The 57671-nt window shown below is 62.6% G+C and carries 52 protein-coding genes (1 of these 52 only partly in view); 9 read left to right on the top strand and 43 right to left on the bottom strand.

The features are described from left to right. The 9 genes from DIE03_RS10455 to DIE03_RS10415 form a co-directional block, all read right to left on the bottom strand. Positions 1 to 632, bottom strand: partial view of a PTS glucitol/sorbitol transporter subunit IIB gene (locus DIE03_RS10455; RefSeq protein WP_124449984.1) — the 5' portion only. The gene continues 385 nt to the left of window position 1, outside the view; the window shows 632 of its 1017 coding nt (coding positions 1-632); its start codon is at positions 630 to 632; its stop codon lies beyond the left edge, outside the window. A gap of 44 nt (positions 633 to 676) precedes the next feature. Beyond that, positions 677 to 1231: a PTS glucitol/sorbitol transporter subunit IIC gene (locus tag DIE03_RS10450; protein WP_221623677.1), complete on the bottom strand. Its 555-nt coding sequence runs from the start codon at positions 1229 to 1231 to the stop codon at positions 677 to 679. 83 nt (positions 1232 to 1314) lie between these two features. Further along, on the bottom strand, positions 1315 to 1731 hold the full coding sequence (locus DIE03_RS10445) for a transcriptional regulator GutM (RefSeq protein WP_185658137.1): 417 nt from the start codon (positions 1729 to 1731) through the stop codon (positions 1315 to 1317). Between the two features lie 160 nt (positions 1732 to 1891). Next, on the bottom strand, positions 1892 to 2635 hold the full coding sequence (locus tag DIE03_RS10440; RefSeq protein WP_124449979.1) for an SDR family NAD(P)-dependent oxidoreductase: 744 nt from the start codon (positions 2633 to 2635) through the stop codon (positions 1892 to 1894). A gap of 12 nt (positions 2636 to 2647) precedes the next feature. After that, complete coding sequence (locus tag DIE03_RS10435; RefSeq protein WP_124449977.1) at positions 2648 to 3958, bottom strand: acetoin dehydrogenase dihydrolipoyllysine-residue acetyltransferase subunit; 1311 nt, start codon at positions 3956 to 3958, stop codon at positions 2648 to 2650. A gap of 1 nt (position 3959) precedes the next feature. Continuing rightward, entirely contained in the window at positions 3960 to 4961 is a 1002-nt protein-coding gene (locus tag DIE03_RS10430; protein ID WP_311767300.1) for an alpha-ketoacid dehydrogenase subunit beta, read from the bottom strand. Next, the gene (locus DIE03_RS10425) at positions 4948 to 6006 is read right to left on the bottom strand and encodes a thiamine pyrophosphate-dependent dehydrogenase E1 component subunit alpha (protein ID WP_260434846.1); all 1059 of its coding nucleotides are present in this window, start codon (positions 6004 to 6006) and stop codon (positions 4948 to 4950) included. The genes DIE03_RS10430 and DIE03_RS10425 overlap by 14 nt, the downstream gene beginning before the upstream one ends. Further along, positions 5987 to 7315: an NAD(P)H-dependent oxidoreductase gene (locus DIE03_RS10420; protein WP_124449975.1), complete on the bottom strand. Its 1329-nt coding sequence runs from the start codon at positions 7313 to 7315 to the stop codon at positions 5987 to 5989. Before DIE03_RS10420 ends, DIE03_RS10425 begins: the two co-directional genes overlap by 20 nt. A 386-nt stretch (positions 7316 to 7701) precedes the next feature. Continuing rightward, a complete protein-coding gene (locus tag DIE03_RS10415; RefSeq protein ID WP_260434862.1) occupies positions 7702 to 8583 on the bottom strand; it encodes a sugar-binding transcriptional regulator in 882 nt (293 codons plus the stop codon). Positions 8584 to 8768: 185 nt separating this feature from the next. On the opposite strand from DIE03_RS10415, the gene DIE03_RS10410 reads away from it, so the two are divergent. Both DIE03_RS10410 and DIE03_RS10405 read left to right on the top strand, forming a co-directional pair. Continuing rightward, on the top strand, positions 8769 to 9614 hold the full coding sequence (locus DIE03_RS10410; protein ID WP_124449971.1) for a hypothetical protein: 846 nt from the start codon (positions 8769 to 8771) through the stop codon (positions 9612 to 9614). Between the two features lie 23 nt (positions 9615 to 9637). Continuing rightward, positions 9638 to 10225 (top strand): hypothetical protein, encoded by a 588-nt coding sequence (locus DIE03_RS10405; protein ID WP_124449969.1) that lies wholly within the window; start codon positions 9638 to 9640, stop codon positions 10223 to 10225. A gap of 178 nt (positions 10226 to 10403) precedes the next feature. Here the strand turns inward: DIE03_RS10405 and DIE03_RS10400 are convergent, their stop codons facing one another. The 18 genes from DIE03_RS10400 to DIE03_RS10315 form a co-directional block, all read right to left on the bottom strand. Next, on the bottom strand, positions 10404 to 10943 hold the full coding sequence (locus DIE03_RS10400) for a gamma carbonic anhydrase family protein (protein WP_124449967.1): 540 nt from the start codon (positions 10941 to 10943) through the stop codon (positions 10404 to 10406). Between the two features lie 34 nt (positions 10944 to 10977). Continuing rightward, entirely contained in the window at positions 10978 to 12633 is a 1656-nt protein-coding gene (locus DIE03_RS10395) for an MFS transporter (protein ID WP_124449965.1), read from the bottom strand. A 140-nt stretch (positions 12634 to 12773) separates the two neighbouring features. Further along, positions 12774 to 14255: an NADP-dependent succinate-semialdehyde dehydrogenase gene (gabD, locus tag DIE03_RS10390; RefSeq protein ID WP_124449963.1), complete on the bottom strand. Its 1482-nt coding sequence runs from the start codon at positions 14253 to 14255 to the stop codon at positions 12774 to 12776. A 35-nt stretch (positions 14256 to 14290) separates the two neighbouring features. Beyond that, positions 14291 to 15856: a class I adenylate-forming enzyme family protein gene (locus tag DIE03_RS10385; protein ID WP_109342685.1), complete on the bottom strand. Its 1566-nt coding sequence runs from the start codon at positions 15854 to 15856 to the stop codon at positions 14291 to 14293. 84 nt (positions 15857 to 15940) lie between these two features. After that, positions 15941 to 16717 (bottom strand): SDR family NAD(P)-dependent oxidoreductase, encoded by a 777-nt coding sequence (locus tag DIE03_RS10380; protein ID WP_260434845.1) that lies wholly within the window; start codon positions 16715 to 16717, stop codon positions 15941 to 15943. Beyond that, a complete protein-coding gene (locus DIE03_RS10375) occupies positions 16677 to 19121 on the bottom strand; it encodes a xanthine dehydrogenase family protein molybdopterin-binding subunit (RefSeq protein ID WP_124449961.1) in 2445 nt (814 codons plus the stop codon). Before DIE03_RS10375 ends, DIE03_RS10380 begins: the two co-directional genes overlap by 41 nt. Then, positions 19114 to 19875 carry an N-acyl homoserine lactonase family protein gene (locus tag DIE03_RS10370; RefSeq protein WP_109342688.1) on the bottom strand — a complete coding sequence of 254 codons (762 nt, stop codon included), beginning with the start codon at positions 19873 to 19875 and terminating at the stop codon, positions 19114 to 19116. The genes DIE03_RS10375 and DIE03_RS10370 overlap by 8 nt, the downstream gene beginning before the upstream one ends. Next, positions 19872 to 20405 (bottom strand): (2Fe-2S)-binding protein, encoded by a 534-nt coding sequence (locus DIE03_RS10365; protein WP_109342689.1) that lies wholly within the window; start codon positions 20403 to 20405, stop codon positions 19872 to 19874. Before DIE03_RS10365 ends, DIE03_RS10370 begins: the two co-directional genes overlap by 4 nt. Continuing rightward, positions 20402 to 21280 carry a xanthine dehydrogenase family protein subunit M gene (locus DIE03_RS10360; RefSeq protein ID WP_109342690.1) on the bottom strand — a complete coding sequence of 293 codons (879 nt, stop codon included), beginning with the start codon at positions 21278 to 21280 and terminating at the stop codon, positions 20402 to 20404. The genes DIE03_RS10365 and DIE03_RS10360 overlap by 4 nt, the downstream gene beginning before the upstream one ends. 11 nt (positions 21281 to 21291) lie before the next feature. Next, positions 21292 to 22827 (bottom strand): enoyl-CoA hydratase-related protein, encoded by a 1536-nt coding sequence (locus DIE03_RS38540; protein WP_260434861.1) that lies wholly within the window; start codon positions 22825 to 22827, stop codon positions 21292 to 21294. 44 nt (positions 22828 to 22871) lie between these two features. Next, the gene (locus tag DIE03_RS10345; protein ID WP_109342692.1) at positions 22872 to 23294 is read right to left on the bottom strand and encodes a thioesterase family protein; all 423 of its coding nucleotides are present in this window, start codon (positions 23292 to 23294) and stop codon (positions 22872 to 22874) included. An 11-nt stretch (positions 23295 to 23305) separates the two neighbouring features. Next, a complete protein-coding gene (locus tag DIE03_RS10340; RefSeq protein WP_124449959.1) occupies positions 23306 to 24457 on the bottom strand; it encodes an iron-containing alcohol dehydrogenase in 1152 nt (383 codons plus the stop codon). 594 nt (positions 24458 to 25051) lie between these two features. Then, positions 25052 to 26059 carry a helix-turn-helix domain-containing protein gene (locus DIE03_RS10335; RefSeq protein WP_124449957.1) on the bottom strand — a complete coding sequence of 336 codons (1008 nt, stop codon included), beginning with the start codon at positions 26057 to 26059 and terminating at the stop codon, positions 25052 to 25054. 59 nt (positions 26060 to 26118) lie between these two features. Then, the gene (locus DIE03_RS38980; protein ID WP_311767299.1) at positions 26119 to 26730 is read right to left on the bottom strand and encodes an XdhC family protein; all 612 of its coding nucleotides are present in this window, start codon (positions 26728 to 26730) and stop codon (positions 26119 to 26121) included. Positions 26731 to 26738: 8 nt separating this feature from the next. Continuing rightward, the gene (locus DIE03_RS38975; protein ID WP_311767302.1) at positions 26739 to 27107 is read right to left on the bottom strand and encodes an XdhC family protein; all 369 of its coding nucleotides are present in this window, start codon (positions 27105 to 27107) and stop codon (positions 26739 to 26741) included. A 552-nt stretch (positions 27108 to 27659) separates the two neighbouring features. Further along, positions 27660 to 28946, bottom strand: coding sequence for an MFS transporter (locus tag DIE03_RS10325; RefSeq protein ID WP_124449955.1), 1287 nt, complete (start codon positions 28944 to 28946; stop codon positions 27660 to 27662). A 118-nt stretch (positions 28947 to 29064) separates the two neighbouring features. Next, positions 29065 to 30210, bottom strand: a complete 1146-nt coding sequence (locus DIE03_RS10320) for a mandelate racemase/muconate lactonizing enzyme family protein (protein WP_124449953.1) — start codon at positions 30208 to 30210, stop codon at positions 29065 to 29067. 550 nt (positions 30211 to 30760) lie between these two features. Next, positions 30761 to 31723 (bottom strand): D-glycerate dehydrogenase, encoded by a 963-nt coding sequence (locus DIE03_RS10315; RefSeq protein ID WP_124449951.1) that lies wholly within the window; start codon positions 31721 to 31723, stop codon positions 30761 to 30763. A gap of 313 nt (positions 31724 to 32036) precedes the next feature. On the opposite strand from DIE03_RS10315, the gene DIE03_RS10310 reads away from it, so the two are divergent. The 4 genes from DIE03_RS10310 to DIE03_RS10295 all read left to right on the top strand — a co-directional run bounded on the left by DIE03_RS10310 (position 32037) and on the right by DIE03_RS10295 (position 35933). Further along, entirely contained in the window at positions 32037 to 32795 is a 759-nt protein-coding gene (locus tag DIE03_RS10310) for an SDR family oxidoreductase (RefSeq protein WP_124449949.1), read from the top strand. 93 nt (positions 32796 to 32888) lie between these two features. After that, the gene (locus DIE03_RS10305) at positions 32889 to 34175 is read left to right on the top strand and encodes an MFS transporter (RefSeq protein ID WP_124450185.1); all 1287 of its coding nucleotides are present in this window, start codon (positions 32889 to 32891) and stop codon (positions 34173 to 34175) included. 59 nt (positions 34176 to 34234) lie between these two features. After that, the gene (locus DIE03_RS10300) at positions 34235 to 34627 is read left to right on the top strand and encodes a VOC family protein (protein ID WP_124449947.1); all 393 of its coding nucleotides are present in this window, start codon (positions 34235 to 34237) and stop codon (positions 34625 to 34627) included. Between the two features lie 58 nt (positions 34628 to 34685). After that, the gene (locus DIE03_RS10295; RefSeq protein ID WP_124449945.1) at positions 34686 to 35933 is read left to right on the top strand and encodes a citrate synthase family protein; all 1248 of its coding nucleotides are present in this window, start codon (positions 34686 to 34688) and stop codon (positions 35931 to 35933) included. A 710-nt stretch (positions 35934 to 36643) separates the two neighbouring features. Here the strand turns inward: DIE03_RS10295 and DIE03_RS10290 are convergent. The 12 genes from DIE03_RS10290 to fdhA form a co-directional block, all read right to left on the bottom strand. After that, complete coding sequence (locus DIE03_RS10290) at positions 36644 to 37744, bottom strand: porin (protein WP_260434844.1); 1101 nt, start codon at positions 37742 to 37744, stop codon at positions 36644 to 36646. A 21-nt stretch (positions 37745 to 37765) separates the two neighbouring features. After that, complete coding sequence (locus tag DIE03_RS10285; protein WP_124449942.1) at positions 37766 to 38710, bottom strand: glycine betaine/L-proline ABC transporter ATP-binding protein; 945 nt, start codon at positions 38708 to 38710, stop codon at positions 37766 to 37768. A gap of 4 nt (positions 38711 to 38714) precedes the next feature. Beyond that, complete coding sequence (locus tag DIE03_RS10280; RefSeq protein ID WP_124449940.1) at positions 38715 to 39578, bottom strand: proline/glycine betaine ABC transporter permease; 864 nt, start codon at positions 39576 to 39578, stop codon at positions 38715 to 38717. 91 nt (positions 39579 to 39669) lie between these two features. Next, complete coding sequence (locus DIE03_RS10275) at positions 39670 to 40734, bottom strand: glycine betaine ABC transporter substrate-binding protein (protein ID WP_124449938.1); 1065 nt, start codon at positions 40732 to 40734, stop codon at positions 39670 to 39672. 134 nt (positions 40735 to 40868) lie between these two features. Next, positions 40869 to 42119 carry an aromatic ring-hydroxylating dioxygenase subunit alpha gene (locus DIE03_RS10270; RefSeq protein WP_124449936.1) on the bottom strand — a complete coding sequence of 417 codons (1251 nt, stop codon included), beginning with the start codon at positions 42117 to 42119 and terminating at the stop codon, positions 40869 to 40871. Between the two features lie 526 nt (positions 42120 to 42645). Continuing rightward, positions 42646 to 43917, bottom strand: coding sequence for an MFS transporter (locus DIE03_RS10265; protein WP_185658136.1), 1272 nt, complete (start codon positions 43915 to 43917; stop codon positions 42646 to 42648). A gap of 95 nt (positions 43918 to 44012) precedes the next feature. Further along, positions 44013 to 45347, bottom strand: a complete 1335-nt coding sequence (locus DIE03_RS10260; protein ID WP_124449932.1) for an FAD-binding oxidoreductase — start codon at positions 45345 to 45347, stop codon at positions 44013 to 44015. A 31-nt stretch (positions 45348 to 45378) separates the two neighbouring features. Next, positions 45379 to 45717, bottom strand: coding sequence for a hypothetical protein (locus DIE03_RS10255; protein WP_124449930.1), 339 nt, complete (start codon positions 45715 to 45717; stop codon positions 45379 to 45381). 30 nt (positions 45718 to 45747) lie between these two features. Further along, on the bottom strand, positions 45748 to 46131 hold the full coding sequence (locus DIE03_RS10250) for a RidA family protein (RefSeq protein WP_409364416.1): 384 nt from the start codon (positions 46129 to 46131) through the stop codon (positions 45748 to 45750). Between the two features lie 53 nt (positions 46132 to 46184). Continuing rightward, positions 46185 to 47399 carry an amino acid aminotransferase gene (locus DIE03_RS10245; RefSeq protein WP_124449924.1) on the bottom strand — a complete coding sequence of 405 codons (1215 nt, stop codon included), beginning with the start codon at positions 47397 to 47399 and terminating at the stop codon, positions 46185 to 46187. Positions 47400 to 47456: 57 nt separating this feature from the next. Continuing rightward, entirely contained in the window at positions 47457 to 48326 is an 870-nt protein-coding gene (gene kynA / locus DIE03_RS10240) for a tryptophan 2,3-dioxygenase (protein WP_124449922.1), read from the bottom strand. Between the two features lie 92 nt (positions 48327 to 48418). Further along, entirely contained in the window at positions 48419 to 49621 is a 1203-nt protein-coding gene (gene fdhA / locus DIE03_RS10235; RefSeq protein ID WP_124449920.1) for a formaldehyde dehydrogenase, glutathione-independent, read from the bottom strand. Between the two features lie 394 nt (positions 49622 to 50015). Between fdhA and DIE03_RS10230 the strand changes: the two genes are divergently transcribed. Together DIE03_RS10230 and DIE03_RS10225 are read left to right on the top strand one after the other, a co-directional pair. Continuing rightward, positions 50016 to 51260 carry an aromatic ring-hydroxylating dioxygenase subunit alpha gene (locus DIE03_RS10230; protein ID WP_124449918.1) on the top strand — a complete coding sequence of 415 codons (1245 nt, stop codon included), beginning with the start codon at positions 50016 to 50018 and terminating at the stop codon, positions 51258 to 51260. Next, complete coding sequence (locus tag DIE03_RS10225; RefSeq protein ID WP_124449916.1) at positions 51257 to 52291, top strand: flavin reductase family protein; 1035 nt, start codon at positions 51257 to 51259, stop codon at positions 52289 to 52291. The genes DIE03_RS10230 and DIE03_RS10225 overlap by 4 nt, the downstream gene beginning before the upstream one ends. Before the next feature lie 12 nt (positions 52292 to 52303). On the opposite strand, the gene DIE03_RS10220 is transcribed toward DIE03_RS10225, so the two are convergent. From DIE03_RS10220 to ribA, 4 genes are all read right to left on the bottom strand, one after another. Beyond that, complete coding sequence (locus DIE03_RS10220; RefSeq protein WP_260434860.1) at positions 52304 to 53194, bottom strand: LysR substrate-binding domain-containing protein; 891 nt, start codon at positions 53192 to 53194, stop codon at positions 52304 to 52306. An 896-nt stretch (positions 53195 to 54090) separates the two neighbouring features. Continuing rightward, positions 54091 to 54306 carry an AlpA family transcriptional regulator gene (locus DIE03_RS10215; RefSeq protein ID WP_124449912.1) on the bottom strand — a complete coding sequence of 72 codons (216 nt, stop codon included), beginning with the start codon at positions 54304 to 54306 and terminating at the stop codon, positions 54091 to 54093. A 570-nt stretch (positions 54307 to 54876) separates the two neighbouring features. Further along, a complete protein-coding gene (locus DIE03_RS10210; protein WP_124449910.1) occupies positions 54877 to 56151 on the bottom strand; it encodes a tyrosine-type recombinase/integrase in 1275 nt (424 codons plus the stop codon). Positions 56152 to 56374: 223 nt separating this feature from the next. After that, positions 56375 to 57025 carry a GTP cyclohydrolase II gene (ribA, locus tag DIE03_RS10205; RefSeq protein WP_124449908.1) on the bottom strand — a complete coding sequence of 217 codons (651 nt, stop codon included), beginning with the start codon at positions 57023 to 57025 and terminating at the stop codon, positions 56375 to 56377. A 178-nt stretch (positions 57026 to 57203) separates the two neighbouring features. Here ribA and DIE03_RS10200 point away from each other — a divergent pair, with 178 nt between their 5' ends. Continuing rightward, positions 57204 to 57662, top strand: coding sequence for a CBS domain-containing protein (locus tag DIE03_RS10200; RefSeq protein ID WP_034189919.1), 459 nt, complete (start codon positions 57204 to 57206; stop codon positions 57660 to 57662). Positions 57663 to 57671: the final 9 nt, after the last annotated feature.

Below are 57671 nucleotides of genomic sequence, written 5' to 3'. Positions count from 1 at the left end.
ATTACGCCGATCAACATCGTCACGAACGCCATGAACGGCAGCACGTTGCGAATGACGGTATCGATCGACTTGCGCCCGCTCGTGAACAGCACATTCACGACACCACCCATGCCTCGGCCGACCGACGTGATCATCCCGACGAAGCCGCCGTGGCCTGCCCCGGTTCGCGGTTCGGCCGGTAAGGGCGTTGCGGCGGGCGGTGCGTCGCCGCTCGCGAAAGCGGCGCGATGCACGTCGACGTTCGACGCGTCGTCGTCAACGGACTGCAAGCTGTTCAATTCGACGCCCGACACATAGATGTCTTCGGTAATGAATTGCGCAAGTGGGCCCGACTGCCCGACCGGACTCAGATTGATGGTCGGGATGCGCTTTCGCGGATATACGCCGCACCGCGCGGTTCCCCCGCAATCGATCACGACAGCCGCGATTTCCGATTCGAGCGGCGGATTGCGGAAGCCGTCCACGACCGTTGCTCCGGTCAAATCCGCCAGCCGCTGCGCCACCTTCGGAATATCTCCTCCGGTCACGGCCACGATCTTGTTGCGCTCCACCGTCGGTGCGATGACGAGTGGACCTCCCCAGCCGTTGGGTCCTTTTCGAACCTGAACAGCCTTGTATGTACGCGCATCCATTTCGTTCTCCTCCAGGTGATTTCTCGTGTTTTATCGTGTCGAGTTCAAAGCGTGATGCCTTCGCGCTTGGCGATCATGCGGGTGATCGCTTCGGTCAGCACCCCTTTCAGGAGATTGACGAAAAGGCCGACGCCCAGGTAGAAGAGCGCGAGTTTCGGCAACGAAAACGGTGCGGCATGGGTTTCAGCGAGCTTCGTGATACCTGCTGCCACGCCAAGCCAGACGAACAGCTCGCCGGGGTTGCAGTGCGGAAACAAGCCAGTGATCGGATGACACAAGGACACCGCGGAATCGTAGAACGCGGGTTTGTGACGCTCTTCAAGGAAGACACCGAACGTGTAAGCCATCGGATTGGTCAGAAAGAACATCGCGAGTAACGGCAGCAGCGAATATCGCGTCACGATGTTCTTCGAAAGGAAACGAGCCAATCCCTGAATCCGCTCCTCTCCCACCAGCGCGATGATCGTGTAGACCGCGGTGAGCAGCACGATCAGTGTCGGCAAAATACCTGTAACAAAACCGACGAACGTCTTTCCGCCTGCGTTGAATACACCGATGAACGCCTCGGCGGCATGAGTAAGAAAATCCAGTGGATTCATGGTTGTCTCCTGATGAAGTTGTGATGTGCAACAGATGCGTGAATCAAAACAGCGCTGCGACCTGCGAGCTTTACAGCGCTCGTCTACTCAATCACAGCACCGATAGGACCGCTGACGTTCGCGGTTCTGCAAGCCATGTCGAGCGCACTGTGTAGCGCGTGCCTGAGACGCGGCGCAAGCGCCGAGGACGCCACATGTTGCTGAAACTCGCCGATTGACCCGCCGTTGAATCCGGAAAGCGCTTCAAAGCGAGCAAACACAGTCAGTCCGGACATGGCCAATACTTGCCTGACAATGCGATCGTCACTGATGACGACGATCGCAACCGCGCCACGCCCGATCCGCGGCTTGAACGTTCCCACGCCGAGGAACCCGTCGCCCCACGTGCGCGCCGTCTTTCTGAGCGTGTCCCTGTAGTAGCGCATATGGGCCCACCCGGCGATGAGCTGCAGCGCCCACGTAACCGCCAATGCCAGTAAGCCAAACCGTACGAGTTCCATTGCGTGTCTCCTGCCTCGCGCGAGCTGCTTTAACAAATGGTACGAATCTGGCGGGCTATTTCGCGCCGCCATTTGAACAAATGTTTATTTGAATAATACAATTGTTCATTTGTGGGTAAATACGGGAAAACGCGACACAAAGCTCGTGGAAACGATTCTTCTAACAAAAACCCGAATTGACTTCGATCGGGAACACGAGACCCGAGATGTAGTGTGACGCCTCCGAAGCCAGGAAGAGAGCGGCACGCACCGCGGCGGACATGCCATCCTCTCGCCGCGGGATCGACGGCAGCGGGGCCGGCTGCAGCGTCGCTCCCCGTGAGGCGCGGCGAAACTCATCGTATGAAGGTACCGTTGGACAGACGGCATTGACGCGGATCCCGTCACCTTTCAATCGTTGCCCCAGTGCTTGGGATAGCTGACAGAGCGCCGCGGCACAGGCGCTCTGCCACGGCACGCACCAAGAATCGGCTTCGGCGGTCGGCGCGATATTCACGATCACGCCTCGCTTGACTCGCCGATACTGCGATGCCGCGGCATGGGCTATGTAAAGCGCAGCCTTGACACACTCGGCGTACGCCTGATCGATTTCTCGTTCGGGAATCTCGAGATCGCCTCCCCCGTCCAGCCGCGCGCAGCCGTTATGGACGACGATATCGAGCCTACCAAATTCGAGAACGGTACGTTCGACCAGTTCGACCGCACGCCGCGCCGTGAAGATTTCCGGCGGCGTACCGTCGACATTCGCTTGACCGTCTCCCGTTTCGCCCACCAGTTCGAGAGCGCGTGCCCGCTGCGTAAGCACCGTTGCGCCAGCGGTACGCAAGGCACGGACCACCTCGTCGCCGATCGGGGACGACAGCCCCGTTACCAGCGCGACCTTGCCGTCAAGCTTCAGGTTCATGAATGGCTCCGCCTACCGTGACAGTTGCTCGCCGACGATACCGACCACATCAGCCAGCGCTTCGACGTGCGGCAAATGACCGATGTCCGCGAACCGGTGCTGCGCAATCCGGCCAGGCAGGCCGTTCGTGTGCGTAATCGGAATGATTTTGTCCGACGCCCCCCAGACGATGCGAACAGGCATCGTCAGCGACGCGATGGCCTCTCGCAGGTCGATCTTCTGCCGCCCGCCCGGGAAGAACGTCTCTGCGATTGACGCAAGCGTCACACGTTTTGCCTCACTCGACAATTGCTGCTCTGCCGTCGCGATGAACGCGTCGTCGATCACACCGGGACGCGCGACCAATTCCCGCAGCCATCGCGTAAGACTGGTTCGATCAGCGGCTTGCGTCAGCCCGCGCAAGAACGCACCGTTGCATTCGGTTCCCAGCCCAGCCGGTGCGGCCAGCGTCAACGACGACACACGCACACGGCGCGAAGCGCTCAACGCAATCGCTACAGCCCCGCCGAACGAATGCCCGACGAGATGGCAGTGCGCGACATCTTCTGCCGCCAGCGTAGCGCCAATCGCGTCGACGATGTTCTCCAGCGATGCGGCAGCATCGGCCGGCGATCTTCCATGTCCGGGCAGATCGATCGACAGTACACCAAGATTCTTCGCAAGGCCGGCGTCGCGCAACGCATTGAAGAATGGGCGCCAGCTATTCGCCTCGGCCCCGAATCCATGCAGAAACACCAGCGTCGCCGGGCCGCCGCGTTGCAGCCAGACCCGATTGAGCGAGCCTTGCTGGCTCGCGCCGGCCACCACTTCACGTGAACCACCGCGCCCAGCGGCGACGGTGCGCACATCATTTTCGATAATCCGCCCATGTGGACCGGATCCCTGCAGGCTGCCCAAGTCGATTTCGCTTTCGCGAGCAGCCCGGCGAGCGGCGGGCGTCGCGCGAATCCGGCTGTCGCTGATATCGCCCGGCAATGCCGCATCTGCGACATCCGCGCGACGATGGATCGGGGATTCAGCCGCAGCGTCAGGCTCGGCAACGCCTGATGCGGTTGTGCCGACGTCGTGCTCGATGACGGTCTCACCACTGGCATAGATCCATGCAATCACGGTTCCGACGGGGACAGTATCGCCGACGCTGGCGGTAATCTGCCGGATCGTGCCGCTCGCCGGGGCCTCCACTTCCATCGTGGCCTTGCTGGTCTCGATGTCGAAGATCGGCTCGCCCTGCCTGATCGTGTCGCCGTCCTTGACATACCAAGCGGTAATCGTACCCTCGGTCATGTCCATGTCGACGCGAGGAAGAATCACTTCGGTCGCCATCTCAGCCCCTCCGACCGACGATATGCCGAACCGCCTCGACGATGTCGGGCACCTGCGGCACGGCAGCCTTCTCGAGCTGCGGGTTGTAAGGCAACGGACAATCCGCGCCGCCCAGCCGGACGATCGGTGCGTCCAGATAATCGAAGGCGTCGCTTTCGCAAACGATCGACGCGATCTCGGCGCCTATGCCCAGTTGCTGAACACCTTCGTACACACATACCAGACGCGAAGTCTTGCGTACGCTGTCGATGATCGCCTGACGGTCGATCGGCCGGATGCTGCGCAGATCGATCACTTCCACGTCGATGCCTTCCTGCTGCAGCGCGTCTGCCGCCTCCAGCGAACGCACGGTCATGATCGAAGTCGCGACGATCGTGACATCCCGCCCCTCGCGGCGAACGACGGCCCTGCCGATCGGCTCCACATAGTAGCCCTCCGGCACGATGCCCTTGCTCTTGTACAGGAGCTTGTGTTCGAAGATCATCACCGGATCGGGATCCTCGAGCGCAGCAAGCAGTAATCCCTTCGCGTCATGGGGCGTACTGGGTTGCACCACTTTCAATCCGGGAACGTGCGCGAACCAGGCCTCGAGGCTCTGGCTGTGCTGGGCTGCGGCACCTGTCCCGGAACCGGCCGGAAAGCGCATCACAACCGGCACCGAGACTTCTCCGCCCAGCATGTAACGCATCTTCGCGGCCTGGTTCACGATTTGTTCCATCGCAAGCGTTGCGAAGTCCGAAAACTGGAATTCGTAGATCGGCCGGCAGCCGGTCATGGCCGCACCGACCGCAATGCCGGCGCCTGCCAGCTCCGCGATGGGCGTGTCCATGACACGTTCCGCACCAAAGCGCTGAAACAGGTCACCGGTCACCTGGAACGCACCGCCGTAGACTCCGATATCCTCGCCCATCAGGAACACGCGCTCGTCTCGCTCCATTGCGATGCCCATTGCCTCATGAATCGCCTGAGCGTAAGTCAGTTCGCGCTGGTCACTCATGGTCATTCCCCCCGTTCTCCGTATATACATAGCGCGTCAACTCGGCGATGTCCGGTGCCGGGCTGTTCTGCGCGTAGTCCAGACCCGCCTTGATTTCTTCCTCGACTTCCGCGTGGATTGCTTGCACCGCTGCGGCGTCGATCAGCCCAAGCTCCACCAACTGCCGCTCGAATTTCGCAATGGGATCCCTTGCGCCCCAGGACTCGATCTCTTCGCGGGTGCGATAGCGGTTCCGGTCGCTCTTGGAGTGGCCGCGAATGCGGTATGTCTCGCACTCGATGAGTGTCGGCCCTTCGCCTTTTCGGGCGCGCTCGATCGCGCCTTCAGCCGCAGTCAGCACGTCGCCGAAGCTATTGCCATCGACAGTTATGCCGGGCATGTCATACGCAACCGCGCGCTGCGAGATCCGACTGACGGCCGTCGAACGTTCGACCGACATCGACATGCCGTACCGGTTATTTTCACAGACGAAAATCACCGGCAGCTTCCAGATCGCGGCGAAATTCAGCGATTCATGGAACGCACCTTCATTGTTCGCGCCATCGCCGAAAAAACACACGACAACCGAGTCCTTGCGCTGCTTCTTGATCGACAGCGCCGCGCCGACCGCGATAGGCAAGCCTCCTCCCACGATACCGTTGGCGCCGAGATTTCCGCGGCTCACATCCGCAATGTGCATCGAACCACCCCGCCCCCGGCAATACCCCGTCTCCTTGCCGAAGAATTCGGCGAACATGCGTTTCGGATCCGCACCTTTGCCGATGCAGTGGCCGTGCCCGCGATGCGTCGACGTGATGTAGTCCTCATCGGTCAGGAGCATCGTCATCGCAATCGCAGAAGCTTCCTGCCCGATAGACAGGTGCATCGTCCCGTGAATCAGGCCACGCATATACGCCTGCTCCGCGCTCTCCTCGAATCGACGCACAAGTTGCATCTTCTTCAGCGCGTCACGCAGCGCTTGCACCGAGACATGCCGATAGACTTCGGGCATTCCTTCGATCTTCTCTGCAACGAATCCCATCATCTTCTCCTCAAGCGGCAGCACGCGCACCGCGGACCATTTCGTCCTGGCGCTGGCGCAGTTTGACGATCGGTGCGTTCGCGTCGACCGCGGCGTTCTGGTACGTCAGCAATTCGCCCTTTCGGATTGCTTGGGTGACAACGCCGCCTTCCAGCAAGCCGCATGGAACCGCGCGCTGCGCAAGCGCGTCGTCCGCCGCGATGGCCCACGCGCGGTACGTGAATTCGCCGATCGCGTCGAGGCGGTCACCGACTTTCAGGTCTCGCTTCGCCACCGCGCAAACCTCGACCACCGGAACGGGGAGCGGCCGCATGTCGGCTTTGCCGTACAGGACAGCGCGCGCGCAACTGAGCGGGACCTCGAGACTCGTCAGGTGATACGGGCGATAAAACGTGTAATACGGCCCCTTGCCGAGCTTGAGGTCAGCCATGCGCTCGCGCAGGCGAGGATGTGCAAGTTCGGCAACGACGAACACCCCGGGCGCGACGCCCTTTCCAATGGTGTAATCGACTACGCCCTTTTGGGTGAGGATCCCGCCGTCCGCCACCGGACAAAGCACCTCATGCAGTTGGTCGAGCGTGGCCGCGGGACCGTGCATGCCGGCGACATCCGGAATCAGCCCGGTCGCATTTCCGATCGCCGCCATTTCGACCGCGGTCTTCGAACCGTCGACAAACTCCACCAGCATGCGCGGATTCATGTTGCGCGCCATGGCTTCCGCCATATAGTCGTCCGGTGTCGCGTCGATATTCAGCGGGTTGTTCTTGCCCTTGCCCGCGGCGACGATCGGATAACCGAGCGCGCTGACGAAATCGATCAACTCAATCGTCGAGCTCGGCTCGTCGCCGGCACCGAGCGTGTACACCACACCCAGCCGCTCCGCTTCACGACGCAGGTATGCACCGATGGTCACATCGGCTTCGACGTTCATCATCACGAGATGCTTGCCGTGCTCCATGGCCAGCAGCCCGATCTGCGCGCCCACCGCCGGTTTGCCGGTCGCATCGATAACCACGTCGATTTGATCGTTGGTACAGATCGCATTCGAGTCTTGCGTGATGGCGATCGATCCGGCCTCGATCGCCTGCGAAATCCCCGAGCCGGTCTCGACGACGCGATAGCCTTCGTCCGCCTGATTGGCGACTCGAACCGCTTCGCATGCGGCGTCGACACGGAGGTCCGCGATCGCGCCGATCTCAAGACCTTCCATTTGCCGGACCTGGGTCACGATGTCCGTGCCCATTTCGCCGGAGCCGATCAAGCCGATTCGGATAGGTCTGCCCGATTGGGCACGGGCTTTGAGGTCGGCCGCCAGGCCGCTGGGAATGATGTTGAGCATCGACGATGTCTCCTGGGTAGTGACGCGCGCTTGCGCAGGCATGTGCCCTTAACCCGCGTCTGCAACCTGGATCGCCGCGACGTTCAGTGCACATTTGTTTTTTACAATAGCACTTTGTTCACTAAAGGTACAAGCAACCGAGCGATAAAAGGAGTGCATCTAGGGTTATTCCTAGCGCATGGAAATTTGGGGATGGAGATGATGAGCCGCACCGAAGGGCTCGCGGACGCGAGCGACAATTCAGCGGCGGGCACTGATACAGAAATTGATGCGGCGCAGCAAAACTGCCGTCGCTGCGAATGGGGAGGTGCGAGAGCGCGCTTCTCTCGGCAGTGGGGACGAGCGCGGAGTACGGAAAGGTGACGGGGCCCTTTCCGCGCGAAGAGTCAGTCCGCTAGTTTCAGCAAGTCCGCTGCGGCGTATTGATCGGTGATCAATACGGACGGTCGCAATAACCTCAGAGCGCCCCCGAGCGCCGGCACCTTGCTCACGCCGCCCGCTGCAAGCACGCGCACCGGTACTTGCTTGACGATGTCGAGCGGCACGGACATCACACGCTCGTTGATGGGATGGTCAACCAGTTGTCCGTTGGCGCCGAAAAAGTTGAAAAGCAGATCGCCCACGGCACCCGCCTTGATCACGGATTCGCGATCAGCATCGCTGATGAACCGCGAGCGGTGCGCCGTTGCCTCCGGGCCAGTGCCCGCAGCGCCGAGGACGACCGCATCCAGGGATCTCGCCAGATCGAAAATATCCCGAAGGCCGCAGCGCTCGATGAGCGTGCGCCGGGTCTCCGGGCTGTCGACCACCAAAGGCGCGGTCATCAGGTAGCAGTCCGCCTGATACAACGTCGCGAAACGCCAAGCGAACTCCGCCGGGTTGAAATGCCGGGCTTTCATGATGCCGCCCAACAGTGAAACCACCGAGACGTTTTCGACGGGACGCTCCCCCATGTACGACAGCGAACTGACAAGGGTACGCCCCCAACCGACGCCGATTTTCATGTTCGACCGCACCATCGACGACACATATTCGCCAGTGGCGGCGCTTACCGGCGCGGTGGCATCCGCGTCTCGCGCTGACAACGGTACGACGATCGCTTCCGCGATCCCGAATCGCTCCTCGAGTTGCCGTTCGAGATCCACGCATTCGATCAGGCGATCACCAATCGAAATTTTTACCTCGTTTCGCTCGCGCGCAGCGGCCAGCAGGCGCACGACCGTCACCCGACCGATGCCGAGTTTCTGTGCGATCTCGTGTTGCGTCATCTCCTCCACGAAGTACATCCACGCCGCGCGCAGTCGCAGTCTGCGCGCTGGACTTTGTTCGTCGATGGCCTCTTCTCGGTGCTGGGTTCGGGCTCTCGGCACGCTTCCTCCCCTAAATTAACGTGATCAATGACACTGAACAAATGTGCTATCTTAACTTCAAATGTTTCAGTCTCGAGGCAGCCATGGAACCCAAGTCATTGACGCCATCGCACATCGTCCAGGATCTCAGTCAGGTTCGCCTTGCATTGATGGATTGTGCGCGGCAACTTCGATACGCGGCGCGAAACGCCCCCGGCTCTGGGTCCGATTCTCAACGAACCGCTGCCCACCGCGCGAACTTGCCGCCGTTGCCGCAATTTCTTGGCTCCGTCGGCCATATCGCGGACACATTGCTCGAAACGGCCGAAACGTATGCAGGTCACGCCATTCCCCCACTGCAGGATCACTGGAAAGCGCCGGTCAGCTTCGACGGCGGCCTGGAACGCGTCATTCGCGAATCCGCGGATACAAAGCTGATCCGCCACTGCTCGGCACTTTATTACGCAGCCGCGAAGCGATTCATCCTGCACGCGGGCGCGACGGACGTCCTTATATTTGAACACCGCATCAATGACGCATTCAGCAGCCTGCGCGGCGCGGGCAACGTGTTGAAAAGCATATCGGAAATCCAGATTGAGGCGTCCCCGGATGAATTTTCAGACGATATCTGCCGCGCGTATTCCCGGCTCACGTTATCGCTCATCGACCGCCATCCGATTCGAAGCGCACGATTCGATGAATTGCCGGATGTCGTCGCGCCGTGGTGGCTGGTATCCGAGCCGAACGTATATGTTTTTCTATTACTCGGTATCACTGGGTGCGCAAGAATTGTCCAGCCTGCAGCGCTTCCGTCCGATCCCGACGCGCTGCTTCGCTTCGCGGCCGATCTCGTAGGCGCGTCCGAGTCGCGAATTCGAGCGGCATTGCGATCGAAAAGTCCGGACGACGCGATGCAGCGCGAGTTTTCCAGAATTGTCAGCTACCTGTGAAGTGAATGCACCGGAGAAGCATCTTGGTAGACGAACACGAACCGATCGCAAGGTCCATACATCGCGTATGGCCGGCTCTCGCCAAACTGTCATCTTGCAGACTGCTTCTTCAGCGGTATTGCGACGACTACTCAAAAAATTCCGGCGTGTTGCTCGAACTCGATGATCGACAGTTCACACAAGCGTTCGTCGCGTGGACTCAAATCCTTGAAGACAGCGAGTTTTACCTACGCAAGAACGCGGCTGACTATTTTCAGTTCTGCATCGGCGCACTGCTCGCCGAACTATTGAAATTCAAAGCCGTCCGAGACACATCGGTGACCGTCATTCCACATAAAAAATCGAGCAGCGAAATTGCAAACTGGTGGCCCACCGGATTCGCACTGACTCATTTTTGCGTTGAGCTCGTCAAAAAAATATCACGGCAGGAGTGTGGAAAAGTCGTTGAACCGTCCGAAAAAATCGGACAGGTCAAAATCTGGCAATCGTATCGCGAGAATTTGCTCGAAGAGCCAATGCTGGCCATTGCATATTTCGACGACTTCATGGGCATAACGCCAAACTGGCGCACCCCGTACTATGCTGGTCACCGCACCGCAGGGATCGATTGATTCGTATGCGAATCGTGCAGTGCGAGCATGCCAGCGGCGCACTGCACGGCTACGTTCGGTAGTGCCGATAACGAACGATTGCGGCACTCCACCGCAAAAGCCGAGCTCGGCACTCGTCGATCGCCGTATTCCATTGGCGCCGGTCGGGGGCTGTCGAAATCCGGGAATATCACTCGGCTCAGCCACCGATCGACATATCGATCCGGCGTATCGTTGCCAAACTCGCTGCCGCGAGTTCGCAGTATCGGTTCGTCGCTGCGACCTTCTCACGCAGTTCCGCGTCGGTCAGTACGCGGACGATACGGGCCGGCACGCCTATGACCAGGGTTTGTGCCGGCACCTGCATCCCAGACTTGACGAAAGCGCACGCCGCCACGATGGCGGAATCCCCGACTATCGCGTCGTCCATCACGATGGCGTTCATCCCGATCAGCGCATTGCGCTCCAGACGTGCGCCGTGTACCACGGCGCCGTGGCCGACATGAGACCGTTCGCCAAGCAAACATGTCATCCCGTGTCCGACATGCAACGTACAGTTGTCCTGTACGTTGCTGTCCTCGCCGACACGAATAGCGCCAAAGTCCCCACGTAGCGAGGCTCCGGGCCCGATATAACAACCGGCGCCGACGATCACGTCACCGATGATGCTCGCACTCGGGTGTACGTAAGCGGACGCATGAACGCGCGGGGCCACGCCTCGATATTCGTATAACGCCATGATCCGCTCGACTCCGTATCGATATGTTGTCTGGTCAGTTGGCGCAGATATCGGTGCCGCGCGTCTCGCGCACGCACAAGACCCCAACGATTAGCGAAGCGGCCGCAATGACGATCGGATACCAGAGGCCGGAATAGATGTTCCCGTTTGCCGCGACGATCGCGAATGCGGAGGCCGGCAGGAATCCACCGAACCATCCGTTGCCGATGTGATATGGCAACGACATCGACGTGTAGCGGATCCGTGTCGGAAAATACTCGACGAGCATGGCCGCGATCGGCCCGTAGACCATCGTGCCGTAGATCATCAGGATCGCCAGCAGAAGGATCGCCATCGGCCAATTGATCTTGCCCGGATCGGCCTTCGCCGGATAGCCGTTATCGTGCAGCGCACGCTGCAGCGCCCGATCGAAATCACGCGCTTGCATGGCTGCGTCGGCGGCTTTTCCATCGTATGACGCAATGACGCTGCCGCCGACGACGATCGCGGCCCGCTCTCCCGGCGGCGCCGGTTCGTTACGGTAGCTCAGCCCGGCTTTCGATAGCGCACTCTTGGCGATATCGCATGAACTGGTAAAGGTCGCCGTACCAACCGGATTAAACTGGAACGAACACTCGAGAGGAGATGCCTTCACCACGATTGGCGCATTCCGTTGTGCCGTCTCCAGCGCGGGATTGATGAAGTGCGTCAGCCCCTTGAACAGGGGAAAGTACGTGGCGGCCGCCAGCGCGAAACCAATCAGGATGATCGGCTTGCGTCCGATCCGGTCGGACAATGAACCGAACACGACATAGAACGGAGCAGAGATCATGAGTGCGATGGCAAGGATCACATTCGACGTCGAACCCTCGAGCTTGAGCGTCTGCGTCAGAAAGAACAGCGTGTAGAACTGCCCCGTATACCAGACGACTGCCTGCCCCGCCGTCAGCCCGAACAACACGACCAACACCAGCTTGAGGTTCTTCCATTGCCCGAATGCCTCGGCTACGGGTGCCTTCGAGCGACTGCCCTCGGCCTTCATGCGCTCGAATGCCGGCGACTCGTGCAACTGAAGGCGGATCCACACCGATATCCCGAGCAGGACGACGGACATCAGGAATGGCACTCGCCATCCCCACGATGCGAACGGACCTTCGCCTGTCGTGGTTCGCACACCCAGAATGACCACCAGCGACAGGAACAGCCCGAGCGTCGCGGTCATCTGGATCCAGGCGGTCCATGCACCGCGCCGGTCATTCGGCGCATGCTCCGCGACATAGGTCGCCGCGCCGCCATATTCGCCGCCAAGCGCGAGCCCTTGAATCATCCGCATCGCGACAAACAGGATCGGCGAAGCGATCCCGATAGTGGCAAAGCCCGGCAGCAACCCGATGAGAAACGTCGAGCCGCCCATCAAGACGATCGTCACGAGGAACGTGTACTTGCGGCCGACAAGGTCGCCCAGACGTCCAAATACGATCGCCCCGAGAGGCCGCACCGCGAACCCCGCAGCAAAGCTCAGCAGCGTAAAGATGAATCCCGCGGTCGGGTTGACGCCCGAGAAAATGTGCTTGCCAATGAACGTCGCCAGCGAGCCCGCGAGAAAGAAGTCGTACCACTCGAACACCGTACCTAACGAAGATGCGAAAACCACTCGTTTTTCGTCACGGGACATCCGCGACGCAGGCACTGCCACATTGACCGTTGACATGTCTAGCTCCTCCAAACCAATGGATTCATCGTTGTTGTTTAACTTTCATTACTGGATCTAATTGCGCGAGATACCTCCATCGACGAGTTCACGATGAACCGGCACCGAAGCATCGACGCGCCCGGGTGCCGCCCCGAGCGTCAGGCGATACCGCCCACGCACAAATACTTGAGCTCGAGGTAGTCCTCGATGCCGTACTTCGATCCCTCGCGTCCGAGCCCGCTCTCCTTGACACCGCCGAACGGTGCGACCTCGGTCGAAATCAGTCCTTCGTTGATACCTACGATGCCGTATTCGAGCGCCTCGGCCACTTTCAGCACGCGACCGATATCCCGGCTATAGAAATAGGAAGCGAGACCGAATTCGGTGTCGTTCGCGAGCGCGATTGCCTCGTCATCGGTACTGAACCGGAAAATGGGCGCGACGGGACCGAATGTCTCCTCGCGAAAGATCCGCATCGACGGAGTCACATCGGCAAGAATCGTCGGCTCGTAGTAGTTGCCGCCCTTCTGATGCCGCGTTCCGCCGACTACGACACGCGCGCCCTTCGATATCGCGTCGTCGACGTGCTCCACAACCTTCGCGACGGCATGCTCATCGATCAAAGGACCGATCGCGACACCTTCTTCGAATCCGTCGCCGACGCGCATTGATTGCACGGCCACCGACAGTTTTTCGACGAACGTGTCATACACGCCATCCTGAACCAGCAGCCGGTTCGCACATACGCAGGTCTGTCCGGCATTGCGGTACTTCGACGCGATCGCACCTTTCACCGCCGCGTCGAGATCGGCATCGTCGAATACGATAAACGGCGCGTTGCCGCCCAGTTCCATCGATGCCTTCTTGACGGTCGACGCGCATTGCGCCAACAGAACCTTGCCGATTTCCGTCGATCCGGTGAACGAGACCTTGCGGACGATCGGGCTGGTCGTCAACGTCTCGCCGATCTCCGCCGCCGCGCCAGTCACGCACGAGATCACCCCCTTTGGTACGCCGGCACGCTCCGCCAGCACGCAGAGCGCAAGCGCCGAAAAAGGCGTCTGGCTCGCCGGTTTCAATACCATCGTGCAACCAGCGGCGAGCGCCGGCCCGATCTTGCGCGTCAGCATCGCCGCAGGAAAATTCCACGGTGTGATCGCGGCGCACACGCCGATGGGTTGCTTCAGCACGACGATGCGCTTGTCGCGCGCATGCCCGGGAATCGTATCGCCGTAAACCCGCTTCGCCTCCTCGCCGAACCATTCCAGAAACGACGCGGCATAGCCGATTTCCCCGCGGCTTTCCGCAACCGGCTTGCCCTGTTCAGCCGTCATGATCGCCGCCAGATCATCCTGATTCTCGATCATCAATTCATACCAGCGACGCAAAACGACCGCACGTTCCTTCCCGGTACGCGAGCGCCATTCGGCCAGCGCGGCATTGGCGCCGTCGATCGCGCGCAATGTTTCGTCTCGCCCCATGCGCGGCACCGTCCCGAGCGACTGCCCCGTCGACGGATTGCGCACGTCGATCGTTCCCCCTTGGTCGGCGTGAATCCATTCCCCTGCGATCAGGCACGCATGCCTTACTAGATCAGGATTCCGAAGCGTTATCTGACCGCTCAGTGATATTGTCGCCATCAATACTTCTCCAGTCAAAAGATAGGCGTAACGCGTCAGGCGTCACCGTGCTCGGCCGGTTGTACGGCTTCGCGTAATTTGAACCGCATGACCTTCCCCGATCCGGTCCGGGGAATTTCCGTCGTCACATGAATCGCGGACGGCACCTTGTACGCCGACAGATGCAGGCTGCAATACGCGAGCAGCGCGGCAACGTCCAAAGCACCCTCGGTTCGCTCGACGACGAACGCCACCGGCACCTCGCCGAGATGCGCATGCGGCATGCCGACGACCGCGCAGTCGTGAACGCCGTCGTACTCGCAGACCACCTCTTCGATCTCGGCGGGCGAGATGTTCTGGCCGCCCCGAATGATCACCTCCTTGAGGCGCCCGGTGATGGTGATATAGCCGTTCGCGTCAAAGCGTGCCAGGTCGCCCGTGCGATACCAACCGTTGTTCAATGCTGCGTCGGTTTCCGCGGGTTTGTTCAGGTATCCCTTCATCACGTTGGGCCCACGGACGAGCAACTCGCCTTCTTCGCCGATACCGACATCGCGCAACCCAACAGGCTCGACGATGCGCGCTGCCACACCCGGCAGCGGCAGGCCGCACGAGCCGAACACGCGAGCACCGGTCGGCCAGTTCATCGTGACCATCGTCGAGGTTTCGGTAATGCCGTAGCCGTCGAGCAGCTTCAGGCCGAACATGTTTTCGAATTCTCGATTCGTCGTGCCCGGCAGTATCGCGCCGGCCGACACGCATAACCGCAGCCCGGGCAGCGAGCCGCCCCCGCTCGCCCGCGCGGATTCAAGCAGGTAGTGGAACATCGTCGGCACGCCCGGCATGACGGTATAGCGCCCGTCAGACAGCAGCCGCGGGATTTCGCTCGACGAATACTTCTCCATCAGGTACGCGGTCGCGCCGACTGCGAGCACACTGAGCACCGAGAAGTTCAGCGCATACGAGTGATACAGCGGAAGCGCGCTCAATATGCGATCGCTGCCCGTCAGGCCGGCAATCGGCGCCCAGCATGCGGCGGCGACCCACAGCATGCCGCGCGTCGACAGCAGCACGCCTTTGGGCTTGCCGGTCGTTCCCGACGTGTAGATCACGAATGCCGGATCGTCGATCGTGTCCGGATCCAACGGCTCACTCGGGGTGCCGCGCGCCGTCGCGACTGCAAATGGCGTACCGACGACCGGCTGCGACGACCACGACACGGTCACATATTCCTTGACCGTGCCGACCGAAGCGCCAACCGCGCGCAATTCCCGCTCGCGCGCATCGCTCGTCACGAGTGACGTGCAGCGTGCATCGTCCAGCCGATACTCGATCTCCGGCGAGGTCGCCTCGTGGCTGATCGGCACGGCGATCGCACCGGCACGAACGCAGGCGAGGCAGCTCACGACCCATTCGACCGAATTCGGCAGTACAACGGCGACGCGATCGCCGGCCTGCACGCCCGCCCGCCGGAAGTGCGTCGCAAGGCGTGCGGTCATCGCGTCCAGTTCCGCATACGTGACGGACGTGCGCGCGTCCTCGAATGCGGCCTTGTCCGGATTGCGCTCTTTATGGCGTTTGAGCAATTCGTGGACAGGCACAATAAGCTCGGTGTGAATCATGTTTGTCTCCTCGAGCGTCACCTTCGGATTCGGTTGGCGGCGCTGATGTGTCGGATGGCGGAAAGAAGACCGGCGATTGCGCCGTCAGACCATGCTGAAGCCGCCGCTGATGCTGATCACCTGACCGGTAATCCAGCTCCCCTTTTCCGATGCAAGCAGAACTGCCATGGGCGCGACGTCGTGCGGCTGACCGAGACGTCGAAGCGGATAGAGCTTGACCAGCCGTTCCAGATTCGCCTCGAGAAATTCCGGATCGTGTGCGGTCTCGATCAACCCGAGCGCCAGCGCATTGGCTGTCGTGCCGGAGCGCGTTTCTCGTGCGATCGACTTCATCAGCGCGATATTGGCCGCGCGCGCGGCCGCGCCGATCGCCAGGCCGGATTCGCCGACCCGCGACGAATCGCCCGTGATCGTGATGATTCGGCCGCTGCCTTTCTGGCGCTCCAGATGAGGCAACGCCGCATGCGTGCAGTTCAGCGTGCCGTACAGGCAGACGTCGATCTGCTTGCGCCATTCGTCCGGGTGGGAATCGAGGAAGCGCTTGCGGATGACGAGCCCGGCGTTGTTGACAAGGATGTTCAGACCGCCGAAGACCTCGACGGTCTCGTCGATCATCCGAACCACGGCCCGACGGTCGGAGATGTCGCAGCCGATCGCCCTCCCTCGCCCGCCTTGCGCGCGGATCTCGTCCACGACCGCTTCCGCCGCGGCCTTCGATCCGTGATAGTTGACGACGACGCTCGCACCCTCGGCAGCCAGGCCCAGTGCAATTTCACGGCCCACGTCCCGGGCGCCGCCGGTGACGAGCGCGACCTTTCCGTCAAGTCTGAATTCCATCTTGTTGCTCCTTGATTGATTCAATGGGGGATAAATGAATGAGGCGATACAGGCGCTCGGGCGTCACCGGCAATTCCGATATGTCGACGTCCAGCGGCGACAGCGCATCGGCGATCGCATTCGCAATGGCCGCGGGCGAGCCGATCGTCCCGCCCTCGCCCATGCCGCGAAAGCCGCCCAGCGTATTGGGTGCCAGTTTCTCGAGGTGCACGAGATCCAACGTCGGGACTTCCGGTGCCGACGGCAGCAGGTAATCGACCAGGCTCGCGGTCAGCAATTGCCCCTCGGCGTCGTACACGACTTCCTCGAGCAGTGCAGCGCCGATGCCCTGCGCCACGGCGCCACGCGTCTGCCCCGCGACGATTAATGGATTGATCACTCGTCCGCAGTCCTCCGCGATCACGTATTGCTGAACGTGAACGCCATACGTCTCGGGATCGATTTCCACCTGAACGAGATGCGTAGACGAACTGGTCGTGCCTACCACCGGGTCGTAAACCCGACTGACGCAAAGATCCTCCCGGAACTCCGGCGGCACGCGTCCCATCTGCGAATAGAGCGCCTTTGCCAGATCGGCGAATGACAGACACGCGTCGCGCCAGCGCACGCGAATGACGCTCTCGACCACGTCGAGATCGCCCGGCGACACGTCGAGCAGATGACCGGCGACGCGCAGCATCCGTGCGCGCAGTTCGCGCGCTGCCAGCATTCCAGCCCCACTGCTGATGACGGCCGTGCGGCTGGCATAACTGCCGGTACCGTGCGGCACGGCGGCACTATTGCCGGTGATCACGCGCAGATCTTCGATGCGCGCGCCGAGTTCGTCTGCCAGCACCTGAGCGAGCGTCGTCTCGTGTCCCTGACCATGCGATGCGCAGCCGAACGATGCCGTGACCGCTCCGGTCGAATCGAGCTGGATCACGCACGTATCGGTGCCGGTGTTGATCGGCATGCCTGGCGACGCGGAAATGCGCGAGCCGATGCCGGACAGTTCCGCATAGCAGGCGACGCCGATACCGACCCAGCGCCCTTCGGCACGCGCGTGCGCCTGGGCCTGCCTCGCGGCGGTGTAGTCGAACCGTTCCTTCGCTGCCTCGATTCCTTCAATGAACGCCGATTGATCCCACACGATGCCGACCGGCGTGCGATACGGAAACTCCTCCGGACGCACGAGGTTGCGCAACCGCAACTCCGTCGGATCCATGTCGAGCCGCTTTGCCGCCAGATCCATCAGGCGCTCCATCGCGAATGTCGACGTCGGGCGTCCGACGCCGCGATAGGGCCCGGTCGGCGCCTTGGGTGTCGTCACCCCACGCACGTGTCCGTGATAGGCGGGGACCCGGTACGGCCCGGGCAGAAAACTGATGACCTGAACCGGCTCGATGCCGGCAGTCCACGGATAGATCGAATACGCGCCCACATCGCCGATCACTTCGGCACGCAGGCCCAGAATCCGGCCGTCGCTATCCAGTGCGAGTTCGGCATCGACCCGTTCGTCGAAGGCCTGGCTCGTCGACAGCATGTCCTCGAGCCGATCGCCGCTCCAGCGCACCGCACGCCCGATCTTGCGCGCGAGCACGCATACCAGCACTTCCTCCTGATAGACCGAGGTCTTGCCGCCGAATCCGCCGCCGACATCGGGCGCGATCACCGTCAGCCGGTTGCCCGGCATATCGAGCAGATCCGCCATCGCGTCGCGCACGATGCCCGGTATCTGGCTCGACGTGTAGAGCGTCAGGGCGTCCCGGCCCGGATCCACTTCCGCGATATAGGTGCGCGGCTCCATCGCGGTCGGCATCTTCCGGTGAAACCGGAACCGACCGCCAACGGTGACGGGCGCGTTCGCGAACGCTTCGTCGATCTCGCCGCGCACGAACCGACGTTCGACCAGCACGTTGCTCGTCAATCCTTCGTGCAGCAGTGGCGCGCTGGGCTGTGCCGCCGCCTCGGCATCGGTCTCGACCGGCAGCGGTTCGTATTCGATCTCGATCGCATCCCGCGCATCCTCAGCCAGATAGCGGCTATCAGCGAGTACCGCGATCACCGGTTCGCCGACGAAGTGCACGACACCGTCGGCCAGCGCATGAATCGGCGTGGGTTGATAATCCGCCATGCGCGATACCGCGACAGCCGGCTTGACGAGGCCGGCCAGATCGGCCCACGCATAGATGCCGAATACACCTTCCATGCCCCGTGCAGCGTCGGCACGCACGGCGCGGATGCGCGCATGCGCCTGGTCGCTGCGCACGATCGCGAGATGAAGTGCATTTCCGGCCGGCCGATCGTCGACGTAACGACCGAGCCCGGTGAGCAGTCTCGCGTCCTCGAATCGGCGCACTGGCTGCCCGACAAAGCCGCCGCGCGGCCGTTCGTCGGTGCCGACATCGGCGTCCGGCGGGGTGCCAGGATCACGATGCGGCTTACTCATACGCGTGCTCTCCCTTGCGAAGCGTGTCCCACTGTTTCGGGTCGTGGCCGAAGATCACGCTCGCGCCATCCCGTTCGAGCCGCCGGACTTCGTTGAGCGATGACAACGCGGCGTCCGAGTCCCACGTGTTGCGCGGCATCACTTCGCGCGTCAGATTCTCGCGCAGCGCAACGGCGTCGGCAGCCAGCAGGAAGGCGCCGTCACGCTCCAGCGTCGCGAGCATGCCGATGCTCCCCGGCGTATGCCCCGGCAACGGGACCAGCAGCATCTTTCCATCGCCGAAGACGTCGCGGTCCCCGTCGACGAGTTCGGTCGGCATCGGATGCTGCCAGTCGGCGGGAATGTAGCCGCGTTGCAGTGCCTCTTCCCCCTGGGCGGCCGCCAGCTCCTTCGCGTGACAGAAGAACGTCGCCCGCTTGAAGAATGCATTGCAGCCGCAATGATCGGAGTGCAGATGGGAGTTGACGACCACATCGATGTCGTCAGGCGCGAGCCCTAGCGTTTCCAGCTGAGAGACGACGTTGTCTTGCGGCCCACCGATCGGCGTCATGGCCTTCGCCATCGTGCCCCAGCGCGCTGCGGCATCGTCGACGACCTGGGGGTGGCATCCGGTATCGAACAATACGTTGCCCTGACCATGTCGAAACAGCATGCACGCCACCGGCAGGTCGATCGTTTCGCTTCGCTCGGCTTCCGGGAGATAGACACTCTTGCGCATCCGGAGCCGGCCGCCGTTCAGAACATGCATTTTCATCGTTGATTTTCCTCGGTTGGCTCGGATCCGGCGGCTTGCCGCAATGCATCGCGCGCCGTTACGCACACACGGACGGCCTCGACGATGCCCTGGTAGCCTGTACAGCGACAGAGATTCCCGGACAGCGCGTCGCGAATCTCTTCATCGCTGTCGAGCGGGTATTTCTGCAACGCATCGGCGCAGGTCGCCAGCATGCCGGGTGTACAGAACCCGCACTGAAGGCCGTGATGTTCGCGGAACGCCTCCTGCAGCGGGCTCAGCGAATCGGGCGAGCCCATGCTCTCCACGGTACGCACGTCGCAACCGTCGGCCGAGATCGCCAGCATCAGGCAGGACCGCACGCTATCGCCGTCGACGATCACCGTGCATGCCCCACATACGCCATGCTCGCAGCCGACGTGTGTGCCGGTCAGCGACAGGTCGTGTCGCAAGAAATCGGACAGAAGCAGGCGCGGTTCGACGCTGCGCTCGACGACCGTGCCATTGACGATCATCCAGACGGGCTTGCGGGCAATGTCATGTTCGTTCATTGCGGGACTCCTGAAGCACGGCGCCATGCGCTGCGTATCGCACGCCGCGCGAGCACGCCCGCGAGATGGCGGCGGTATGCCGGCGAAGCGTGTAGATCCATGGCGGGCGACAGTCCGTCGCACGCGGCTTCCGCCGCCTCCTCCACGAGCACGTCGGACAATGGCTTGCCGCGCAGGATCGCTTCCGAGTCGGTGCGCCGCAACGGCGTGTCGCCTACTCCCATCATCGCGACGCGCGCATCGTGAATCACGCCGTCGCGGACATCCAGCAGCACGCCCACGGCGGCCAGCGCAAAGTCACCTGCGCGACGCGAGAATTCCTCGAAACACCAGCCGGTCCCGGGCTTCACGCCCGGAAAATCGACGCGAACGACCATCTCGTCATCGTCGAGCATCGTCGTGAGTGGCGCGACGAAGAAATCGGCCGCCGCGATCCTGCGCTCGCCGCGGGGCGACCGCGCGACGATCGTCGCATCCAGCAATCGCGCCAGCATCGGCAACTCTGCAGCCGGATCGGCATGCGACAGGCTCCCGCCGATCGTGCCGCGATTGCGGATCGCGAGGTGGGCGACATGGCGCATCGTGTCCGGAATGACCGGAAAATGCCGGGCGACCTGACGCGACGTCTCGAGCACACGATGACGTGTCAGGGCACCCACCTCGAGTCCGCCGTCCTCACGCTCGCGCACGTAGTCGAGTTCGACCAGTTTGCGGATGTCGACGATCATCGCGGGACGCACTACACGAAAATTCAGCATCGGCATCAGGCTTTGGCCACCGGCCATCAATTTCGCATCGCCGCGGCAGGCCGCCAGCGCGGCGATCGCCTCGTCGACGGAGTCCGGGCAACAATAGTCAAACGGTGCCGGTTTCATCGGTTCCTCCGTCAACGTCCCTGGAATTTCGCTGAGCGCTTTTCGGCGAACGCGGCCCGGCCTTCTCGATAGTCGTCGCTACTCGCTGCCGCCGCGATCATCGCTTCGGCTCGATCGAGATCCAGCGCGCCGGTGCCCATCGCCATCCCGTTCAGCTGGTATTTCGCGCCCGCCACGCTCAGCGGCGCGTTGGCCGCCATTGTTCTCGCGAACGCGCGCGCATCGGCCATCGGATCGCTCGTCCTTGCACGCGGCTTGCCGACGGTCACCCGCTGCCACCACGAGAGCGGCGCGACCTGCGCGTCGTCTCCGGCGATCCGGTCCACGAATCCGATGTCGCGTGCCGCACGCGCATCGAATCGCTCTGCGCCGTAGAGAATCTTCTTCGCTTGCGACACCCCCACCAGCGACAACAGCTTGCGCGTCCCACGCACGCCGTAGATGATGGACAGGCGCGCCGCCGGAATGCCGAACGTGGCGTCGGGTGCCGCGAAGCGGAAGTCGCACGACATCGCCAGATGCGCGCCGCCGCCCAGGCAGTAGCCGCGCAATACGGCGATGGTCGGCTTCGAGATGTTCGCGATCGCATCGCAGCACGCATCCACCGCAATCTCGTACGCGTTCGCCTGGCCGGCGTCGGCGCGCACTTTCTCGAACTCGGAGATGTCGGCCCCGGCGCAGAAGTCGTCGCCCGCGCCGGTCAGCAACACGGCCCGCACCGCGGGATTTCGTTCGAGAGCGGTCATGACCGACGGCATCGCGAGCCACATCCCGTATGTCATCGCGTTGCGACTGCGCGGCCGGTTCAAGGTGACGACCGCGATCTGATCGGAGATCCACACCTTGATCTTCTCGGTCATCAACGCATCCGTCACCTCCGCCTGAAGATCGGCCAACGGGGCCGCAGGTGCGCCGTCCGCCGCGGACGAGCGAGCCTGCGGCGCAGCGGCGCCGACGGGTTCGGCACGTTGCCGCGGCGCCAGGGGTCCGGCGGCGACGGCCAGTTCCGCGTGAGCCGGCGCAACGACCGGACGCTCGATCGACACGGCCGCCAACAGTGCATCGACGCCCATCGTCGATGACGACGTCTCCTGTTCACCATTGGCCACTTTCGTGCCGACCTGCCTCGCGAACAGATCGAAGAAATCGTCCGCCGACTTGCGCGCCGCCGCATCGATCATTCGCGAACCCAACTGCGCCAGCTTGCCCCCGACGTTTGCCTTGACGCCGTATCGAAGCAGCGTGACGTCCTGTTCGAGCGCTTCGAGCGCCACGTCAATGTCGGCACGCGCGAAGCCCGCCGCACCGCCGGACCCTTCACCCGTCAGCGTGTAACTGACGGGGGCGGCGATATTGGACAACGTCACCTTGCCGGCGAACCGCGCCTTGATCGGCCCAACCTTCGACACCACCGTCGCGGTAAATTCGTTGTCCGCGCTCTTCTCGAGCACTTCGCACCCCGGAATACTGGCCTGCAGCACCGCCGGATCGTTGAGCGCGTTCCACACGGTCTCGCGGGATGCCTGCAACCGTGCCTCTCCTGCCATTTCCATTTGTTCTCTCCTCCAGGACACCTGTCGCGACCGGCGCGTCAGGCCATCAATGACTGCAAGACTTGCCGGACATCGCGCGGAATCGGTACCGGGCCGTTCGTTGCCCGATCGACATAAACGTGTACGAACTCGCCGATCGCGGAAGCCGTGTCGGCATCGTTGCGAAACAGTGCGATCTCGTAGCGCACGCTGCTGTTGCCGAGATGCACGACCTTCATGCCGACATGGACGATGTCGGGAAAACCGATCGACGAGAAGTACGTGCAACGCGTGTCGACCACGAGCCCGATGACGGTGCTGGTTGCAATATCGAGCACGCCACGTTCGATCAAATGCCGATTGACCGCCGTATCGAAGTACGCGTAATAGACGACGTTGTTCACGTGCCCATAGGAATCGTTGTCGGACCAGCGCGTCTGGATGGCGCTGAAGTGCGAATATTGAGCTCGGCGTGACGGCATTTTTTTCTCGCTCACAAAACCTCCTCGTAGAGCGCAGCCGCATCCTGAAGGGAAATCTCGCGCGGGTTGTTCGCGAGCAGACGGGTTTGACGCATCGCGTCTTCGGCCAGTGTCGCGATATCGCCACGGCCAATACCAACATCCGACAGTCTGGTGGGCAAGCCGAGCGCCTTCGGCAACGCAGTCAAATGCTCGACCAGTGCGCTCGCGCGCGCACCGGCGCTTCCCGCGACGTCGGGCATAAGAACGGCGGCAAGCTCCGCATACGGATCGGCCGCCGCATCGAGATTGAAACGCATGACCGCCGGCAGAACGAGCGAGTTCGACAGCCCGTGCGGAACATGAAACCGTGCGCCTACCGGATAGGCCAGCGCATGCACACCCGCGACGGGCGCATTGGCGAATGCGAGGCCCGCCAGCATTGCGCCGAGCAGCATCGCCTGGCGTGCGTCGCGATTGGTGCCGTTGCCACAAGCCTCGCCGATGTTGGCGCCGAGCAAGCGAAGCGCTTCCTTCGCGAGGCAATCGGAGACCGGATTCTTTAGGCGCTTGCTGGTGTACGCCTCGATCGCATGAACCATTGCGTCGATGCCCGTCGCCGCCGTGACCGCGGGCGGCAGGCTCAACGTCAGATCCGCATCGAGCACCGCGATGTCCGGCAGCAGTACCGGCGAGACAACGCCTTTCTTTTCTCCGTCTCCGGTCGTCACGATCGAAATCGGCGTGACCTCGGATCCCGTTCCCGCGGTCGTGGGGAGCAACACCAGCGGCAACCGCGGCCCCTTCGCGACGCCAACGCCGTAGACGTCGTCGAGCTTTTCGGTCCGGTGCGCGAGAAGCGCCACCAGTTTCGCGACGTCGAGCGAACTGCCGCCGCCTATGCCAACCACGCATTCGGCCCGGGCGGAAGCCGCCGCATCGGCCGCACCGTTCACCACGTGAGCCGGCGGATCGGCCTGCACGTCCGCATACACCGTCACGGCCATGCCGGCTGCCTCGAGGCTTTCAAGAGCCGGCTTCAGCAGACCGTTATCGACGATGCCGCGGTCGGTGACGAGAAAGACCGAGCGACAACCCAGCCGCCCGACGATTTCCCCAAGGCGCGCCGAGGCACCAGCCTCGACGATCGTCGACCTGTTCGACTGAAACTCAAATGCGTTCAATTTTGCTCCTCCACCCGATCACGGAATCACGGAATCGACGACGATGTCGTGACGCTCAATTAACTTGCATAAATGGACTATAGTGAGCGAAATCCTGATTTGCAAGTCCCTTGTTCGACAACTTGTCACGTCTGAAGGAACGCAGCCAATTAGCCGCTATTTTCCGGTCCTATGAAGCGTTCCGTGCGCGCGCGGCCGCCGTTCCCGCATCCGGACGAGGCCGCTCCGATATGGTTTCGTCAACGTATATGTTACTTGCATGGCGATACCTTCCAGGCCACGCACGCGGCATGCCGATCCGGTTGGCGTCTGCGCGAGGTCGAAGCCGGACGCGAAAGCAAGCAGCGCTACGTGGCAAATCCGCGTGCGCGACCGGATGCGTCCGGTGACACGTGCGGTCGATCGGGCGCATCAAAACATGAGGAAGGGTAAAAGAGGAGATGGCGAGGCAAATCGCCGCGCGCGGTCCGCGCGATTTGAACGAGCCGTTCAGCCAGCTGCCAGGCCGACCGCGCGAGAAGACGGCCGCCATGCTGTTGAATCGACCTGCGCTGTACGCGCACCGCGCCGCCACGCGGTATCGAGAAGCGCGAATCAGGCGACGTCGAGCTCCACCGGCAACGCGTACCGAAGTACGTATGACATGTCATGCGGATCGAGTTCCGCGCCGCATTTGTCGCATGCAACGATCGCGTGAAAATCGTGATCGCATTCCCGGTGCCGAAGTTTCAACGGTGCTTTGCCACCAGAAAGCCACTTGTCGCCCCAAGCCATCATGACCAACAGCGGCCCATACAAGTCGCGGCCCATTTCGGTCAGCCGGTACTCGTAACGCTTCGGCTTCTCCTGATACAGCCGCTTCTCCGCGATACCCTGCTCCACGAGTCGCTGCAGCCGATCGGACAGAATGTTGGTGGCGATACCCAGCCGCGACTGAAACTCGTCGAACCGTCGAACGCCGTAAAAGAATTCCCGGATCACGAGGAAACTCCAACGGTCACCGATGATCTGCAACGTTCGCGCGACCGAGCATGGCCGAATGCGCTCGAGGACGCTCACGTCCGAATTCCGGCGCGAGCGCTTGCGTTCGGCGATCCGCTCCTCGCCGCCCGCCCCCGGCCCGTCGCGATAGTGGACGGACCTCGGGTCGATGCCGGCGTGGCAGTGCGAGCACACGACGCGCGGCGCGCAATCGCATTTGCAGGTCTTGTGAATCAGTTTCAACGGCGGCTGTGCAGCGCCCGCAAGCCAACGGTCGCCGAACGCGAGCAGCGCGACCATCGTTGCGTACAAGTCGCGGCCCTGCTCCGTGAAACGGTACTCGTAGCGAGCGCCGCCAGTCGACGGAAGCTGTTTCTTCAGTATGCCCAGAGTCGTGAATTTCTTGAGCCGCTCCACCAGCGTGGTACGCGGCACCTGCAGGATGCTCTGGAACTGCTCGAATCGCCGGACGCCGAAAAAGCACTCCCGCAGCACGAGGAATCCCCACGCATCCGACAGTATCTCGACCGTTCTCGCAACCGAAGAATAGCGCTCGATCGATGCAAAACGTGCATCCGACGCACTGTGGCTCGACGATTCGAGCATGGTGGGTTTAACCATAAGTCCATCGAAAAAAAATCATCTGGCATTCACGCAACGCAACACAGGTGCGCGCGTGCCTATACGATCCGTTGCGGCACCGGTGGCGCATCGCGAAGCGCGTGCGACTGCACGACCGGCACACCGTAACGGTGTGATGTCATCTCCGCCATGATGGCCACCGCAATCTCCAGCGGCGTCCTGGCACCGATGTGAAGCCCGATCGGACCATGAAGTGCTGCAACCTGCGTGTCGGTCAAGTCAAACAGCTTGAGCCGTTCCCGACGCTTCGCGTTATTCGCACGCGAACCGACCGCTCCCACGTAGAACGCCGGCGATTTGAACACTTCGATCAGCGCCATGTCGTCGATCTTCGGATCATGCGTCAGCGCCACCACGGCCGTGTTCGGATCCAGCCCGATTCGCTCGATCAGGTCGTCGGGCATTTCGCGGAATACTTCAGTATGCGCCGCGGACCATTCCCCGAGGTACTCTTCACGCGGGTCGCATACGATGACGCGATAGCCCAGCGCCACCGCCATCCGCGCAACATATTCGGACAGTTGCCCCGCGCCGATGATCACCAGGCGATGGCTCGGCCCGTAACATGCGCGCAACGACACGCCGTCGAACGAGGTCGGGGCTGCCGAATCGGTCAGCGTCACGTCGGCTTCGCCGGTTTTAGCGTTCACGTTCCGGATCACCACCCGGCCACGCCTGACCCATTCCAGCGCCTCGTCCAGACGCGACGATATCCGGCCGGTTCCACGAGAATCATCAGCGTGCCGCCGCACGGAAGACCGAAGCGATGCGCGTCGTCTGCCGAAAGGCCATAGATTACAACGGTCGGCGTCGGGCCCGAAAATCCGACGCGCCACACGCGCTCGATCAGAACGTCCTCGAGGCACCCACCCGATACGGAACCCTTCACGGCACCATCGTCGCGCAGCGCGACCATCGCGCCGATCGGGCGGGGCGCCGAGTCCCACGTCTTCAGAACCGTGCCGAGCATCACCGCGCGCCCAGCGCGATGCCACATGACGGCAGTTTCCAGTACGTCTCGATCCATGCTGTCCAACGCAGTTTCCCTCCACGGCCCTTCCACGGTACGCCAATCAGTTCATTTATGCAAGTTATAACCTGACAGACGTTAGAAGTTTGCCTCTGGATTCGACCTTGATAGCTCTTGGAACGGAGGGACAGGCTTCGAGTTGCTGCGACAGTTCGGGCAACCGTAAGCCAAAATGAATCTATGGTCCGCACCAGTTTTACAACGCCTGACGGTTGATGTCATGTTGGCTTGCCCAGATCTATCCAGCGTCGTTTTGGGGACCGCGCCCCGCGCCTCAATGAAGTTCGCGCCTGCGGCTCCTATAAAGTCGTGCGGCTCTGGTAGGTGTCTTTATTTTCCAGGATGTTCCACACAGACTGAACCGCCCCGGGAAATCGGGGAGGCTGGTTGGTTTAACTCGATGTCGATTCAGCGGTGGCTGTTCCAAGTTGGCGATGGTAGTTTGTCTCGGCTTTGGCAGCCTCACGGTATAGCCGAGCGGTTTCATCAACCGATGATGATTAAATCAGGTCACCCACTCCCGCGTTGCTAGTTCAACGGAGTACTTCGTCAGGCAGCCCCGCGCATCTGCACAACAGCCCGCGCGCGCACCGTGAACGTCAGGATGACCGCACCGGCCAGCGCCGATGCACCCGCGAGCACGAACGCACTCGCATACCCACCGCCATACTGAACGAGCCAACCGGTCACGCTCGGCGAGAGGATGCCCGCGAGATTTGCAAGCAGGTGAACGAACCCGCCCGCCGAGCCGACACGTTCGCGCGGCACGATTTCCTGCAGCAGCGACCAGCACGCCTGCGGCGCCATGAACGCGAACAGGCTCGCGATCGCGATCAGCGTGACGGCCGCGCCGAGCGAGCTCACGCGCGACGCCAGCAGCACGCAGGCCGCCGCGACCGCGAGCCCGACGACGATCACGATCTTGCGCGCGAACAGCACGTCGCCGGTGCGGCGGTAGATGCGATCCGACACGGTGCCGCCGGCCACGAACCCGACGGTCGCGCCGAGCCACGGTAGGATCCCGACGACGCTCATCTGCTTGATGTTCAGATGCTGGTAATCGGTCAGATAGCTCGGCAGCCATGACAGGAAAAAATACAGCACGTAGTTGAAGCTGAAGAACGCGAGCGCGACGCCGAGCACCGGCCGCGACAACAGATCGCGCAGCAACGGACGCGCGGCGCGATCGTCCGCATGCGCATCCGGTGCGACGTCGATCGTCCGGTCGGATACGATCTCGCGCGCCTCTTCCGGCGAGACGCGCGGGTGGCTCGCCGGATCGTCGCGGAACAACGCCCACCACGCGGCGAGCCACACGAAGCCGAGCGCGGCGATCACGACGAACGACACGCGCCAGCCGAACTGCAGCGCGACCAGGCCGACGATCGGCGCCGCGATCGCCGCACCGAGCGGCTGCCCCGCGTTGGTCCAGCCGACCGCGCGTCCCGCTTCGCGGCGCGGGAACCAGTTCGAGATCGCCTTGTTGGTGGTCGTCCCCATCGGCCCTTCGCCGATCCCGAACGCGACGCGTACGATCAGTAGGTGCGCAAACGACCCCGCGAGCGCGGTCGCGCCGCAGAACAGCGACCACACGCCGGCCGCGCACGCGAATACGCGACGCGGCCCGAACCGGTCCGCTGCCCAACCGCCGACGAAGCAGAACACGCAGTAGCCGATGAAGAAGCTGCTGAACAGGATGCCCATCTGCGCATCGTCGATGCCGAGTTCGCGCTTGATGATCGGCGCGACGACGGACAGCGCCGCGCGATCGAGATAGTTCAGCATGCCGGCGCCGAACAGCAGCGCGCCGATCCACCAGCGGTAACGCGTTTTCATGTTGTCTCCTGTCGAGCCGGGCACGTGCCTGCGTATCCGCCCGGCTTCCTGATTTCCGATTGCGCCGCCAAACCGGCAACGGTTTCACGTGCATGCGCCGAGCGCACCGTTCCTGCGTTCAACCGATCGTCGCGTGCGCGATCGTGTTGCGTGCCAGCACCGCTTCGTCCGGCAAGAAGCCAAGCCCGGGCACATCGGGCAAGCGCAGCCGCGCCCCGGGCCGCTGCGCGTCATGCAGCCGCTCGGGCCAGTCGAGATAGGGAATTTCGAGCGCGACGTCGTCCGGTAGCGTCGCGACCACGTGCGCGGTCGCCAGCAGCCCCGCTCCGTAATAGAAACAGTGCGGCACGACCCGCACGCCGTGCTCCTCCGCGAGCGCGATCACTTCCGCGATGCCGGTCGGTCCACCGATCTTCGCAATGCTAGGCTGCGCGACGTCGAGCGCGCCGTGTTCGAACAGGTCGCGAAAGCCCGCGACGCCCGACGCGTTCTCGCCCGCCGCGATCGGCACGCCGGCGCCGCGCACGCGCGCGACGCCGTCCGCGTCGTCGCACGGCCACACCGGTTCCTCGATCCAGCCAAGTCGCAGGTCGGCAAGTTCGCTCACGTGCCGCAGCGCGTCGTTCGCCGTCCACGGGCAGTTCACGTCGACCATCAGCTCACTGCCGGCCGGCAATGCCGCTCGCGCGGCCGCGATGGCTGCACGTTGCGTCTCGTGCAGCTTGATGCGCCGGAACTGTTCGTCCGACGCACGCCGCACGTGGCGCGCGACTTCGTCGGGGTCGTTGTCGTAGCTGACCAGGCTCGCATACACGTCGATCTCGTCGCGATGGCCGCCGAGCCAGCAATACAGCGGCACGCCGGCCGCCTGCGCGGCGAGGTCGTGCAGCGCCGTGTCGATCGCGGACAATGCATACAGCACCGGTCCGGTGCGCCCGAACGCATGCAGCGCGCGGTCGGCCGCGTCGCGCAATGCAGCGATCCCGCGCCACGTCGGCTCGAATTCGGCGCCCTTGAACCAGCGGCCGACCGGGCCTTCGAGCGCGGCGAACGTGACGGGATTGATCAGATGACCGAATGCTTCACCCCAACCCACCCGCCCTGCGTTATCGGTAAGCCTGACCAGCAGCGACTCCATTCGGTGCAGCGAGCGGTCTGCGGCGTTATACGTGTCCGCAGCGGCCGGTTCAACTGCGGCGACGGGACGGCGGCCCGCGTCGAATGCGAGCGAGAGACGAATGACTTCGATGGCGACGATTTTCACGAACGTATTCCCGGTGCGGAGGGTCGGGGCATGGATGCGGCCGACGGCGGAAAATGCGATGTGACGGACGACGGCAGCAGTGCGAGACCGTTCGACTGCGTGCCGTCGGCCGCGACATTGGTCAGTCATCGTATAACAAGACCCATCGTTGCACAACCTCTCTCCGACTATTGTCCGCACATTTACTGTGATGACTCACATCCACATGTTATATGACCTCTTATGACTTATATCGAACGGAGACGACGGAATTCAATGTTTCATGGAATCGAGATGCGGAGGCATCGAGTAGCCGCATCAGGCGAGTTCTAGCAGGAAGCACGGCAACCATCGAGATTTGGGCGTCCGTCGTCCCTCCTCCCTTGACGAGACAAAAGCGATGCTGGTGCATGCGGCTGCTTATTCGGGTATTCGGCAGGGCCTCCGCCCGTTCAAGGCCGCGCACGAAGTGCTGATGGCGCAGCGATTGTTGAAGTAACGACGCGCCGACAGCCGGGGTTCCCTCGATCGGATATACCCCGGCATGGGTCAGCACCCGCGGCCACGGTCATCACAGCGCGTTCGGCGCCCTCCTCCCGTCCAGCACGGCCGCGACATTGTCGAGCGCCGTGAGCCCCATCTGGTCGCGCGTCTCGATGGTCGCACTGGCCATGTGCGGCGACAGAAACACATTGTCGAGTGTGGCAAAGCGCGGATCGATGTTGGGCTCGTTCCGATAAACGTCGAGCCCCGCGGCGAACAGCCGATGCGAGGTCAACGCGTCGTACAGCGCATCTTCGTCGACGAGACTACCGCGCGCCGCATTCACGAGCACCGCACCGTCGCGCAGCAAGCCGAATTCGCGACGTGTCATCAACGGCATGCCGCCGCCGGGCACGTGCAACGTCAGGATGTCGCACTGCGGCAGCAGCGTGTCGAGATCCCCGCAATAGCGCGCGCCGGCCTCGATGTCGGGCGCTGCGGGACGCCGGTCGGTATAGACGATCTTCATCCCGAAGCCGCGCGCACGCTGCGCGACTGCACGGCCGATCCGGCCGAAACCGACAATCCCGAGCGTCTTGCCGTTCACGCGCGTGCCGAGCATGTCGGTCATGCCGAACGACTTTCCCCAACCGGCCCGCACGATACGCTCGTACTCCGACGCACGCCGGCACGCGGCCAGCATCAGCAGTATCGTGAAATCGGCCGTGCAGTCGGTCAGCGCGTCGGGTGCGTTGCTGACCACGATTCCGCGTGCACGCGCGGCGGCGACGTCCATGTGATCGTAGCCGGCGCTCGCGTTCGCGATGATCTTCACGCTCGACGGCAATGCCGCGATGTGCTCGGACTGAAGCGCCGATTTCTTGCCGATCAGCACCGCCGGTGTCTGATAGCGGTTACAGAACTCGACGACGGACGGCGCGTCCATGTCGGCGTCCGTCACATAGGCGTTGAATTCGGCTGCCGCGCGCGCAGCCACTGCGGCGGGAACGCGTCGCGCAACCAGCAGCTGGGTGCGATTGTTGTCAGGCATGGTCTCGTCCTTGGGTCGGATAACGGAGCACAGCCTACGAATCGCGGTCGGCGAGGGTCAATATTGATTGATTCGATCAACATATCCGCGCGGCCGTGCGCGCCGCCGGATGACCCGAACGTCTCCGGGCATATCCCCGTCGTGCGAGACCGCGGCAACACGCGCGCGGTACCGCCACGAACTCAGGAAAACCCTGACTTGCGCCCGTCAGGACAGCGCAGTTGATGTTGATTGAACGAATCAAGATTGCTGCGGCGTCGCCGCCGCGCAATGCTTTTTGCATGTTCAACGGACTGAAGACGAGATCGTGAAAATGCAGACAGGAAAAAAGATCGCGGCGGTGACGGGCGCCGGCACCGGCATCGGACAGGCCGCTGCGGTAGCGCTCGCGCAAGCAGGTTTCAGCGTCGCGCTGCTCGGCCGGCGCATCGATCCGCTCCTCGGGACGCAAGAGATCATCGAGCGGGCCGGGGGCGTGGCAGCGGCAATTCCAACCGACGTGTCCGACGAAGCATCGGTCGACGCGAGCTTCACACAGATCGCGCACACGTTCGGGCGCCTTGACGTGCTGTTCAACAACGCGGGCCGCAACGCCGGCGCCGTGCCGATCGACGATTACACGCTGCAATTCTGGAACGACGTGGTCGCGACCAACCTGACCGGCGTGTTCCTGTGCGCCCGCGCCGCGTGGCGCCAGATGAAGCGTCAGACGCCGCAAGGCGGGCGCATCATCAACAACGGCTCGATCTCCGCCCACAGTCCGCGCCCGAACACGATCGCGTACACGGCCACGAAGCACGCCGTCCTCGGCATCACGCGCTCGCTTGCCCTCGATGGCCGGCCATTCAACATCGCGTGCGGCCAGATCGATATCGGCAACGCCGCGACCTCGCTCACCGAACGCATGGACAGCGGCGTGCTGCAGGCCGACGGCCGCATCGCGCCCGAGCCGCGGGTCGACGTTGCGCATGTCGCAAGTGCGATCGTACAGATGGCCAACCTGCCGCTCGAAGCCAACATTCTGAACATGACGATCATGGCGAGTGCTATGCCCTTCGTCGGACGCGGCTGACCGCACGCGCGCGGGCGCCCGGCAAGTACCCCGGCGCAACCCACATAAAAATTGGAGACGACATTGAAAACCGCAGAAGAGCACGTTTCGGCCATGCGCCGGCTCGACACACATGCAGGCGCCGCAAGACGCTCGAGGGTACGCTACGGCGTACTGTCGATGTTGCTCGTGGCAACGATCCTCAACTACGTCGACCGCTCCGCGCTCGGCATCGTCGCACCCGCACTATCGAAGGATCTCGCGCTCACGCGCGTGCAGATGGGCGAGCTGTTCGCCGTGTTCGGCCTCGCCTACTCCATGGCGCTACTGCCGGCGGGCGTGCTCACCGACTGGCTGGGCTCGCGCGTGGCCTACGCGCTGTCGCTCGTCGGCTGGTCGCTGGCGACGCTGACTCAGGGGGTCGCGCAGGGATACCACATGTTGCTCGGCTCGCGGCTCGCGATGGGTGCGCTCGAGGCGCCCGCATTCCCGTCGAACGCGCGTGCGGTGACGGTGTGGTTCCCGGTCCAGGAGCGCGGCTTCGCAACGAGTGTGTACGTGATGGGCCAGTACATCGGCACGCCGCTTTTCACCGGCCTGCTGATGTGGATCTCGTCGGCATTCGGCTGGCGAGCCGTGTTCTTCGCGACAGGCACGTTCGGCGTCCTGTTCAGCGTCGTCTGGTATCGGCTTTATCGTGACCCGTCGCGCCATCGCGGCGTCAATACGGCCGAGCTGGATTACATCACCGAAGGTCGCCCGGTCGTGACCGCGCGCGATCCATTCGACTGGCGCATGGCGCTGCGTCTGCTCGGCTATCGGCAGGTCCTCGCGATCTGTCTCGGCAAGTTCTGCAACAACACGCTGCTGGTGTTCTTCACGACCTGGTTCATGACCTACCTGGTCGAGGAGCGGCACATGTCGATGATCAAGGTCGGCCTGTTCCAGGCGATGCCGTTCATCGGCGCGACGCTGGGCATCCTGATCGCCGGCTATCTGTCCGATCTTTGTATCCGACGCGGTGTATCGATGTCGTCGTCGCGCAAGGCGCCGCTTGTGATCGGCACCTTCCTCGGCGCATCGATCGTGCTCGTCAACTTCGTGCAGTCGAACGCGCTGGTGATCACGATACTGACCGTCGCGTTCTTTGCGCAAGGCATCGGCTCGATGTCCTGGGCGGCGGTGTCCGAGATCGCGCCCAAGCGATATGTCGGGCTCACCAGCAGCATCACGAGCCTCGCCGCGAATATCGCAGCCGTGACCACGCCGCTGATGATCGGCTATGTGACGCAGCACACCGGCAGCTTCTTCTGGGCGCTGAACCTGATGGGCGCGATCTGCCTCGTCGGCACACTGTCGTACTCGGTGCTGCTCGGCGAGCTGTCGCGTATCGAACTCTGACCTGCGCTCGTGCCGCCCACCTGCCTTGCGCTGACTACCCAACCCGACGCTCCACCATCATGATCGAATTCAAATGGGATCACCTGCAACTCTGCTCGGCCGATGCGGAAGCCACCGCCGCCTGGTTCGCGCGCTGCCTGAACGCCGAGATCGTGCGACGTCCTGGTCGCGTCGACCTGCGAATCGGTGACATCAACCTGTTCATCACCGCGCTGCCGCACGCACATTCGGCAATCACGCCGGACGGCGCGCGCGTGCAGGGAATCGATCACTTCGGCGTGCTGGTCGATGATCTCGACGCGGCCTACGCGCACCTGGTCGACAATGGCGCCGAGATCGTCCAGCCCATCGCGCGGGTCCGCGCCGGCGTGCGCTGCTGTTTCGTGCGCGCACCCGGCAACATCCTCGTCGAAGTGCTGGAGCGGCGCCCGGCCGAGATGACATTCAACTGAACCCGGTCTATAGTCGGCGCACGTGGCCGCACAGCGGCCGCACCTCATCAAGACTCCCATGCAGAACTGGATGACCCTGACGGAAGCGGCGCGGCGGCTCGGCGTGCGGGCGCAGACCGTCTATGCGTACGCGAGCCGCGGCAGCATCGCCGTGATGCAGGATCCGGACGATCCGCGCAGGAGCCTGTATCGCGCCGAGGACGTGGTGGCGCTGTGCCGCAAGAAGCAAGTCGGCCGCAAACGTGCGGCGCTGGCGGCCGGCACGATCTTCGGCGCCGAGCCGTGCATCTATAGCGGCATCACCACGTTCTCGAAGGGTCGCGCGTGGTATCGCGGCCGCGACAGCATTCAACTCGCCGATACCGCGACGCTCGAGGAAACGGCTGCGCTGCTTTGGCAGGCCATCACGCCCGTGTCGTTCGATGCGCCGGCGATCGTACTGCCGGCCGGCGAGCGCGATCGGCAATGCGCGTTCACGATGCTCGCGACGCTGGCCGCACACGGCCATTCGACGCTCGGCCGGCTCGATAGCGCGCTGCACATCGAGGCCGGGCAACTCGTCGCGATCGTGTCGCGCGCGTTCGGCGCACGTGACGATGCCGGTGCAGGCACGCTCTGCACCCATCAGCGGCTCGCAGCCGGCTGGGCCCTCGACAGCCGTGGCGCAGACCTGCTGCGCCGCGCGATGGTGCTGGTCGCCGATCACGAGATCACGAGTTCGGCATTCGCCGCGCGCATCACCGCATCGACCGGCGCGTCGCTCGCGGGCTGCCTGCTGACGGGGCTCGCGACGTTGTCGGGCCCGCTGCACGGCGACGCGTCGGGACGCGTGCGGGCGATGTTCGACGACGTGCAGCGATTGGGGGCCGAGCGCGTCGTCGATCATCACCTGAAGTCCGCGATCCCGATTCCCGGTTTCGGTCATCATCTTTACCCCGACGGCGATCCGCGCGCGGCCGCGCTGCTTGCGCGACTCGATCCGCCGGCGGAACTCGCGCACTTCGTCGGCAAGGTCACGACGCTCACGGGCCAGCGCCCAACCATCGATGTCGCGCTCGCGATGCTCTCGGTGCAGCTTCAGTTGCCGCGCGATGCGGCGTTCGGGCTGTTCTCGATCGCGCGCAGCGTCGGGTTGCTCGCCCACTGCATGGAGCAGTTGCGCGTCGGCAAGGTGATCCGGCCGCGCAGCCGTTATACCGGGCCGGCGCTCGACGATCGGCATCTGCGGCCCGCCGCCGAGAACGATGGCAGACTGCCGAAAGCCGGCGTGATCGACAAGAACCGCGTGTTCAAGGTGGTGGAGTAACTCGCGTGACAACCGTAGACCGAATTGAACGCGTCACCGTTTGCAAGGCAAATTGTCATTGACCGCGGCTTGCGAAGACGGGTGTCAACTCCCCTGCGACGCCGGCAGTGGTAGTCACGCGTTGTGCGAAATCTGATTTTGAGCGGGCAATCTCAGCATAGTGATAAGGTTCCATCTTTTCCCTTGGGAGAATTTCCCGGAATCGCGGGATTGGAGTTCTCATCTTTCCGGCTGCACACTGATCGCGCTAAGCCTAAAGTCATCCGAAACACCCTGCTTTGATGCATGTTTCAGTCGACAGTCCAAGCGATCCAAATCGGTACGCAACGCCCCTACCTTAGTCGCTTTCGGGTTCGTGCGTGCTGATTGCGCTTCCTGCCTATCCGGGCTGCGAGAACTCGATGCCCGTTGTCCCAGCGCGCCAACGCGTTCTTTCGATTTTCAAGAATACACTTTGGATCGCCCCCTTCACCGGCATGCATTCCAGCGTCGCTGTTTAACTATGTCCAATGTAGTCCCAAGAGTGGCTTTTGTTGATGGGGAATTCTCCCGGACTGCCCGTCTAGGGGTGGGCTAAAGAAGGCTTGCTTTAGCGCGCCTTCTCCGCTTTACCGGCGGCCCGTATGGTTTCGTGAACCATGCACCAGCACGCCGTCACTGGACAGTTGGCGCTTGCTGCAAGGCCGCGCAGCCATTTCAGCCTTCCACGCTCAGAACTTGTGCCGAATCGCGATGCGTACGGCAGTCTGCACATTCGTGTTCGACGACGCACCCAACGCGGCCTCGGCCTGCGTGCCGAACCCATGATCGTGTGCCAGCGTTCCGACGAGATAAACGTCGGTGCGCTTGGACAGGAAGTAGTCGGCGCTCAGAATGACCTGATTCGCGCTCCCCACATTATTGTTTCGGGCCTGATACTGCAGGCCGCCCGCAAGCGACAACGCTGGCGTCACGAGATAGCTGACGCCGCCTTCCACGGTGGTCGCACGGGCCTTGTCGCCGCTCGACAGCCGCACGTCGGTGACATACCCGAACACCCGAGCCTTGCCGATGTTGTACGCGGCACCGGCTGCGTATTCGACGGAATTGGCCGAAGCCGTCACGTTATGGATCGACAGGTACGCGAGTGCCGCGCTGAGCGGGCCGTTCGCATAGCTCACGTAGAAGTTGCTGGAGCTGTTCTGACCCAGTGACCCTGCAACATTGCCGAAGCCGTACATTGCGCCGAACGTGAAGCCGCCGATGACGGGCGACTCGTATTTGACCGCGTTGTTGATCAGGTCGCCCCACACGTGGTTGTCGAGCGCGTATCCACCCGACGCGTAGGTAGGCAGGCTCCAGCCCAGCAAGCCGGCCGGCGTATTGGCGGCAATCGCGTACGCGGGAAAGTAATAGCCGATGAAATCGTACTGGCGACCGAGCGTCACCGTGCCCCAGTTTCCGCTCAAGCCGACAAACGATTGGAGGCCGAACTCCGCGCCGCCGCCGAGCAGCTTGCCGTTGCCGACGTCGAAAGAACTCTCGAGCGTAAAGATCGCCTTCGTCCCGCCACCCAGGTCTTCGGTGCCGCGCATCCCCCATCGGCTCGACTGGGCGACCCCTGATTGGAACTGAAGGGACGCGCCTTTCCCGGACGCATCGTTCACGTGATTGGTGTAGGTCACGCCGGCGTCGATCAGGCCGTACAGCGTGACGGACGATTGCGCGCATGCCGCGCCGCAGATCAACGTGGACGATACTGCAAGCATTGTCTTTTTCATTATGGATTCCTCTATTATCGAGTGATGGAACCGAACCTTCTTAACGTGCATCGAATTCGTTTTACGCCCCGATCAACTTGCCTCCACGAACCGCCGGACGTAGTCGTTCGCCGGCGCGCTGCGAATCTCGTCAGGCGTGCCGACCTGGATCACCACGCCGTCCTTCATGATCGCGATCTTGGAGCCGATCTTCATCGCTTCGTCGAGATCGTGCGTGATGAACACGATGGTCCGTTTCAGTTCGGCCTGCATTTCCAGCAGGATGTCCTGCATTTCACAGCGAATCAGCGGATCGAGCGCGCTGAACGCTTCGTCCATCAGCAGCACGTCAGGCTCGGACACGAGCGCCCGTGCAAGGCCGACGCGTTGCCGCATCCCGCCCGATAGCTCATCCGGGTATTTCCGCTCGTATCCCTTCAGTCCGAGCCGGCCGTTGATCCAGTCGCGCGCGACGTTGTCGGACTCGGCCTTCGCGTCGCCGCGAATCCACCGGCCGAACACCACATTCTCGAGCACCGTCTTGTGTGGCAGCAGCGCGAAGCTCTGAAAGACCATGCCGATGTGATGGCGGCGCATCTCGCGCAGCGCGCGCGAACCGAGCTGCAGCACGTCGGTCCCGCGAAACAGTAGTTCGCCGGCATTGGGCTCGATCAGGCGGTTGAAGTGACGCACAAGCGTCGACTTCCCGGACCCGGACAATCCCATGATCACGAAGATCTCGCCTTCACGAATCGACAGCGACACGTCGCGCACGGCGACGTTGCAACCGGTCTGCTGCAGGATCTCGTCCTTCGGCATCCCGCTACGGGCCATCGCGATCGCGTCGTCGATGCGGCCGCGGTGTGGGCTGAACACCTTGTACAGGTGGCGCAGCTCGAGAATCGGCACATCCGTCGCGCGACCGACAGCGCCGCGCACGGCTTCGGGTTCGCGGCGATCCGCGTGGACGCAGGTCGATACGCGGCTCGATTCCGCGTCGACGGACGTACCCGTATTGCTGAGCGTCGAATGATTCATTTGATTACGTCCGTGCGTGGCGGCGTGCACGCTTGCCCACGCCGAAAGACTGGGTAATGCGGTCGAACACGATCGCGAGAATGACGATGGCGGCGCCGGCCAGGATGCCCTGCCCCATGTCGAGGTTGTTGATGCCGGACAGAACGTCTTCGCCGAGCCCGCGCGCGCCGATCATCGAGGCAATGACGACCATCGCGAGCGACATCATCACGGCCTGATTGACGCCCGCCATGATCGACGGCAGCGCGAGCGGCAGTTCGACCGCGATCAGTTGCTGCCACGACGTCGCGCCGAACGAACGCGCGGCTTCGACGACGTCCTCCGGAACCTGACGCAGGCCAAGGTCCGTCAGGCGAATCAGCGGCGGCAGCGCGTAGATCATCGTCGCGAAAATCGCCGGCACGCGACCGAGCCCGAACAACATCACGACCGGGATCAGGTACACGAACGACGGCAGCGTCTGCATCATGTCGAGTACGGGATTGAACACACGTGCAAGGGCCGGGCTGCGCGAAATCGCGATGCCCGACGGCACGCCGACGATCGTCGTCAGGATCAGCGCGGTCAGCATGATCGCGCACGTCGCCATCAGCTTGTCCCAGAGCCCGAGGCAGCCGATCACGTATGTCAGTGCCATCAGCAGCACCGCCAGGCCGATTCGGCGCGCGCCGAGCCATGCGACCACGCCGATGACGGCGATGACCGCGAGCGGAGGCGTCGCCTTGAGCAGCGCTTCGACGGGATTCAATGCGTACAGCAGCAGCACCGCACTGACGTGATGAAACACGTCGCCGTAGCGCGCGACGACGCCGGTGAAGAACTGGTTGATCGCATCGCCCAGGTCGAGCGAATAAAAGATGCCGTTCACATCGATTCCTTTCAATTTCAGGCTGGCTCCGCACGCCGGCAGCGCGCGGAGCCCGATTGCGCCGGTGCGCACATGGCGGCGGCGCGACGCTTTACTTCAGGCTGGCTGCCACCTTTTGCGCGGCCGCAGCGGGCACCCATTGAGCGACGAGCGACGGGTTGGCCTTCAGGAAATCCAGCGCGGCCTGACGCGGCTGCAACTTGTCGGTCGCCATGCGCGCGATGGTCGCGTTGAGCGCGCCGATCGAAAATTGCACCTTCTCGAACAGCGACATCAGCGCCGGGTCGGAGTCGGCGACCGAATTCGACACGACGACGCGCAGCGACGTCGGCGGCGACGCGGAACCGCACGGATTCGGATCCTTGCTGCCGTTGATGGTCTTCCAGCAGGTCGCGTTGTAAGCCGGCTCGTCGAGCTTGACCGCACGGAAGCGACCGAGGATGGTCGACGGCTCCCAGTAATAGAACAGGATCGGCTTGCCGCGGGTGAAGGCGGATTCGACTGCGGCGTCGAGCGCCGGGCCCGAGCCGGGATGGAAGTCCGTGTACGCTGCGCCGATCTTGTAGGCCTTCATCTTCTGTTCGGTGTCAGACTCGCACTGCCAGCCGATCGGGCAGTTGTACAGGCGGCCGCGCGACGGATCTTCCGGATCGGCGAATACGGATTTGTATCGCGGCAGGTCGGCGATGCTCTTCAGGTCCGGCGCGAGCGGCTTGATGCCGCGGGCGGGGTCGCCCTTGATCACGTACTCCGGCACGTAGTAGCCCTCGACACTGCCGCCGTTGACAAGCGAGCCGACGATCTTGACCCGCCCGTCCTGCACGGCCTTCTCGTAGGCGGGCGTCCGGCCGGCCCAATACTCGACCATCACGTTCAGGTCGCCCGTCGTGATCGCCTGCAACGCGATCGCGTTCGTCGCGGTCATCAGCTCGGTCTTGCAGCCGTAGCCCTTCTCGAGCACGTAGCGCACCACCTCGGTCATGAATTTCGCGCTGTCCCAGCCCATTTCGGCGAACTTCACCGGTTTGGCCGCAGCGCACCATGACGATTGCGCCGCATCGGCCGCATGCGCAGGCGTGCCCAGCAATGCTGCCGCACCGACGCCGCATGCGGCCAGCGTACGTGCCGCGTTGAACTTGAAAATCCGTTGGAACATATCTCACTCCGCCCGATGATTGATATGGATGGCCGGCTTAACACCGCGTCGGCGGCGTGGCCGGGTAACGCTTGCTGCTGACTGTCGACCACGGCTCGATCACTCGACGCGATTCGACGGATTCACGATCAGTGTCACGCCGCCTGGACCGGCAACGTCTGGCGCGACTGCGCGAGACCTTCGCGCATCGCGTCGACGTACCAGTCGACGAAGGCCATCACGCCGCTTTCGACGAGCGGCGAATACTGGCCCGGCTCGTACCCCCTGGAATTGATACCGAGCTGATTCGTCTCGACGAGCCGCTGATCCTGCGCGTTGGTGGCCTTCCATACGGCCGTCAGCGTGTCGAGGTCGTAGTCGGTGCCTTCGACCGCGTCCTCGTGGACGAGCCATTTGGTCGTGACCTGCGTTTCCCGCGGGCCCAGCGGCAGCAACCGGAATGCGATCGCGTGATCGCCGAGCGCGTGATTCCACGTGTTGGGAAAACGCAGCAGGCGCAGCGAGCCGACGTCCTGCTCCGGCAGCGTGCCCATCACCCGGGTGCAGGCCGGCTCGCCCGACATCGTGAACGACAGGCCGCGCTCCATCGCTGCGCGAATCAACCGGTACTCAGGTGCCTCCTCGACCGGCGCATAAGGCAATCCGGCAGCCGCCCAGCGCGCTTCGTCACGCGCGGTCTTTTCGGCAAACACGATGCCGTCGCTGCCGTAGCGAGGATCGGTCGGGCCGTCGTACTCGGAAATCGTCCGCAGCAGCTCCGGATGGTTCGCGGAGCAGTGATAACACTCGCGATTGTTTTCGATCACGAGCTTCCAGTTGCCCTTCTCGACGATGGTCGATTCGAACGCGACCTTTGCATGGTCGAAGCCGTGCGGTGCGAGATAAGGCGCCACGCGACGGCTGAACGACGAAAAGTCCTGCGGTTCTTCGGCGAGGCTGATGAAGATGTATCCGGCCACGATCTCGCACGCGACGGGCTTCAATGCATGCCGGGACGCATCGAACGATTCGCCCATGTTGCCGGCATACGCGAGCCGGCCATCGAGTCCGTAGGTCCACTGGTGATACGGGCAAGCGAGCATCCGCGACGAGCCGCGCTCGCCCGCGCAGATACGCGACCCGCGATGCCTGCAGGTGTTGTAGAACGCCCGGATCGTGCCGTCACGGTCACGCACGACGACGACCGACGTCTCGCCGATCATCAACGTGAACCAGTCGCCCGGCTTCCCGATCTCGCACGACAGGCCAGCGAACAGCCAGTGGCGTTCCCAGATCAACGCCATGTCGGCTGCAAACAGTTCGTCATCCTTGTAGAACGCCTGTGGTAGCGGGCGGCCTGGCACACACGCGGCCAGCTGCGATTTAAGCTTCAGTGAGTCGAACATTGAACGTCTCGTGCTTCAGTCGTTGCGTGCCTTCGTTGCCGGCGGCACGGCGACACCGGCGTGTCGTTGAGACGATTTCATGACGACATAAACGGCTCGACAAACCACTATTTCTGATTCGATGCATGACAATTCACATGCAACTATCGTCAGACCACGCTGAGGCTTGTGGATCAACGCACGTGCGCACACGGCGCAGCGCCGGCCGCTGCCGGAGGATCACGCCGCGTAGGTGTTAGTCCTTAACGGGAGACGTGCATGCGAAGCGGCATCGGAGGCACGATGCTGCGACACAAAGCGGTTTCGCACCGAGGCGGCGCCGGTCGTCGAATTGCGTGGCGGGAAAGGGACGCGGGGGCGACCATGTACGATTGCGAAGGAGACGGTCTGCGCACCGCCATGCGTGATCGCGGAAATCGCTCGCGACTCGCTGCGCTCAAAGCAAAACGCGACGCGATTCCGAAAGGAACCGCGCCGCGTCGGCGGATAAGGAAACGTGCGCAGGGCGTCCCCTGCGCAACCCGGTTCAGGAGCCGCGCACCGGCGTGCCGTGGATCGTCGCGGAAGACCGGTCGGCCTCACCGGCACGCATATGCCGCCCGGCCAGGTGGAAATGCCACGCGGCCCACAAGCCAGTCAGTGACACCAGCACGAGCACATATCGCAACGATTCCGAAGGGTTCGACAGATGCAGCGCGATCACGTCCGACAGAAACCCGATCGCTTGCGGCGCAATGACGAGGTTCGCGACGTTCGTGACGAACACGATGATCCCGATGACCTGGCCGCGCATCGCGGCAGGCGTGAGATTCTGCGCCATCGACGCAGAAGGCCCGATATACACGTAGATCGTCGGAACGAACACCCACAGCATCAGATCCGTGACGGGAAGCGACGTGGACGCGTATGCGACGAACGACGGGATCGTCGCGAGTGCGGTCACGAGCGCGACGAGCCGCGCCTGCGCGAAGCTCGACGCCGCGCGAGGCCTGCTCAGCACCAGCGCGGTGCCGAGCATCGCGAGGCCCCCGCCGATCCCGTGAATCGCGCCGAGGATTTCGCCGGCGCCGCCGACCCCGAGATGGAAACTCCGGACGAGAAACGACGGCGTCCACCAGACCAGCCCCCAGCCCCAAAACGTCAGCACGGTCGTGCCGGCGATTGCGTGGAATAGCGCCTTGCAGTCTCGGATATGACGCAGGGTTTCCTTGAGGCCCGCGCGGTTCGTCGCGCTGTCCGGCTTGTCGAACACGCCGCGCAGCGGTTCGCGAAAGCCGAGCAGCAGGATCCCGGCCAGCGGAATGCCGAGGCACCCGAACACGAGCAGGACCGCACGCCACCCGTACTGCTCGGCGATCCAGCCGCCGCCCGCTGAACCCATCAGCGCACCCACGGCCGCGCCGACGGAAAAGAGGCTCATCGCGGTACCGCGCATCGACGGCGCGAATTTGTCCGCCAGCAGAGAGACCGCGCACGGCATGCAGCCTGCCTCGCCGATCCCCACGCCGATTCGCGACAGGAAAAACGTGAGTGCGGTGCTGCTCGCGCCACACAGGACCGTGAAGCCAGACCAGACCGCCAGTGCGACGCTGATCATCCGCTTGCGGTTCACGCGGTCCGCGAGCAAGCCGAGCGGCAGGCTCAGCGTCACGTAGAACAGCGCAATGGCCGTGCCGGTCATGAAGCCGACTTCGCTGTCGCTGAGACGGAATTCATGCTTGATGGGTTCGATCAAGGTCGACACCACGTAACGATCTGCGATGTTGACCGTGTAGACCAGCGTCAGAAGAAACAGCACCCACCATTTCGTGGCGCGCCCTTCGTGTGCGGTCGATGCTGCTTGATACCGTGTCTCGCTCTTCATGTCTGTCTAATATCTCTTTCTCGAGTCTGCTACTTCTCGGAGCGGCCCGCCCATTTCTGGGCCGCGAGCACACTTCTTACGCCGATGTCCAGGAACGGCCGTCGCGGAAGCAGGTCGGGCGACCCCAGGGCCAGCATGTCGCCGATCAGCGGATGCCCGGTATCGCAGGCCAGCTCGGCGACGAGCGCGCCGGCTGTCGTCTGCTTGGCAATGCCAACGCCGTTGCAGTTGACCGCGGCGTACACGTTCTTCGACAGTTGCCCCCAGCCGGGCGCGCCGTTGTGGCTCAGCGAAAGGTAACCTGCCCAAAAATGTTCGAGCGATACGTGCTCCAGCATCGGAAAGCGGGCCCTGAAAAGCGCCTGGTGCGTACGCTTCATTCGCTCGCGCAGCGCCGCCGGGCAACGCAAGGTCGGCGCGAACTGGAACCCGTACCGGAACAGGATCCGGAAGTCCTGCGTATATCGCAACGTGGCGCCTGCGATGCCGTGAGCCGGTGTAATGCCCCAATCGTGCGTGCCGCCGAGGCCGGCTCGCTCGTCCGGCGTCAACGGCCGCGACAGGCTTGCAAACAGCACGAACGGTAGCAATTTCCGGCCGAAATACCCGAAGCGGTTGATGAACGCGTTGTTGGTGAGCACGGCTTTTCGCGCGGACAGCCGTACGCCATTGCGCAGCGTCGCCACCACGGGCGACCCCGGCGCTATGTCTAGCACCGGCGAATGCTCGAACAACTGCACGTTGGCCGGCAGGGAATCGGCCAGCCCGCGCGACAGCGCAGCCGGATTCAGGAGCCGCGTGCCAGGCGTATAGATCGCGGAATCATAGTAGCGCGTGCCCAGCCGTTCGTGGAGCGCGTCCCCGCGCAGTCTTTCGTACGGCTCTCCCAGCGAGTCGAGCTCGGCCGCCGTTGCAGCCAGCAACTTGCGCGAGATGTCGGGGGAAACGGCGCAATCGTAGCGCCCCCGCCTGCTCCACTGGCATTCGATCCCATGCACGCGGACCAGCTCCTCGAGCGTATTGATCCCGTAGCGACTCAGTTGCATGTGACGATAGCCCTTTTCCGTGTTGCCGGGGTCGTGATCGTTGTTGTGCGGAAGGTCGATGGCGAACCCGGCGTTCCGGCCATGCGCGCCCTCACCGACTGCCTGGGCGTCGACGAGCGCAATCGTATGGGACGGGTTCAAGATGGCAAGCCGCCGGGCTGCCGATAACCCGGCATAGCCGGCGCCTACCACGAGCCAGTCGAAACTCGCCGACTGCCGCACCGGTTCACGCGGCACGCGCGGCGGAAGGATCGCGGACCAGCCGTTCGTGTTGTCGTCGGCGGGGAGCAATTTCTCTGAAGATACTGAAGCGTTCATGCTGCAATCCGATTTGAGGGCCGCGGGTGCATCAGGCGGCCGTGACGACGAAGAAGAATTCCGCGTCGCGGCCGGAATACGTGACGACCGATCCCCGGCTCAGTGACAGCACGTCTCCGGCCTGCGCGAGCAACTGTCGGCCGTCGCACGTCACGCCGAACGTGCCGCTGAGCACATGAATCACTTCGTCGTAGTCGAGGGTCTTCGCTGGGGTCTCGCCCGCCTTCAGCCGGCCGAAACCGGACGCGAGCGAATTCCCGGTCGAGCGCACGGCCCACGCGATACCGCCACCGCCTTCTTGCGCGCCTTCACGGATGTCCCACACCGCGTCATCGGCACGTGTCAGCGCCGTCGTTGCAGAATCGTTCATATTCAAAATCGTGGATTAAACCGTTCGAATTCAATTCCAGGAAAGCGCCACATACGCGACGATCTCGATGAGCATCTCCGGATGGACGAAGCCGGCGACGACCACGCTCGAGCGATTCGGATACGGATCGGTAAAAAATTCCCGGTAAATGCGATCGATCGTCGACATGTGAGTCGCATCCTTCATATAAATGAGCACCTGCGCAACGTCGTGCATCGCGCCCCCTGCCGCGGCTACCGCCCGCTGCAGATTCGAGAAGGTCAGTCGCGCCTGTGCGTCGATCGGCCCGCCGCCGATCGAACCGTCCATCGTCACGGGCCCGTGCGCGGTGAAAAGCAGCGAGCCGACCCGGGTGGCCCACGAAAAAGGCTGGTTCAGCGCGGGAAGACCCGTATCGATCGTTTTACGAATCATGGCAAGTGAATCTCGATGTTGAAGGAAGGGCGGGAATGCGCCGGCAGTGGCGATCAGTTCAATACGGCCGATCGCTGCCTGAGCACCTCCGCGATCGCTTCGCCGACATACGCGACGTTGCCGTCGTTCAACCCGGCGACGCACATTCGGCCCGATTGAACGAGGTAGATCGACTTCTGCTCGCGCAGCACGTCGACCTCGGCCGCAGTCAGGCCCGTGTAGCTGAACATCCCGCGCTGATCCGTCAGATAGCGCGCGTCGACCTCGGGCGCGAGCGCTTCGAGCGCGGCCCTCAGGTTCTGCCGCATCGCCTTCATGCGCCGCTGCATCGCGTCGACCTCGTGCTGCCATTGCCGCGACAACGTCTGGCTGGTCAGGATCGCGCCGACCAGTTGAGAACCGAACGCCGGCGGACTCGAATACACCTTCCTGACCGCTGCCTTCAGTTGCCCCTGCACGCGCGCAGCGGTCTCCGCATCGGCGCATACGATCGACAGCGCACCGACGCGCTCACCATACAGCGAGAAGTTCTTCGAGAACGAGTTCGACACGACGACCTGCAACCCAGCGTCGACCATGCTGCGAATTGGCGCGGCGTCTTCGTCCAGCCCGTGGCCGAATCCCTGGTAGGCCATATCGACGAACGGCAACAGGTTGCGGCGCTTCAGCACGTCGATGACCTGCTCGAACTGTTCCGCCGACAGATCCGCGCCGGTCGGGTTGTGACATGACGGCTGCAGCAGCACGATGCTGCGCTCGGGCAACGTGTCGAGCGTCGCCCGCATGCCGTCGAAGTCGACGCAATTCGTCCGGCTATCGAAGTACGGATAGGTATCGACCTTGAGGCCGGCGGATTCGAGCAAGACGCGGTGGTTGTCCCACGTTGGGTTGCTGATCCAGATACGGCTGTCCGGCAGCGTGGCCTTCAAGAAGCGCGCCGCGATATGAATCGCACCCGACCCACCAATCGACTGAATCGTCGCGATACGTCCCGACGTCACCGCCTCCGAATCGCTGCCGAAGACGATGTGCTGGACCGCCGTGCGATACGCCGCATCGCCTTCCATCGGCAGGTACGTGTGAGGCCTTCCCGCATCGCGGACGAGCGCTGCGGCCTGCCTGACCGACGCCAGCACCGGAATCCTCCCCGCTTCGTCGTAATAGAGCCCGATGCCGAGATTGGTCTTTTCGGGGCGGGAATCCGCGACGAACCCTTCCATCAACGACAGAATCGGATCGCCGGGGAAGGCTTCTACGTTTCTAAACATTTGAAGTCATCCTGAATTAATTATTTGGATCTGATCGCGTCTCGAGACGCGTCGGAATCAGAGTTCGGTCCGTATCTGCCAGAGCTCGGGGAACAACACGACGTCGAGCATCTTCCGCAGATAGCCGACACCTTCGGTCCCGCCCGTGCCGCGCTTGAACCCAATCACGCGCTCGACCGTCGTTAGATGGCGAAAACGCCATTGGCGGAAAGAATCCTCGATATCCACGAGCTTTTCGCCCAGCTGGTAGAGGCTCCAGAACGTCTGCGGATCGCGATAGACCTGCAGCCACGCGGCAGCGACGGACGCGTTGTGCTGGGTCGGCTGCGTCCAGTCCGCATCGAGGCGGTCCACGTCAACGGGCAAGCCGGACCGCGCGAGCAGCCGGATGCTCTCGTCATACAAGGACGGTGCCGCGAGCGCGTCGCGCAGCAGCGCCTCGCTGTCCGGACGATGCTCGTGCGGGCGCAGCATCGTCGCGTTCTTGTTGCCGAGGATGAACTCGATCTCGCGGTATTGCGCGGACTGGAACCCCGACGACAGGCCGAGGTAAGGCCGCATCGCCGTGTACTCCGGCGGCGTCATCGTCGCGAGCACGCTCCAGGCCTGGACGAGTTGATCCATGATCCGCGACACGCGCGCGAGCATCTTGAACACCGGCTGCAGTGCGTCGTCGCGAACGCCTATCCTGGCCGCGCGCAACTCGTGCAGCATCAGTTTCATCCACAGCTCGGATGTCTGATGCTGAACGACGAACAGCATCTCGTTGTGTTCTGGCGACAGCGGATGTTGCGCGCCGAGGATCGCATCGAGGTGCAGGTAGTCTCCGTAACTCATCGACCTGGAAAAATCCAGTTGCGCGTCGTGCCAGCTTGCATCGATAGCGGATTCCGTTGCCGGTTCATGTCCCGAGAATGGACATCCCATTGTGTACTCCTGATTGCTTAAATTCCGGTTGGCCGACGCACGATCCGGCGGTCGACACCGCAGTCGTACTTACCGGCTCCGGATCGAACGGATCACGAAGCGGTCTTGAATGCGCCGTGCGGATCGATAACGAATTTCTTCGGAACGCCTGCGTCGAATTCCGCGTATCCGGCCGGCGCCTGATCCAGGTCGATCACGTTGACGTTCACGACGTTCGCGATGTCGAGACGATCCCAGAGGATCGCCTGCATCAGGCTTCGGTTGTACTTCATCACCGGTGTCTGCCCGGTGAAGAACGAATGCGACTTCGCCCAGCCAAGCCCGAACCGAACCGACAGATTGCCCTTGCGTGCCGCGGCATCGTCCGCACCGGGATCGTCCGTCACGTACAAACCGGGAATGCCGATCTTGCCGGCGGCGCGCGTCACTTCCATCAGCGAGTTCAACACGGTTGCCGGCGCTTCGGCCTGTGAGCCGGCGTGCCCGTGTCCGCGCGCTTCGAAGCCGACGCAATCGATCGCGCAATCGACCTCCGGCTCGCCGAGCACGCCGGCAATCTGGTCGGCCAGCGACGCGTCCCTGGAAAGGTCGACCGTCTCGAAACCGACGCGCCGCGCATGCTCGAGCCGCTGCGGATTCACGTCGCCGATGATGGTCACCGCCGCACCGAGCAGCCGCGCGGAAGCGGCCGCGGCGAGGCCAACCGGGCCGGCACCCGCGATATACACGGTGCTGCCCGGCCCGACGCCGGCGGTGACTGCACCGTGATAACCGGTGGGGAGAATGTCGGACAAGCAGGTGAGATCGCAGATTTTCGCCATGGCCCGATCGCGGTCGGGAAACTTGAGCAGGTTGAAGTCCGCATACGGTACCATCACAAATTCGGCCTGCCCGCCGATCCAGCCGCCCATGTCGACATAGCCGTACGCGCCGCCGGCGCGCGCCGGATTCACGCCGAGGCAGACCCCGGTGTTCTGCGCCTTGCACATCGGACAGCGTCCGCACGCGACGTTGAACGGCACCGACACGAGATCGCCCTTCTTGAGCGTGAGCACGTCGGAGCCGACTTCGATCACTTCACCCGTGATCTCGTGGCCCAGCACGAGTCCAGCTGGCGCCGTGGTCCTGCCGCGCACCATATGCTGGTCGGAACCGCAAATGTTGGTCGCCACGACACGAAGGATCACGCCATGACCAGCCTTGCGACCCGACGGCTCCGAAAGCTCGGGGAAGGCGATATTGCGCACCTCGACTTTCCCGGGCCCGACATAAACCACTCCACGATTTCCTGACATGGCGTCTCCGATTGTTGTTGTCGCTTCAGATCGGACGTCGTCTTCGTAACGACGGTTCTGATTCGCGGCGTTGCGAAAGCAATGCGATGCGACCGATGTCCCGAATCATCGGAGCCGCGAAATCACGCGTCAAAGCAGTTTTTCTGATCTAACGCATGCAAATCTGCATCCATCGGATGTACGCGGCGTTACGGGCAGTTTTCGCCACGGACTTTATGACGATGAATGATTTTTTGAATGACATCTACCGCTGTTTAGACATCCATGTCGCGTTTGACCATCAAAACTTCATGCAACTCATCAGTTTTCATCGGTTGCGAGCGCGTGGCCAAGCAGGTTCAATCGCCTCATGCATTCATTCCGAGACGCATCCGAAACCCTATCGAACATCACCATGCTGTCGAACAGTCAACTCACTTCGCTCATCGAGTCCCGCGTGGCGGGCCGGTCGCTGCCGCAGCCGTTCTATACCGACCAGGCGGTGTACGAACGCGACCTCGAACTGATCTGGGAACGCCAATGGATCTTCGCCGGCGTGTCGGCCCAGATTCCGAAGCCCGGCAACTGGTTCACGCTGGAGGTGGGCGCCAGTTCGATCGTCGTGATTCGCGACCGGAGCCACGCGATCCGGGCTTTCTACAACACGTGCCGCCATCGCGGATCGCGCATCTGCGCCGGCGACAAGGGCTCGTCTGCCACGCTCGTGTGCCCGTATCACCAGTGGACCTACGGCCTTGACGGCAAACTGATGTTCGCCAAGGAGATGGGCGCCGAATTCGATGCGTCGCAATACGCGCTCAAGCCCGTGCATTGCGAATCGGTCGAGGGCTACATCTTCATCTCGCTCGCTCGCATGCCGAGCCCGTTCGACGCGTTCCGCGAGCAGGTGTCGCCGTATATCCGCCCGCACGGGCTCGACAACGCGAAGGTCGCGTTCGAGTCGACCATCATCGAAAAGGGCAACTGGAAGCTCGTACTCGAGAACAATCGCGAGTGCTATCACTGCTCGGCAAGCCATCCCGAACTGCTGCGTACGATTTCCGAGTTCGACGGCCCGACGGACCCGCGCTTCGGCGGCGACTATGCGGCGAAGTGCGAAATGGATGAAGCACGCTGGGCCGCGGCCGGATTGCCGTTCAAGCCGATCGAAACTTCCGATGGCTATCGGATGGTGCGTGCCGCGATGGAACGCGGACTGTCGTTCACGCTGAGCGGCGAGCTCGCGTGCAGGAAGCTGCTTGGTACCAACCAGGATGCGGACGTCGGCTCGTTGCGCCTGCTGCGCTTCCCGAATACGTGGAACCATGTACTGTCCGATCACGCGATCGCGTTCCGGCTGCTGCCGCTGAGCGCGACGGAGACGCAAGTGACGACGTGGTGGCTCGTGAACAAGGACGCCGTCGAAGGCGAAGACTACGACCTCGACGATCTCACGGCCGTGTGGAAAGCCACCAACGCCCAGGACCAGCGCCTCGTCGAAGCCAACCAGCAAGGCATCAACTCGAAGGGCTATCAGCCCGGCCCCTACTCGCCGCTCGTCGAGCGCGGCGTCACGGAGTTCGTCGATTGGTACCTCGGCACGCTCAAGTCGGAGCTGGCCGGCGCACCGAGGGTCATTCCCGTGGAGTGCATGGCATGATGAACGGCAGCGCTTTCACCGAAGCCATTTGCGTGGATATCGTACGCGAGAACTGGAACGTCAAGACCTTCCGGTTTTCGCTCGCACACCCTGAAGCACAAACGAGCTTCCAGCCCGGGCAGTACGTGACGCTGGGCGTGGACACCGGCAGCGACACGCTTTACCGCTGCTACACCATTTCGTCCGCACCGGGCGCGCACGGCGATGCAACGTTCGACATCACAGTCAAGCGTTCGCCGAGCGGCGCGGTGTCGCCATGGCTCCACGATCGGCTCGCCGTCGGCAACCGCGTGCAGGTGTCGCGACCGGCCGGCGACTTCGTATTGCCGGCGAATCCCGATGAGCCCCTGCTGTTCGCCGCGGGCGGCGTCGGCATCACCCCGCTGATGGCGATGGCACGCGCGGTGCACGCGCGTGGCGGGCGCGCCGACATCCGGTTCCTGCAGTTCGTCCGCACGCCCCGCGACATGCTGTTTCATGACGAGTTGCTGCGCATGGCGCACGCATCGCGCGGCATCACGCCGCACTTCTATACGTCCGACGAAGCGAGCGCGGATTTTCCATCCGCGGTGCTGTCGAAGGCGGTGCTCGACCGCACGACGCCTGACTGGACCGCGCGACAAATACTGTGCTGCGGGCCGGACCCGTTCATGTCCGCGATGCGCACGCTGTTTCTGGAGAACGGCGGCGCCGAATCCCGCTTCCATCAGGAGCGGTTTCAACTGCCAGAACAGGTGCCCGCGCATGTACCGGCTTCGCTCGGCGTGTCGCGGCTGCGCTTGTCGCAGTCGCGCGTCGAGGTCGACTGTGCGCCCGGGACGGCCATTCTCGACGCACTCCACGCGCTGCCGAACGGCCCGAGAATTCCCAATGCATGTCGGTCGGGCGTGTGCGGAACGTGCAAGCTGCGCAAGCTGGAGGGGCAAGTCGACATGAATCACGCCGGTGGCATCACCGATGAGGAAATCGACGAAGGCTACATCCTGCCGTGCTGCTCGGTGCCGGTGTCGGACGTCACCATCGAGTTCTAGCCGCGCAAGCGGCTACGACCACAGGCTCTGGTTGGCGAAATCGATCAACCAACTCAGGAAGATCTTCGCGGGCGCGCTGAGTTCTTCGGTGTCGGCATACACGATGTATTCGCACAATCCAGTCTTGACGGAAACATCGAGCGGCCGGACGAGGAGCGCGCCGCGGTCTTCTTCCGGAACGCCATATGCCCACGCCAGCGCGACGCCCTTGCCGCTGCAGGCCGCGCGATAGACGAGGTCGTAGTTCGACAGCGTGAGGTTCTTGCGCACCGCGCCATGCTGGACGCCAGCGTGCTCCAGCCACGTATCCCACGAATTGGAATCCGCGCTGTCCGACGCGTATTCGATCAATTCGCAATCCATCAGGTCCTGCACCGTCTCGATCTCGTGCGCTTGTCGATACGACGGTGCGCACACCGGAAAGATCTCTTCTTCGAACAGCTTGACCTTCGCGAGGTTCGGCCAGTGTCCGTCGCCGTATCGAATCGCGAGATCGACCGGTTCATGCCACGGGTCGACCGGCGTATTGCTGGCAAGCACGCGAATGTCGATGTTCGGGTGCTGCGTGCGGAACTCGAAGATGGCGGGCATCAGCCAGAAGTTCGCCATCGCATTGCTCGCGGCAATGGTGACCGTGCTGGTATCCAGCGCTTCGATCATCGTCACCGCCCGGCGAATCGTATTCAGGCTCTGTGCGATGGCCTGCTGGAAGATGAGGCCGGCACGCGTCAACTGGATCTCCTTGTGCCGCCGCGTGAAAAGCGGCACGCCCATCCGCTCCTCCAGCACCTGGATCTGCCGGCTCACCGCACCCTGCGAAAGATGGAGTTCGTCAGCTGCCTTGGTGAAGCTCATCAACCGCGCCGAAGCCTCGAAAGCAGAGATCGTATTGAGCGGTGGCAACCGCTTGCGGGGCGTGGGCAACGTGAAGTCTCCAGGGGGCGCGTGCTTTGTGACAACCTGGCTCGAAAGCCTATCTGAAGACTGTACTGCATTCAAAATTCGCGGGCTACCGGTTCGCGATACCGACAGAACAAGACATACCCTATGCGCCCGCCACCCGTAAGGCAAGCGACAGACGTAAAGTGGATCGCCGTTTCGCTACTCGGCCGACGGCCGGCTGCATCAGAAATCGCATGCAGGCAGGGCAGCCTCACCGCCGTCGATTGACATCGAAAGCCTGTGCCCGCCCGCTGATAGTAAATCCGCCGCGCACCCGCGGCCAGCAGCGAAATGGTTCGCGTGATGCCATCTGTGAAGCTGACGCCGGGCGCGGCTTCTATTGCCGGCGCGACTTCCAGTCCAACCCGCGTGAGGCGCAGAAACCATCGGGCGCCCCCAATTCTCTCCGCACCGCGGAGAGAATTCAGCCACCTGCCCGCTGGGACCCTTCGCCTCTCACCGCGCAAAATATGGGCGCTCGCAATTGAGCTTCAGCGCCGCCTGAGACGAAGCGCCTCTCCAGCCGCCCTGCCCTGATCGAAGCCCCAGACCCGCGGGTGACGCAATGCCCAATGAACCCACCCACCGGCACTTCGTCGCCGGCGCCAGAAATACAGGGGCGCCGAAACGGTGACGGCACCGCTTTTCGCTCGCGGCGGTGGGAGCGCGCAATTCCCTACGGGGAGTACCGCGCACGCGGGGCTTTGCCTATGTCCCGCAATGAAGGGCAACATAGCCCTTAATATGTTCCCCTTCAGTTCTCGCGATTGAGCTCTTCGATGTCGCAGGCGCAGTACACGCTGCCGCAGATGTATCGCCATTCCAAGTTTTTAATTTGCCTGGGCATCTCGATGGACTTACCGCTTTCTGCCCCCCGTATTCTCTGGTGGCAGCAGGTCAGCAACCGGGCGAGTCTCCGCCCACGTCTGAACCTCATGTACGAGCCATCCCACCCTTCGGCCCGATAGCAGTCGCGGTTCAGGGAAGGTCTTCTCACGTACAAGCTTCTGTACCGTCGCCGGTGATAGCGAGAGCGCCTCTGCCACTTCTTTCAGCGAGAAACAGATCTTCATCGCGACGTCGCCTTTAGCTCAATGCCCTCGATTCCTTGTCTGCGCGGCGGCGTTGTCAACATGAACAACAGGGGAGTCGATGATGTACGGCAAGCCTTTCATGCTTACGATTGACCACGCAAATTCAAATTTAATGGGTAATATCACGCGCAGCAAACGCACTCATAGGAACCAAATTCTGTTTGGCGGTGCGTCCATTGGACGATGGGTTTCCTCGAAGTTCCGTTGTAGTCCTCTACCCAAAGACGCTGAGTCAAACTTCCTTGCAGTCCTGCTCCTTGGCGTTGATCCTTTTCGATTCAAGGACGACGGAAATCCTATAGGCACGGTGTGTCAGGGGACAAACGCAGTTTCGCGTCTTACTTGTCGCGATATCGCTGGACGCAGTTGCTACTCGACTGTCGAGATTATTCGCTGAAGTCAACGTCCCGAGACTTGGTCGCGAAAATCAGCTCCTATGTCAGGCCCGGCATCACCGGATTCACGCGCGAGGTCTCGGCGTGATGCAAGCGCCCGATAGTCAATCGCAGCCATCGTCGAACACGAGCCACTACAATCAGCATCGCGGGCCTACTTCTTCGCCGGATACGTCGCAGCGATAGATTCCAATCGAAGCGACAACTGCATGAGCCACTCGCGCCGTTCGCCGTCATACGTGTGTCGGTTATAGACGCCGATGATTCCAGGCTGTACATGACCGAGGACTGCCTCGGCGATTTCATTGGGACATCCCAGCATTGCAAGCAGAGTCCGCGTTGTACGTCGAAGATCATGGGCTGACCAGTGCGTGACAGGCAAACGCGGCCGGTCATGTTTCGGCGCGATCTTGCAATATGGTTGATGATAATAGACGCCGTGCTGGACCACCGTCTGGTCCATCGACGTTCCGCGCGACGAAGGAAACAAAAAGGTTTCCTTAGCCTGATCGAGGCGCCGTCGCACAACAACCTCAGCACGACCTATGAGCGGTACGCGCAGATCCGTTGCCCTCTCGTTTTGCAGCCCCTTGGTTTTGTGTTTCGGGATAGTCCACCAAAGGCCGTCCGCTTCCTCCGTCACCTCAGAACTCTCCATAGCGACGATCTCGCCGCCCCTCGTGCCGGTCCAAAGATAGAGCGTCAGCGCATCAGCAATAGTCAAACTGAAATTCGGCAACCACCGGATCAATGTGCCGAGTTCGTCCACCGAGAGCACTCGTTTCTGCGTCCCTGTGTATTTCCCCTCGACCTTGCGCCCTTTGCTCTTCAATCGCCCTCTTAAAACATCCTTCCACCAATTCGCAGTGGTGTCGGGAAGGCGCCCGGCATCAAGCGCGTAGTTCCAGGCACCACCAAGCTCCATGCGAAGGCGCGCGGCGAGCACCGGCGTCGACCGATATGAATCGAGGAAATCGAACGCCTGGGCACGTGTGATGGTCGCAGCGCTGGCGTCCGCAATAGGCCCTAGCATCGCCTTGAATATACGGGCGACCTCGACTGCTCCCTTCGTCTTCCGATTTGGTTCTACGTGGCCTTCCAGATAGTCGCGGCACAGTTCCCTGACGGTGTAGCTGGTCGGTGACGGACGAGCAGCCGCCTCTTCCCGTTTTCGACGTGGAACGGAAAGCTCGGCGCCAGAATCGCGCTCGGCGCGACTCTTTTCCCACGCGGAGATCGCTGTAGCAAATGCCATCGCGGGCCACTCGCCGAGCTTCACCTGCCGCATGCGGCCGTCGACCGGCGACTTGTAGCGATACGTCCACGATTTGCGACTCGCCGTGGCCTGAAGGCGAAGCCCGGGAAACCCCTCAAAGGTCATGTGCTCGCCGCTCGGCAGCTTGGCGACGATACGGGCATCAAAGCGCATTCTTCCCTCGGCGTAGGTTTTTTCCCGAGAAAAGCATACGCGGCGTAGGTTTCCCGCACAACACCACATAAACCTACGCCGAGGCGGCAAGTTTAGCTAAGCGGAGACAAGCGTCGAAGCAGCAACAGGAACGCGAGAATACCTTCAATTATCGTTATATTTCAATTACTTAAAGATCTTCCCGGATCGACGCAGACCATCTCGGACGAGTCCGAAATTTCCCCTATTCGTTCTCCTCGAAGTAATGCCCGAACTTCGTCTGCTTCGTGCGGATATAACGCTCGTTTTCCTCGCGCACGGGCACGGCCAGCGCCACGCGTTCGCAGACGGGAATGCCGTGCTTCGCGAGCGTGTCGAACTTCTCCGGGTTGTTGCTCATCAGCCGCACCGACGTCACGCCGAGGATCCGCAGGATCGCGGCGGCCGAATCGTATTCGCGGGCGTCATCGGGCAGGCCGAGGTCGAGGTTCGCCTCGACGGTGTCGCGCCCCTGCTCCTGCAGCGCGTAAGCGCGAATCTTGTTGCTCAGGCCGATCCCGCGCCCCTCATGGCCGCGCAGGTACAGCAGCACGCCGCGGTCTTCTGCCGCGATGTAGCGCAACGCGAGGTCGAGCTGCTCGCCGCAATCGCAGCGATACGAGCCGAACACGTCGCCGGTCAGGCATTCGGAATGCAGCCGCGTCAGCACGGACTGCTCGCCGGCCACGTCGCCCATCACGAGCGCGAGATGTTCGGCATCGCTGCCCGATACGCGAAACGCGTATGACTTGAACGTACCGTAGCGCGTTGGCAGCGACGCGGTGGCGACGAGCGTCACGCACTCGTCGGCCTGGTCATTGCCCGGCATGGGCGATTGGGGACGCGAAGACATCATGAATTCAATCGAAACGTTCAGGAATGTAGGAGTTGTGTGGATAGTGCGTGACGGGAGTTTACCGCTAATCTGGAAACGTCACGCGACTGCCGCTGCCTGCCCGGCTATACTGGGCTTATCGGGTGTCGCGCACCAACCCCCAGCCTTCCCTGTATCGACCTGCACACGGAGAAAGCGAATGAGCACGACTGTCGCGCAGATTCTCAAGGCCAAGCCGGATTCCGGCCGCACGATCTACACCGTCACGAAGACCGATTTCGTCTACGACGCCATCAAGCTGATGGCGGAAAAGGGGATCGGCGCGTTGCTGGTCGTGGACGGCGACGACATCGCGGGCATCGTCACCGAGCGCGACTATGCGCGCAAGGTCGTCCTGCAGGACCGTTCATCGAAAGCCACCCGCGTCGAGGAAATCATGACGGCAAAGGTGCGCTACGTCGAACCGTCGCAATCCACCGACGAGTGCATGGCGCTGATGACCGAACACCGGATGCGCCACCTGCCCGTCCTCGACGGCGGCAAGCTGGTCGGCCTCATCTCGATCGGCGACCTCGTGAAGAGCGTGATTGCCGATCAGCAGTTCACGATCAGCCAGCTCGAACACTACATTCACGGCACGCCGGTCGCTTCCACCTGATTCGCCCCA

The organism is Burkholderia sp. Bp8992 (assembly GCF_003853705.1).
GTDB lineage: Bacteria > Pseudomonadota > Gammaproteobacteria > Burkholderiales > Burkholderiaceae > Burkholderia.
Note: the sequence above shows the minus strand (reverse complement) of the source record. Positions and strands in the feature narration are given on the sequence as shown.

Coding starts and splice junctions, on each gene's coding strand:
- DIE03_RS10450 (WP_221623677.1), bottom strand. CDS start 1,231: ATGAATCCACTGGATTTTCTTACTCATGCCGCCGAGGCGTTCATCGGT.
- DIE03_RS10445 (WP_185658137.1), bottom strand. CDS start 1,731: ATGGAACTCGTACGGTTTGGCTTACTGGCATTGGCGGTTACGTGGGCG.
- DIE03_RS10440 (WP_124449979.1), bottom strand. CDS start 2,635: ATGAACCTGAAGCTTGACGGCAAGGTCGCGCTGGTAACGGGGCTGTCG.
- DIE03_RS10435 (WP_124449977.1), bottom strand. CDS start 3,958: ATGGCGACCGAAGTGATTCTTCCTCGCGTCGACATGGACATGACCGAG.
- DIE03_RS10430 (WP_311767300.1), bottom strand. CDS start 4,961: ATGACCATGAGTGACCAGCGCGAACTGACTTACGCTCAGGCGATTCAT.
- DIE03_RS10420 (WP_124449975.1), bottom strand. CDS start 7,315: ATGCTCAACATCATTCCCAGCGGCCTGGCGGCCGACCTCAAAGCCCGT.
- DIE03_RS10415 (WP_260434862.1), bottom strand. CDS start 8,583: ATGACGCAACACGAGATCGCACAGAAACTCGGCATCGGTCGGGTGACG.
- DIE03_RS10410 (WP_124449971.1), top strand. CDS start 8,769: ATGGAACCCAAGTCATTGACGCCATCGCACATCGTCCAGGATCTCAGT.
- DIE03_RS10400 (WP_124449967.1), bottom strand. CDS start 10,943: ATGGCGTTATACGAATATCGAGGCGTGGCCCCGCGCGTTCATGCGTCC.
- DIE03_RS10395 (WP_124449965.1), bottom strand. CDS start 12,633: ATGTCAACGGTCAATGTGGCAGTGCCTGCGTCGCGGATGTCCCGTGAC.
- gabD (WP_124449963.1), bottom strand. CDS start 14,255: ATGGCGACAATATCACTGAGCGGTCAGATAACGCTTCGGAATCCTGAT.
- DIE03_RS10385 (WP_109342685.1), bottom strand. CDS start 15,856: ATGATTCACACCGAGCTTATTGTGCCTGTCCACGAATTGCTCAAACGC.
- DIE03_RS10375 (WP_124449961.1), bottom strand. CDS start 19,121: ATGAGTAAGCCGCATCGTGATCCTGGCACCCCGCCGGACGCCGATGTC.
- DIE03_RS10370 (WP_109342688.1), bottom strand. CDS start 19,875: ATGAAAATGCATGTTCTGAACGGCGGCCGGCTCCGGATGCGCAAGAGT.
- DIE03_RS10365 (WP_109342689.1), bottom strand. CDS start 20,405: ATGAACGAACATGACATTGCCCGCAAGCCCGTCTGGATGATCGTCAAT.
- DIE03_RS10360 (WP_109342690.1), bottom strand. CDS start 21,280: ATGAAACCGGCACCGTTTGACTATTGTTGCCCGGACTCCGTCGACGAG.
- DIE03_RS38540 (WP_260434861.1), bottom strand. CDS start 22,827: ATGGCAGGAGAGGCACGGTTGCAGGCATCCCGCGAGACCGTGTGGAAC.
- DIE03_RS10345 (WP_109342692.1), bottom strand. CDS start 23,294: ATGCCGTCACGCCGAGCTCAATATTCGCACTTCAGCGCCATCCAGACG.
- DIE03_RS10335 (WP_124449957.1), bottom strand. CDS start 26,059: ATGGTTAAACCCACCATGCTCGAATCGTCGAGCCACAGTGCGTCGGAT.
- DIE03_RS38975 (WP_311767302.1), bottom strand. CDS start 27,107: ATGGATCGAGACGTACTGGAAACTGCCGTCATGTGGCATCGCGCTGGG.
- DIE03_RS10325 (WP_124449955.1), bottom strand. CDS start 28,946: ATGAAAACGCGTTACCGCTGGTGGATCGGCGCGCTGCTGTTCGGCGCC.
- DIE03_RS10315 (WP_124449951.1), bottom strand. CDS start 31,723: ATGCCTGACAACAATCGCACCCAGCTGCTGGTTGCGCGACGCGTTCCC.
- DIE03_RS10310 (WP_124449949.1), top strand. CDS start 32,037: ATGCAGACAGGAAAAAAGATCGCGGCGGTGACGGGCGCCGGCACCGGC.
- DIE03_RS10305 (WP_124450185.1), top strand. CDS start 32,889: ATGCGCCGGCTCGACACACATGCAGGCGCCGCAAGACGCTCGAGGGTA.
- DIE03_RS10300 (WP_124449947.1), top strand. CDS start 34,235: ATGATCGAATTCAAATGGGATCACCTGCAACTCTGCTCGGCCGATGCG.
- DIE03_RS10295 (WP_124449945.1), top strand. CDS start 34,686: ATGCAGAACTGGATGACCCTGACGGAAGCGGCGCGGCGGCTCGGCGTG.
- DIE03_RS10290 (WP_260434844.1), bottom strand. CDS start 37,744: ATGCACGTTAAGAAGGTTCGGTTCCATCACTCGATAATAGAGGAATCC.
- DIE03_RS10285 (WP_124449942.1), bottom strand. CDS start 38,710: ATGAATCATTCGACGCTCAGCAATACGGGTACGTCCGTCGACGCGGAA.
- DIE03_RS10275 (WP_124449938.1), bottom strand. CDS start 40,734: ATGTTCCAACGGATTTTCAAGTTCAACGCGGCACGTACGCTGGCCGCA.
- DIE03_RS10270 (WP_124449936.1), bottom strand. CDS start 42,119: ATGTTCGACTCACTGAAGCTTAAATCGCAGCTGGCCGCGTGTGTGCCA.
- DIE03_RS10260 (WP_124449932.1), bottom strand. CDS start 45,347: ATGAACGCTTCAGTATCTTCAGAGAAATTGCTCCCCGCCGACGACAAC.
- DIE03_RS10255 (WP_124449930.1), bottom strand. CDS start 45,717: ATGAACGATTCTGCAACGACGGCGCTGACACGTGCCGATGACGCGGTG.
- DIE03_RS10250 (WP_409364416.1), bottom strand. CDS start 46,131: ATGATTCGTAAAACGATCGATACGGGTCTTCCCGCGCTGAACCAGCCT.
- DIE03_RS10245 (WP_124449924.1), bottom strand. CDS start 47,399: ATGTTTAGAAACGTAGAAGCCTTCCCCGGCGATCCGATTCTGTCGTTG.
- kynA (WP_124449922.1), bottom strand. CDS start 48,326: ATGGGATGTCCATTCTCGGGACATGAACCGGCAACGGAATCCGCTATC.
- fdhA (WP_124449920.1), bottom strand. CDS start 49,621: ATGTCAGGAAATCGTGGAGTGGTTTATGTCGGGCCCGGGAAAGTCGAG.
- DIE03_RS10230 (WP_124449918.1), top strand. CDS start 50,016: ATGCTGTCGAACAGTCAACTCACTTCGCTCATCGAGTCCCGCGTGGCG.
- DIE03_RS10225 (WP_124449916.1), top strand. CDS start 51,257: ATGATGAACGGCAGCGCTTTCACCGAAGCCATTTGCGTGGATATCGTA.
- DIE03_RS10215 (WP_124449912.1), bottom strand. CDS start 54,306: ATGAAGATCTGTTTCTCGCTGAAAGAAGTGGCAGAGGCGCTCTCGCTA.
- DIE03_RS10210 (WP_124449910.1), bottom strand. CDS start 56,151: ATGCGCTTTGATGCCCGTATCGTCGCCAAGCTGCCGAGCGGCGAGCAC.
- ribA (WP_124449908.1), bottom strand. CDS start 57,025: ATGATGTCTTCGCGTCCCCAATCGCCCATGCCGGGCAATGACCAGGCC.
- DIE03_RS10200 (WP_034189919.1), top strand. CDS start 57,204: ATGAGCACGACTGTCGCGCAGATTCTCAAGGCCAAGCCGGATTCCGGC.